The sequence below is a fragment of the Photobacterium sp. WH77 genome, from assembly GCF_022014395.1.
Taxonomy (GTDB): Bacteria; Pseudomonadota; Gammaproteobacteria; order Enterobacterales; family Vibrionaceae; genus Photobacterium; species Photobacterium arenosum.
This window is the reverse complement of sequence record NZ_JAKLTE010000027.1, coordinates 1-50849: the sequence shown is the minus strand read 5'-3', so window position 1 is coordinate 50849 and position 50849 is coordinate 1. Positions and strand designations below refer to the sequence as shown.

Genomic DNA, 50849 nt, shown 5'->3' with positions numbered 1-50849 from the left:
GGACGCATGCCAGCCTTGCTGAATGTGAGAGTCATTCATTGTCCATACCTTTCACTTTTCTTTATTATTGACAACAAACCATATTCTTCAAACTGACCGCTTTAAAACGGATTCAAAATCACAATTTAGACATTATCAAAAAAACAAACTGCTTTATTTATGGTTTTCACAATAACACTGAGCGTCTATGGTTAATTTGCTAGTGAATCAGCAGTCTTTACTTCTAACAGAAAAGGGTAGAAAAATGGTAAAAACAACAGACGTGGCGTTTTATCGTGAAAAAAACTTCGGCGGATCACCGGACTACTACCAACTGGGCGATGATATCACTTTTCACTTTGGTGATGACTATAACGACAAATACTTATCGTTGAAAGTGATTAACCCCGTAAAAGTTCATTGTTATCAACACACTGATGGTTCAGGCATCTTTAAAAGCTATACCCATGGGGACTACGCCAGTATTGAAGAAATGCATGGTCTTTCTAAGTTTCAGATTGTTAATATTGACACACACTTTGCCGTCAGTATGCGTTTGATTGATGAAACCGGTGGTGAGCCTCGCCAATTTTTAATGACATTCAACGCGCACAATATTGGTGATGCGGAGTTTTGGTCTGGTGAGGAAACATATACATATTTACCGGTAACAGAGAATAGCGAGTTAATTACCTGTGCTATTTACATTAGAAATATAGCTACAGGTGAATATATAGCCAATGGCTCCATGTATTTCCATTACAACACTACTCACGGCATTATAGATGTGGTTACACCAGGAGAAACCTTCCCTCCCAATTTAAAAATAACACGCGTTGACAGTACAAAATTCGACTTTACCTTAGTTGCACAATAATAAATAACCTGCAAAGCCTCGCCATCGTATAATGCGCTGAGGCTTTCATTGCGATACTCAGATAATTCTTCAACAAATACCTTCAATGATTTTATTCTCATTTAAAGATAAATAGTCAATATCCGCCAGATAACCCGCTGCAATGTGCTGTGCGAACTGCTCGTCGCCAGTGTCAGCCTGTGCCAGCATGAAAGTCACTAAGCTTTGCAAGCGTGTGATCATCTCAGTCACCAATTTCTGTCTGTCTGAATTGGAGACGCAGTAACTGTCACAGAATAATCTGGCGCGGGCTATTTGTGTGTTGAGCGTACCCATCTTATCAATGGGATCGGTTTTGAAAGGCGACCAGCAATAGACAGAATACGCAATATCCCATAATCGGGGGGCCGGATGGGCAGTATCGAAATCAAACACGCCCACGACTTCATTTCCGCTCAGGGCCACGTTGTAAGGGGTGAAATCACCATGACAGATGACTTCGGCCGGCTCTCTGGCTGGCAACATCCAAACCGTCTCCGCCAGATTCACATTATTCAGGAAACCCTGCGAGACATCATGCAATTGCCGCAGCAATCTGGCTGCGCTGATCAATGCCTCTTCTGAGGCTATCGCCCCTTCAAGCGGATAATTGTACGTATCGCCTTCGACAAAACTCAGCACCTCAGATCCCGTATCCATCCCAATCACTTCAGGACAGGCATGAAACCCCTGTTGGTGCAGATAACGTAACAAGCGGTGAACCGTCGCAGACCACTCCTGTATTGGCCTGACAACCGTTTCACCCTGGCGGTAAATCCCTGTACTTCTGCCTCCGGAAAGCGTTTCCATGGTCATCCTTCTTATTGATTTGTCAGATCAGTCAGCACCTGCAAAGCCAGGTCCGCTTTGTCCGCCGGTACAAAGACATGATCGTGATAAAACGCGGCAATCACATTGGCACTGATGCCATGCTTTGCCAACGCGGTTGACACCGCTGCCGTCAGCCCCACGGCTTCGAGGCTGGAATGTACCGTCAGTGTGATACAGCGAAAGGTCGATTCATACTTCATGGCTGCCTTTTCAGCCGCCTGCGCCGTGACCACCAACGTTAAGCCTTCCTGCTCCTGAAATGTGGCCAGGGGGGCATACTGCAGATACTCGGTAATATCCCCGTTGACCGTACAAAATACATAATCTTCTTCCCGCGTTAACGGCGACATGGTTTGCAGAAGCCGTTTTAAATCCATAATTCCTGACATATTCCCTCCCTGCCCTGTCATCATGCTCTGTGATCAATAGTTAAGTAAGCTGTTTGTACATCACGTAGCAATCGACCAAGCCTTTATTTTTGTGCCGGTAGGCGTCCGGTAAGGTGCCGATTATCTCAAAACCCAGCTTCTGCCAGAGTTTCACGGCAACGTCATTGGTCGATACCACTGAGTTAAACTGCATCGCACTGAACCCTTGCTCAAGCGCCACTTGTTGTGAATGCTCGCACATGGCACGTGCTACGCCTTTGCCCCGCGCTGCCGGCGTTACCATATAGCCGCAATTACAAACATGGTTTCCCGGCCCCATTGCATTGGCTTTGAGATAATAAGAGCCCAGCACTGTGCCGTCTTGCACGCATACAAATGTCTTCAGCGGCAACTCGCCCCACAAGGTAAAAGCTTGTTCTCGGCTCATCTCCGGCTCAAAGGCGTAGGTTTCCTGCGCCTGAATAATGCATCTGAACGCTGGCCAGAACTGTTCGAAATCGGCGGCATCCATTTCACGTATCAGCATGTCTGTGTTCCCTTTCCTGTTATTGACTGAATTTACGATGAAAACCTCTGGCTGTCATGCAATGGTATAACGTAAACAGACACGCAAAAACAATAGATGGTAAAGACAATCGCGTCGATGGCCGTTTACGGAAAAGCGCGGCTTTGCCTCTGTGATGCAGGGTGAAATATTTAAATGATTTGAGGAATCAGGCTGATGTGTTTGACGTCAGAGAAGGTAAAGATGAAGTAATCTGAAGCGAAAAAAATCGGGGCTGTGAAGCCCCGCACTCAAGGAACCATTGTTCAGTTTCTTATTATAATTCCGTTGGCTTACGGCATGATGCCGCAAGGCCTTATACCTTAAGAGTATCCAATCGAACTCAATATGGCGAGTTATCACCCTGATATTGCGAAAAAATCACGTCATGATCACGGTAACTCTTCAAAATTTATCCCAACCCAAGCACAGCGCGCGCTCTGGAACGACGAACTCGGTCCAAATCCAGCTCCAGTTTAATCAATTATGTTGTACTGCCAGCCTGATGTAGTGTATCTCCATCCCGGCGACACCAAACAACGGACCTTACCCGGCTAACCGGCACTGATATCTGCTTACAGGGCTGGAAAGAATACATCTTCCTATATCGGCTGACAATTTCTCCTTGTGGATTTATTGCCTGAACAGTATTGAACACCTGCCTGCCGATGCATCGGGCCGGATACGTGCCAAATACCCAGATCGCGTGCTCTCATCGCCAGGACATCCGACAGAAACTGGTTTTATTATTGCCATTATCTTCCAGGATGAGATCGAACGGCAATAAAGCGGTATCTAAAGCAGCCGACGTTACTATATCTGCAACAGAAAGTGGAATAGTGACAATAATGATAGGTGGGAATGCCAGAAGCGCATAAACATTACAGTCTGCATTGTCTACAGCATAATCAAGGCCACCGTAAGGCTGCCCGACCTGGTAACCCGAGCCAACTCTCGACGCGATACTTGAACAACCGGTTAATATACAAACGTATAACAATAGACTGACCCATTTCATGAACGCATATGCCTTTGATTTCATTCAAGATGAGCTTTCTATATCATGTTTTTCAATCAAAGCGTTCTGCCATAGAAACTTATGGAGTGCATCTCGCAAGAAAAACGGCCCCGCAGGGCCGTTGTCATTCATATATGGAGAGCAAGTATTATTAACATTTGTTCGTTGCCATTGGGTTTTATGCCTGCTGCCGGGCAGCACGAATTTTTGCCTGCATCAGTCGCCCCCCTAAAATACAGCATGTCAAACCGAGAAAAATCAGTCCTGCGCCTGCCATTTCTGTTTCAGTCATGCGCTCGTTCAGTACCAGTGTGGATGTGAACATCCCGACGACGGGAATAAGCAAAGCAAAAGGCGTCACTGTGGCTGCGGGATAGCTTTTCAGTAAATGCCCCCATAATGCAAAAGCCAGCAACGTTGAAATATAGCTCACGTAAAGCAGTGCCAGCCATGTGTCCGAAGTGGCAGCGAGCAGGACGTCCAGTGGCTGTGCCGTTTCTGTGAAGTACGAGATTAGCAGCAAAGGCAGCGGAGGAACCAGACTGACCCATACCATAAAGTGAAGCAAATTAACCCCTTGCATCCGCTTCATAATGGTGTTGGCAATTGCCCAGCAAAAAGCGGCCGCCAGAATCATCACCAGGCCCATGGCAGTAATGTTGCCGTCGGCTTCGAGAAAAAACAGCCCAAAACCTGCCACGGCAACCAGGATGCCGAGTGCCTGATACCGACTGACCATTTCTTTATACAGTAAGACACTCAAACCAATAGTGAAAAACACCTGAGCTTGCAATATCAGGGATGATAAGCCGGCTGAAGCATCCGCTTTCATGGCGATAAACAGTAAGCCAAATTTCAGCACACCCAGAAATACGCCGACACCCAGCACGTTCCATACGGACGTTTTCGGGAAGGGGATGAAAAACACAGCCGGGACAGCCACCACAGCAAATCGTAATGCAGAAAATAATATCGGCGGCAGTGTTTCCAGCCCTATCTTAATGACAGAAAAGTTGACACCCCAAATAACGACAACCAGCAGCGCAAGAACCATGTCCCTTGATTTCATTTCCCCGTTCCTTCTTCGAGCTTCGCGTTCATGCTTTATACACGACAAACTCACCTTTGCCGACGGGCAGCAGACAGGTCGTTAACCCTTCCTGGCGGCACAGATAGTCGGTGAAGGCTTCGAGTTCATGACGATGTGAAATTGCATTGTCACACACTAATACCCCACCCGTTGAGAGTTTACTTAGGAGCAAGTCAATATAATCCATGTAAGCTGAACGATCGGCGTCGAGAAAAATAAAATCAAAGCTCAGATCTGTGCTTTGTATGAATTCGCGGGCATCTTCCTGAACCTGTTCGATACGATCCTGTAATCCGGCCCGTACGAAGTTTTCAGTCGCCATTGTGATTTTATCTGTCTGTTTTTCAACAGTTACCACTTTGCCTGCAGCGGGCAGTGACGAAGCCAGCCACAGGGTTGAGTAACCATTGGACGTGCCAATTTCCAGTACCTTTTCAGCACGTGTCGCCTTCACCATGACAGAAAGGAACTCACCTGTGTCCCGGGTAATATTCAGCAGTTTTTTCGATCGGTCTGATTCAGTTGCGTCATTTTGTTCACCTAACGCCTCTAATTCAGCCAGTAATAATGCTAACGACATCCATTGCTCCCCGTTCATCATTTCGTGCGGATCAAACATCCGCCTAACAATCATATGAACATGAAAACATATCAATGGCATCACATTTCATCAACTATAACCGCGTATAGCAGACATAAAAAAAAAGGCTGCCAAAGGCAGCCAAGCATCACAACTTATAGGGTTTGGTAACCCATTCTTATACCGTTCAACATCTTTCTGTTACTGGGCAGATTGATGTATCAGTATAAAGAGACGACTGTATGATGCTGAGTATTAAACATTATTTTGTCAGAGAGCACGGCGCTATCCGATTTTCTTTGTACCCGCACATCACAGGATAAGTTCCCGCCTGCTTGATATCCGGGGAATCCTCCAGCACATGATCTTTGTAATGACGCCAGGTGTATTCCGCCATCAGCACACAGTAGCGGGGATCGGTATCTTTTTCGCACTGCTGCCTTGCCCGTAACAGTGCCGACATCTCTACTTCGCACTGATAAATCTGGGCCTCATCCTTGTAAAGCTCTCTGCACAATGACAGAGGCTCCTCGGCGGCGTTTGCTTGCACGGCATTTGGCGAAATATCCCGCCAATGTACCTGAGATGAAGAACAGGCCGTGAGCAAACAGAAAAACGGTATGATCAGCAACCACTGAAATCGCATTGTCAGCCCTTCCTTTTGCATTGGACGCTATAAAATGGCGACCGTTCAGGAAAGATTCATAAACGCAAAATAGTGTGTGTAACCTAAACGCCCAGTCTTAAGACTGCTCACAACATCGCTTTCGCGTTTTAATGCGTGCTCAATCCCCTTACTTCCTCTTCTCGGTACGCCTTTTTCAATGCCAGCCAGCTCGTCTTCGGGCCAAGGATCAATGACAGCACAGCCACTCCCCCAATCATCAATATACCGCCCACAATCGGCCCGAGAACAAAACTGTAAAACAACAGATACGGCAAATACACCCCATAGCGCAACACCTGAAGTACTACTCTTTTCATTAAAAGTAAATTATTCATGATTCGACTTCTCCATCTTTCCATTTCATAAAATTGAGCGCGCTCATTTATATTAAGTTGAGCGCGCTCAATTTTCAACATTCAAGATGAAGTCCGCTTACCAATTACGGTATGATGGCTGCTCATCCGCAACGGGCTATCAGCAAAGCAGCAAGAAATGATGAAAAGAGAACAAACGAAACGACGAATTCAGGAAGCCGCCTGGCAATTATTTCGCGAGAACGGTTATCAAGACACAACGACACGGCATATTGCTGAACACGCTGAGGTAGCGGCCGGAACGGTATTTAGCCACTTTCCGACAAAACTGGATTTACTGAAAGCCGGTTTTAGTCAGCAAATTGATCATGTCTTAACGGAAGCAAATTCTGATTGCCCCGAGAGCTGCCCCAAAGAGAAACTCATGCACTTTGCCGGTTACCTTTACGCGTTTTATTGTCTGGAAGCGGATTTCAGCAAAGAGTTATTTCGGGTGTTGATTTGGCAACAGGAAGAGTTTGAAAAGCAGCTGGAAGCCTTCCGCCAGCGCTTGTTTTCACATGAAGCGAGTTACGATCAACACCGAGCTGCCGTAATGATGGATTGCTACTTTATGACACTGATCACCGGATTGAATGCTGATAAGCCGGATGCGACATTAATGCTGAACCAATTAGAAAAGAAATTAGATGTATTGCAGTAAATACGCCTTCATCTGAGCACCTGCCGACGCGCGTGGGACACCGCAATCAAACGTTTAACCAGCACAGGTTTTTTACTGTCCTCTGCCATTTCCAGATCACGTAACAAGCGGGTAATTTCTGCATCAAGGTAACGGGCATTTTTGGTTCGGATCAAGGAACGAATCACCTTCTCGGCGTTATCAGGCAAAGGCTGCTCAATGGCCCACAGGTAGCTGTAAGCAGCAGAGCTGACATGATTGGCCTGACTGGCCTTGGCATGGTTAAGGCTAGGGTTATTTGCCCTGGATATCGTTTTGTGTGGCGTGCGACTGCCCGCGCTTTGCGCTGCATCCGCGGCCCGGCCGACACGTTCATAATACCTTTCCGTCACCGGGGATGGTGCAGCGGGGAGTGGCCCGTTCTGATACAGGGCAGGCCCAATGGCTTTGGCCTGCTCAATGGCAGCTTCCCGAACGAAGGTACTGGCATTACGTTTGCCTTTCTTTTCCGAATCGGTGTAATACACAGCCGAAAACGCTTTCGCCCGCGTTAAAGCGACATAAGCCAACCGCCGCTCTTCTTCCTTATCGGTTTTCATGTCTGTAGCTGCCGGATTACGATACGGAAAGGCATCTTTATCCCAGAACGGCAGGAATACACGCTGATATTCGCACCCTTTTGCCCGGAATATAGTGGTGACTTGCACGCTGGCCGAACGCGGCTTCTGATCTGCCTGTCCCTGACCGGTATCGCGGGATTGCGCAGTGTAGAACTCAAAATACTGTAAGGCTTTTTCGCAGCGTTGATCCATCGACTCCAGCACGGTCGATACCGCATCCAGCCTGTCTATCGCTTCTTCTATCTCACTGGCTGTGGCTTCGGTTTTCCATATCCAGCTGTCCAGACCGCTTTCCCGCCGATACTGCTCAAACACATCAAATGCTTTCTGCCCGCCCTTGCGCTGTAACCGGGTAAAAAGCTCAAGCCGTTCAATCAGGTTATCCAGTTTCAGATTGGGGTTCACCTGGGCATGTCGCTCAGCAAAACCAACCCAGTGGCTATCCGGTATTTTCACCAGCTGATCACATAAAGGCCTGAGCGCTTTATTGGGTACGTAACAATGGGGAAATGACAGCAGGCTGAACAGCAGTACGGATCTGTCCTGATCATTTAACTGGGCAAATCGCCCAATGGCCAGGGTCATGACCTCCATCAGTAAACGCACTTCACGGCTGTTTGCCAGCACTGAAGGTACGGGCATGTGGTACGGAATCTGTTTGCTGAGAAACGCCAATTCAAACAGCAGGGTCTGAGACCAGCGCCTGACCAGAATGGCGATATCGTTCGGCTGACCACCCTGTTCAATATACGCCTGTACCGCACTCACAATTTCCCCCACCTGTCGGGGAGAGCCTATCAGGTTAACCTGAGTATCAGGGATATTGTCTGCAGGCACGGTCAGGAAATCTGAAAAGCGAGCCTGGTTATGCGCAATCAGATGGCTGGCGGCCAGCGCCAGACTATGGCCGAAACGAAAAGTCTGTGACAGCGAATAGACCTGCGCGGGGGCAAAGTCACGTTCAAAATTCAGCATGAACTGCGGCGCACTGCCCCGCCAGGTGTAAATGCACTGATCCACATCGCCCACGGCAATTAGCTGACAGTCAGGCCCAAGCAACTGCTTCAATAAACGGTATTGCGCATTGTTGATATCCTGAAATTCATCAACCACCAGTAATCGACACTGTTGCTGACAGTGCGCACGCAGTGAGGCATTTTGTTCAAACAGTGACACGACAGTCACCAGCCAGTCATCAAAAAACAGTAACTTCTGCGCCTGCCGCAAGTGTTCAAAGGCTGTGTAGGCATCCAGAATAAAGCGATAGTCATTGTTGATGCCCGCCATGGCAAACACTTCATGAGGCGGCAACATATGCGCTTTCACCAAACCGACAAAACTGAGCAACAGTTCAAGGGTTTTCGGCTCTTTCAAATGCTGCTGTTTACTGTAAGTCGTCTCTTTCCCCGCCATTTGTCGCAGCACTTGTTTAGCCAGACTTTTGTCGTTTTCGCCAGGGTTGAAATCAACACGGTATCCGCTTTCAGTCAGGTAACCCGACTGATTCAACACCCGCAGACAGAAGCTGTGGAAGGTATGAACAGGTACAGACTGGGTGATGCCTGATTGGTTGAGTTTCTGCTGAAAATCGCGGCGTATATCGCTGTTAAACATCAATACCAGCATCTCGCTGGCCGGTCGCATGTCGAGCTGAGCCTGAATCAGGCCGACAAGGGTCGTCGTTTTACCCGTCCCCGCACCGGCAATACATAAGGCATTTCCCTCGCGATGCTGAATAAAACCCTGCTGCTCGGATGTAAAATGCATCATGTACCGTTTTTACCTGTTGGTCTGAAAGGACAGTGATTTTGCCACAGTTCCGCCCGTCGCACTAACACCTGTCAGCCTTTTGCGATTACCGCTGAAAATTCAGGCGAAATGGCGGTACTGTTGCATTTAGCGCCACTCAGAGAAACATCAAGGCAAACGTTTGCTTTTTTGCTGAAAGGCGAAAACACTTCTGCTATCATCTGCCTCGCCAACAGGATATGCGCTGATTGGGCGACACCCCAAACAGCGATTCTCATCGAATTGACTCTTGAAATAGGAACTTCACCATGAGCCTTGCTGATCAAGTTCTTGCTGTAAATGATGATCTCCCAATCCGTACCGACCAGCCGGTTCACAGCGGTAAAGTCCGCTCCGTATACTGGCTGACTGAGGCTGACAGCCGCCGGCTGATTAAAGAGAAAGGCTACAATGTTCGCCCGGATGCGCCTTTGGCAATCATGGTTATCAGCGATCGTATTTCTGCGTTCGACTGCATCTGGCATGGTGAAGGTGGCCTGAAAGGTGTACCGGGTAAAGGCGCGGCACTGAATGCGATCTCCAATCACTGGTTCCGCCTGTTCCGCGAGAAAGGCCTGGCAGACAGCCATATTCTGGATATCCCTCACCCATTTGTCTGGATAGTTCAGAAAGCCCGCCCCATCAAAGTAGAAGCCATCTGCCGCCAGTACATCACTGGATCCATGTGGCGTGCCTATGCAAATGGCGACCGCGAATTTTGCGGCATCCAGGTTCCTGATGGCCTGACCAAAGATCAGAAACTGCCAGAGGTTCTGATTACCCCTTCCACCAAAGGAATTCTGCACGACATTCCGGGCGTGCCTGCTGTCGATGACGTGAATGTGACGCGCAACGACTTGCTCAACAATTATCAGGCGTTCAATTTCAGCCAGCCTGAAGATGTTGCTCACTACGAAGTGCTGCTGAAAGAAGGGTTTGGCGTTATCAGCGACGCGCTGGCGCAACTTGACCAGATGTTTGTCGATACGAAATTTGAGTTCGGTTATGTCACCGATGCACAAGGTCAGGAAAAGATGATCTACATGGATGAAGTCGGCACACCGGATTCATCCCGCATCTGGGATGGCCCGTCATACCGCGAAGGCAAGATTGTCGAAAACTCTAAAGAAGATTTCCGTCAGTTGCTGCTGAACCACTTCCCTGACCCGGACATTCTCCTGAACAAAGAACGCATGGATGAGCGTGAAGCACTGGCCCGTGACAATGCACTGCCTGAAGATGTACTGATGCAGGTTTCCCGCATTTACACCGGCATTGCAGAGAAAGTCACAGGTAAGAAAATTGAGCTCAGCGGTAATCCGAAAGAAGAAATCATTACTGTGCTACGCAATGAGTATGGCCTGATCGACTAATATTCCCTTAATGGAATATCAGGGCAGCGTATTGCTGCCCTTTTTCATTGAGTCCTGGTTTAATATTCGGAACAGGAATGTATTATTCCTCACAAAATCATTCCTAATATTTATCACTCATCACAATTACATATTTTTGCTGTTAAGACTTTTTAAGCCTGCACCGACAATGGAGGAACAATAATAGCAATTACAGTAGTTGAGGGACTCCATGAAGTTTAGCCACAAAATCGTTGCCACTTCGTCGGCAATACTGTTCGCCGCTTTAGTTCTGCTTTCCGGCATCCAGTACGTTCACACCAGGGGTGATGTGCATAAGCTGGTAAACAACAGCATTGATGAAATCGTTTCCGGCGTGAATCAAACCTTAGTCACAGAGATAGCCAGCCGGACGAAATTAGCCAATATCACCGCTGGGATCGTCGAGCAAAATTTATCTCCTGATAGCATTCGCCAGATTATCAGCCAGCCTGTGCTCAAAAACACCTTTGAGCTAACCGGCATCGGGTTCGAAAAAGACGGCTCTTTCATCATCAGCGATCCGTCCTGGAAGCCTGCACCAGGCTGGGATCCCCGTGCTCGCCCTTGGTATACCCAGGCAAAAGAAGCCGGACATATGATTATTACATCGCCATACCGGGATTCGGTCACAAACGAAATTCTGGTCTCTTTCGCAGCGCCGGTTAAAGACAACGGCCAGTTTACAGGTGCGATCTTCTTTGACGTCAGCATGAGTAAAATTGCTAATCTGATTAACCAGGCTTCTTTGTTCAATGCCGGTTATCTCTTTTTGGTCTCAGATAATGATGTCATCATCGCGCACCCTGACAAAGACGTTAACGGTAAGCTGCTGTCGAAAGCTTATCCCGGTATACAAATCTCAGAGCAGCCGTTAGATACGGTGCTCGATAATGAATCCGTCAATATCAGCTTCCATAAAGTACAAGGACAGACACTGTATATTGGTGCGGTCCTGAAAAATGATGTGGCGTTTGCCGCTGTTGATCAAATTAAAAACAACGCCATTATTTATTCTCTGCTGTTCATCATTGTCGGCTTCATCGCCGTCTTTTTAATGGTCAAACGCCTGATGCGTCCTTTGGATGTCATCAATCAGGCCATGAAAAACATTGCCACCGGACAAGCCGATCTGACCCAGCGTCTGAGCACCAATACCGAGCCAGAATTTGCGTCTCTGGCGCAAAGTTTTAATAAATTCACTGAACGTATGCAGCAACAGATCATACGCTCGCAAGCGCTGAGCAACGACATTATGCAAGGCACTGAGCTGACGGCTCAGGGAGCGAATCGTTCATCCGAGGCCATGAACAGCCAGCTGCAACAGCTTGAACTGCTGGCAACAGCCATGAATGAAATGGCATCAACATCGGCTAACGTGGCAGACAATGCACACAGTGCTGCGTCTGCAGCATCAGCGGCAGAGCTGGCTGCACAGGAAGGCGGTAATATCGTTTCCCGGACATCTGTGTCGATTCATGATTTGTCTGATCAAATTGATCAGGCAGTCGATGTCGTCAAAGAACTGGAGTCTGCCACAGGCAACATTGAGCGCATTCTTCAGGTGATCAATGACATTGCCGACCAGACGAACCTGCTGGCACTGAATGCTGCCATTGAAGCTGCAAGAGCTGGCGATTCCGGCCGGGGTTTTGCGGTCGTCGCCGATGAAGTCCGGACGCTGGCACAACGTACTCAGCAATCGACGACAGAAATACGTCAGATGATTGAGCAACTTCAGGCAGGTGCCAGCTCAGCCACCAGCACCATGGCGCTGAGTAAAAACACGGCCAGCGAAACCGTCGCTACCGCGCAGGAAGCCGACGAAGCACTGTCTCGTATCCGTGAAGCCATTCAGCAGATCAACGATATGAACATACAGATAGCTTCAGCAGCAGAGGAACAGAGCCTGGTTGCTGAGGATATCAATGGCAATACCATCAATATAAAGGACTTGTCGGTTCAGGTTGCTGAAACCGCCAATGAAACCAGTGTGGCAATGGAAACCCAGATAAAGAACGTACGCGAACAAAATGAACTGATGAAGCAGTTTACTGTGTAATCCCTTCATTGCCGCCAGGCTCATTGTCTGGCGGCTTTCCTTTCATTAACCAGGTTTTCTGAGACAAAACCTATGACGCTCGCTGATAAACATGATCCGCGTACAGCTCACCGCCAATTTCATACGCTTCGGGAATTTTATTCTGTAACCTGAAACCACACTTTTCCAGCACTCGTTCTGAAGCGACATTACCTTCTGTTACCACAGCTCTGAACAAGTTAAGTCCTAATTTTTCTTCCGCCCAGTGAATCACTGCATGCAGGGATTCTGTGCCATAGCCTTTGCCGTAAAATTCAGGCATCAGCAGATAACCCATTTCCGCAATACCTTGATCAACAAAAAAACCAGTGATGCCGACTTTGTCACCTGATGATTTTTCTTTGATAACCAGGGTTAACCATGCTCCGCTTTCAGGTGTCCACGCCTGAAGACGCGCATGAAATTTTTTCTCTAATTCGTCGTCAGATGGCGCATCAAAACACTTTTCGATTACGGCCGGTATCGTATGAAGCGCCTTAAAAAGCGGCCAGTCCGTTTCAGCGATGGGCTCCATCAGTAATGTCTGGGTCTCTAATTGCATCTTAACTGGTCTCCTTATATCACTCTGAGTTCCCTTCGCTATGCAACATAACACAATAATGAACATAACCAACTGAAACGTAATTATATTCAGCCATGTAAAACATACAAAACAAAGGCCAGCAAATGCTGGCCTTTGATAGTTAGTGAATGTCTGTCAATTCACATTATAAGGTTGATTTCGCTGTACCTGTCGCGGATGAATCTTCACCCAGGTCTGGCGCTTTCTGGCCCTTACGCTTCATACGCTCTTCCCAGTAATCAGCACCTTTGATGCCGAGTTTCACTGGATCAAATACGTACTCTTTCACGCCGGCTTTCTTCTGCATTTCATAGTCTTTCAACGCTTTCAGCGCTGGTTTCGCCATGAAGAAGATGATCAGAATACCGATGATGTTCAACCACGCCATCAAGCCAACACCAACATCACCCAGCGCCCATGCCAGATCGGCTGTCTTCACTGCACCGTAGAATACAGATGCCAGCAAGAACAGCTTAAGTACAAACATCAGGCCAGGTACATGAATGGTACGGTGGATGTACGCAACATTGGTTTCTGCAATGTAGTAGTACGCCAGAATTGTTGTGAATGAGAAGAAGAACAGTGCGATTGCCACGAAGGGTTTACCCAGGCCAGGCATTGCTGTTTCAATCGCCATCTGAGTAAATACCGGGCTGTTAGCAGCAATTTCAGCTGGCAGGTTTTGAATCAGGAATGCACCTTCAGCGCCACCGTGTACGTTGTAGGCACCTGTGATGATAATCATGAATGCCGTTGCACTACACACCAACAGCGTATCAATGTAGATAGAAAACGCTTGCACCATACCTTGCTGAGCAGGGTGATCAACCTGAGCCGCTGCTGCTGCATGCGGACCAGTGCCCTGACCGGCTTCGTTGGAGTAAACGCCACGCTTCACGCCCCAGCCGATAGCTGCACCGACACCCGCCATTGGCGAGAAGGCATCACCCACTATGGTGGCAAACACACTCGGCACCATGTCAATGTTCAGCAGGATAACAACGAAGGCAATAACGATATAACCCAGCGCCATGAAAGGAACAACGATTTGAGTAAAGTGAGCAATACGCTTAACACCACCAAAGATGATGAAAGCCAGTACCACACATACAATCGCGCCAGTGATGATCTTCGCAGAACTGAATGTACCTAAAGTGGTTTCGATCACATCACCAGAACCAAACGCTGCTTCAACCGCGTTACCGATACTGTTTGACTGCACACCAGGTAACAGAAGACCACAAGCGACAATTGTCGAAATCGCAAAGATCCATGCATACCACTTCTGACCCATTGCTTTTTCAATGTAATACGCAGGGCCACCACGGAACTGACCTTCGTCTTCCACTTTGTAGATCTGAGCAAGTGTTGATTCATAATAAGCTGTAGAAGCACCCAGGAAGGCTACAACCCACATCCAGAATACGGCACCCGGACCACCAAAACCGATGGCGGCAGCAACACCTGCAATGTTACCTGTACCGACACGACCTGACAGTGAAACCGCCAGTGCCTGGAACGAGGAAATCCCCTTTGCCGAACTCTGACCAGCGAAAAGCAGGCGAAGCATTTCGCTGAAATGGCGAACCTGCATAAAACGTGTTGTGATGGAATAAAATAAACCGGCACCCAGGCAAAGATAAATCAATGCCGGACTCCATATTATCCCGTTGATAAAATCGACCAATGACTGCATATGAGTCTCCCTGTTATAGTCTGTTTGGTTACAACTCGAGCAGTATAATACGCAAATTGTAACCTTATTGTTAAGAATTTTATTTCATCAGCATTGATTTGCTTGATGCAGGCATCAAATAGCAACAAATCCACAACATCCAGTCATTGAAACTGTGATTGACGGCAAATGCGGCACACCCCACCAATCATTACCAGTTAGGCCTGTGATAATTTGTATAAGTATTAGCCAGGTGATTCACAAAAGATGTCAATAATGTGCAGCATGTCAGCATAAAGAGGTCGTGACAGATACGGAGCAGGCATCAACAGACACAAAATACTGTATTGCAAGCATATGCCATCAAAAGCATTTATGTGAAATATGACGCATGAACTGCCTCCCAAAAAAGCAGTTCAGCTTAGAAGACGAACAGTGAGCGGGGTTCAGTTAACCGCAGACAAATTCACTAAGTGGCGGGTATATTCGGCTTCGGGGTGGCTGAACAGCTGACGGGTTGGCCCCTGCTCTACCACACAGCCATCTTTCAATACCAGTGTATAGTGGCACAATGACTTCACGACATTCAGATCATGGCTGATAAACAGGTAACTCAGGCCGTATTTCAACTGCAATTCTTTCAGTAAATTCAGTACCTGATGCTGCACTGTGCGATCCAATGAGGATGTGGGTTCATCCAACAGAATAAACTCCGGTTTCAATACCAGCGCCCTTGCTATGGCTATTCGCTGACGTTGCCCACCTGAAAATTCATTGGGATAACGAAAGCGGGTGGATGGATCCAGCTCCACATCTTTCATTGCCTGACAAATCGCCGCGTCTTCCTCTTCATCGGATAAAGTCTGATGGACTTTCAGACCTTCGCCAATAATCTGAGCTACAGACATTCTTGGATTCAGTGCAGAAAACGGGTCCTGAAATACGACTTGCAGACGACTGCGAAAAGGTAACATGCCTTTACGGTTAAGCTGACTGATCTCCTGGCCATCAAAACGAATACTCCCTTCGCTATTGAGCAATCGGAGTATCGCCATCCCGGTCGTCGACTTCCCTGAGCCACTTTCTCCGACCAACCCGACACTCTGTCCCTGCTTCAGCTGGAAACTCACATCGGTCACGGCTTTAATATGGCTGATAACACGTTTCATAATCCCCCCTTTGACGGGGAACCAGACTCGTAATTTGTCTATTTCAAACAGCGCAGAAGGATCCCCGTTTACCGGAACAGGCTCGCCGGTGGGATCAGAGTTAATGAGTTTCTGGGTATAAGGATGGGAAGGCGACGTAAAAAGGATATCTCTCTCGTTGGTTTCCACTAACTGCCCGAGTTGCATGACCGCTACCCGATCGGCAATTTTTCGCACAATACTCAAATCATGCGTAATAAAAAGCATAGCCATGCCCAGCTCCTGCTGCAGATTTTTCAGCAAATCAAGAATCTGGGCCTGAACAGAAACATCGAGGGCGGTTGTTGGCTCATCCGCAATCAGGAGATCGGGCTCATTGATCAGCGCCATGGCAATCATTACACGCTGGCGCTCACCGCCTGATAACTCATGAGGATAGGCATACATGCGTTGCTCGGGGTTACGGATACCCACTTTTTTTAACCAGCTCAGCGCACGTTTCTCTGCCGGTCTCTGACGCACTCCCTTGTGTATAGACAGCGTTTCACACAGCTGGCGGCCAATTTTATGCAGCGGGTTCAGCGACATCATAGGTTCTTGGAATATCATACCGATTTTGTTTCCGCGTAACCCACGCATCTGGCGTTCACTGCACCGCAGCATATCCACGCCATCGTAATAAATATGACCGTCCAGATAACGTGCCGAAGCTTTAGGCAACAAACGCAGAATGGCATTCGCCGTCACTGACTTGCCTGAACCACTTTCCCCCACCAGCGCCAGCGTTTCTCCCCGCTTGATTGTCAGGCAGACTTTCTCCGTTACCGGGCGGACAGGCTTACCGTTCGCAAAGCCCACAGAGAGATTTTCAATAGTCAGTAAAGCATCACTCATTGCAGTATCCCGGTCATTACGATTGATGGTGTGGATCGAAAGCATCACGCACCGCCTCGCCGATAAAAACCAGCAGGCTCAGCATGATAGAAAGCACAACAAACGCAGACAACCCCAGCCAGGGTGCCTGCAGGTTGGTTTTACCCTGAGCAAGCAATTCACCGAGTGACGGTGAACCCACAGGCAGGCCGAATCCCAAAAAGTCCAGTGATGTCAGTGTGGTCACTGATCCACTGAGGATAAAGGGCATCATTGTCAGTGAGGCCACCATTGCATTTGGCAGCATATGGCGGAGCATAATTCGCCTGTCATTCACGCCCAACGCCTGCGCTGCACGCACATAATCCAGGTTCCGGCAGCGGAGAAATTCCGCCCGCACAACTCCCACCAGCCCCATCCAGCTAAACAGCACCATAATGCCCAGCAACCACCAGAAGTTAGGTTCAACGAAACTGGACAGGATTATCAGCAAAAACAAAGTCGGCATGCCTGACCAGACTTCAATGAAACGTTGGCCAAACAGATCCAGCCAGCCGCCATAGTAACCCTGCCCGGCTCCGACCATGACACCGACAATGGTTGAGATCACCGTCAACGCAAAACCAAATAGTACGGATATCCGAAAACCGTAAATGATGCGAGCAAGCACATCGCGGCCTTTATCATCTGTCCCCAGCCAGTTCATATTGTCCGGTGCAGAAGGAGCAGGACCCGATAAGTTGTAGTTAATCGTGTCATAGCTGAAATGGATCAGTGGCCAGATCATATAGCCGTCTTCGTTGATCAGATCCTGCACATACGGATCGGTATAGTCGGCTTCTGTGGCGAACTCACCGCCAAATTGCGTTTCGGCATACTGCTCGGTTATCGGAAAATACCAGTCACCTTTGAAGCTGACGAACAAAGGTTTATCGTTGGCTATCACTTCTGCAAACAGGCTGACAATAAAAAGAACGGCGAACAACCACATTGACCAGTAGCCGCGTCTGTGCGCTTTAAACCGAGCCCAGCGCTCTTTTGTCAGTGGATTGAAGGTAAACATGGTTGTGAATGTCTTTCTCATTATATTACCTGGCCTCAAAATCAATACGTGGATCGACCAGGGTATAAGTCAGGTCAGAGATGATATTCAGAATAAGTCCCAGCAATGTCATGATGTAAAGCGAACTGAATACCACAGGGTAATCACGCTGAATCGTAGATTCAAAACCCAGCAAACCAATTCCCTCCAGCGAAAACATCACTTCAATGAGCATTGAACCGGTAAAGAAAATACTGATAAAAGCGCTGGGAAAGCCGGCAATAATAATCAGCATCGCATTACGAAATACATGTTTATATAAGATGCTCTGATCATCGAGGCCTTTCGCACGGGCGGTGACAACGTACTGCTTGTTGATCTCATCCAGAAACGAGTTTTTGGTCAGCATAGTCAGCGTCGCGAAACCACCGATGACCATGGCAAAGATGGGCAGTGCAAGGTGCCAGAAGTAATCACCGACTTGCTGATACCAGGTCATCTGATCAAAATCAGTCGAGAACAATCCACGTAACGGAAACCAGCTGAAATAATTACCGCTGGCAAAGAAAATAATCAACACAATGGCGAACAGGAAACCGGGAATCGCATATCCGGCTATTACTAACGCGCTGCTCCAGATATCAAAACGACTACCATGATTCACCGCTTTCGCAATCCCCAGAGGAATAGAGACGAAATAAATGATCAAGGTGCTCCACAGTCCAAGCGAAATCGACACCGGCAGCCGTTCAATAATCAGATCAATCACATTGCCGCCACGAAAAAGGCTTTCGCCAAAATTGAAAGTGACATAGTTTTTTAGCATGTCGACATAGCGTTCCCAGATCGGTTTATCAAAACCAAACTGCTTACGTATTTCTGCCACCACTTCCGGGTCCAGCCCGCGGGAGCCACGGTAGCCGCTTCCACCATTGCCGTTTTGCTGCGAACCTTCCGACTGCTGCACTTCCTGCCCGCCGCCGGTAAAGCGCTCCATAATGCCGGAAGTATGCCCTTCAAGCTGCGCCACTGCCTGTTCAACAGGCCCGCCCGGTGCAATCTGAATCACGAAAAAGTTAATCGTAATAATCGCCCAGAGCGTTGGGATCACCAGCAAAAGGCGCCGGATAATATATGCCGTCATACTGCTTTACCTGTTTCCACTTTTCGATTAACGGCGTTTTTCCGGCAACTTGGCCGCCTTGGCCGTATCCACCCACCAAGTATCAACACCCAGTGCATACTTAGGTCGGACCGCGGGACGATCAAATTTATCCCAGGTCGCCACACGGAATTTGCTTAAATGCCACTGAGGAATGACAAAAAAGTTCCACTGCAGCACCCTGTCCAGCGCCGGCCCTAATGCCGCCAGCGCGGCAGGATCTTGCTGATGCGCTGCAATTTGCTCTGTCAACGTATCGATAGCCGGGTCCTGAACCCCGGCAGTATTGTAGGTGGAATCCAGGTAGTTACTGTTCCATGCAATCAGCAGGTTCTGTGTTGGGTAAGCATTGGCACTGTAACCGGAAGATACCATGTCAAAATCCCGGTCACGCAGGCGCTTGATGTACTGCGTAGTATCAACCGTACGGATTTTCATATCGACACCCAGTTGCTTCAGGTTTTTCTGCAGCGGAATAGCAATTCGCTCAGAGGTCGGACTGTAGATCAGCAACTCAAAGGCCAGGGGCTCCCCGGTCTTCACATTGGTCATGACCTGATTCTTCAGTTCCCAGCCTGCAGCCTTTAACAATGCAAACGCTTTACGCGATTGTGCACGAACACGGCCGGAGCCGTCAGTGACCGGTGGTTGGTAAGATTCAGTAAAGACACGCGCGGGGATCTTGTCTTTTAACGGTTCCAGATATTTCAACTCAGCAGGCGTCGGCAGGCCTTTTGCTTCATAAGGGGTATTCTGGAAAAAACTGCGGCTACGTGAATACTGGTTATAGAAAAGCGTTTTATTCATCCACTCAAAATCCATGGCGTAATTCAGGGCTTCTCTGACCCGGACATCACTGAAAACAGGGCGCTGAGTGTTAAAGACAAATGCCTGCATAGCCTGAGGGATTTGGTGCGGGATTTCTTCCTTCTTTATATAACCGTTATCAAAATTATTTCCCTCATAGAGGGTGGCCCAGAACTTGGCGACATTCTCCTGACGGAAGTCGTACTCACCGGCTTTGAACGCTTCCAGGGTCACAGTATCGTCACGGTAATAATCGTACCGGATAGTATCGAAATTATGCCGCCCGACATTAACCGGAAGATTGGCCGCCCAGTAATCTTTCACTCGAGAGTAAGTCACACTCTGACCCGACTGATAACTGGTTACCTTATACGCACTGCTGCCAACCGGGGGCGCATTGAGTGGCTCACTGAGTTTCTTGTCTTGCCAGTAATGTTCCGGTAAGACGTTCATGCCTTCAACCAGGGAAAACAGTTTTTCCCTATTCGCAACAGACATTTCAATTCGTGCTGTCAGCGGTGAAACCGCCTTCACTGACTTCACCTCTTTATAAAACACACGAAACTGAGGTACCCCCTCTGCCATGAACTTATCAAAAGTAAAGGCGACATCTTTTGCTGTAATAGGTTGGCCGTCATGAAATCGTGCTTTAGGGTTGATATCAATTTCCATCCAGGAAAAATCGTCGGCATAACGCACTTTTTCTGCGATCAACGGATAATAGCTGTCAATTTCGTCACTCGCTGGTGCAAAAAGTGTGTCATACATTTCGTCCGCGCCGGCGACCGAAACCCCTCTTGATGCATAGCGGTTAAAACTGTCGTATGTTCCTACTTCCGCATAGGTGATGGCTCCGCCTTTCGGCGCATCAGGATTAACGTAGTCAAAGTGTTTGAATTCAGGTACGTACTTTGCCGTACCAAACCCCACTAAACTGGTGGTTTCTATCACCTCTTGCGCCAGCGCACCGGTACTTCCGAGCAATAATCCTGCCATTATTGACAGGCTTACAGTCAATCCATTCTTCATATCCCCTCCAAGGCAACTTCACCTAACAACTCAGTCGACGCCAGAAAATCGTTCTTTTTCATTATTGTAAGAGTTGTCAATGACGAACACTGACATGTAACACAAATATATACCATAAGAAAATACGCCGCCTGAATCGCTGGGCATATCATCAAGAAATTTGTTGAACCGCCCGGCGGGATGCAACACCTTGTCACAATCAGTTAACAGACATTTTCTGTATTTTTATTGAGCAATCATCCAGTTCCTGCCTGAATCAATGGGTTAAAAGCCAACGAATACTCATTAAATTACTCAGATCTATGTTCTGATAGTTGTAAGTAGTGCTATACTCCCCACCCTGACATGTGACAACAATTGTTCATATAGAGAAAAACAATGGCAGATCTATCTAAATACAGAAACATTGGTATTTTCGCGCACGTAGATGCGGGTAAAACCACTACCACTGAGCGTATCCTGAAGCTGACCGGTAAAATCCATAAAATCGGTGATACTCACGACGGCTCAACGACGACTGACTTCATGGAGCAGGAAGCTGAGCGTGGTATTACAATCCAGTCTGCAGCAGTAAGCTGTTTCTGGAACGATCACCGTCTGAACGTTATCGATACTCCGGGACACGTTGACTTCACCGTTGAAGTTTACCGTTCTCTGAAAGTACTTGACGGTGGTATCGGTGTATTCTGTGGTTCTGGTGGTGTTGAGCCTCAGTCTGAAACTAACTGGCGTTACGCGAACGACTCAGAAGTATCTCGTCTGATCTTCGTTAACAAACTGGACCGTATGGGCGCGGACTTCTTCAACGTTGTTGATCAAGTGAAAAACGTACTTGGCGCCACGCCTCTTGTAATGACCCTGCCTATCGGCCGTGAAGAAGACTTCGTTGGTGTTGTTGACGTTCTGACGCGTAAAGCTTACGTGTGGGATGACACGGGTCTGCCAGAAAACTACGAAGTTCAAGATATCCCAGCGGACATGGTTGACGACGTAGAAGCTTACCGTGAAGAGCTGGTTGAGACTGCCGTTGAGCAAGACGATGACCTGATGGAAGCTTACATGGAAGGTGAAGAGCCTTCTATCGAAGACCTGAAACGTTGTATCCGTAAAGGTACTCGTGATCTGGCCTTCTTCCCAACTTTCTGTGGTTCAGCATACAAAAACAAAGGTATCCAGCTGGTTCTGGACGCCGTTGTTGACTACCTGCCAGCACCAACAGAAGTGAATCCTCAGGATCTGACCGATCCAGAAACTGGTGAAGCAACTGGTGAAGTTGCAACTGTATCTGAAGACGAGCCATTCCGCGCACTGGCGTTTAAGATCATGGATGACCGTTTCGGCGCCCTGACCTTCGTCCGTATCTACTCTGGTAAGCTGAAGAAGGGTGACACCATCCTGAACTCTGCGACAGGTAAAACTGAGCGTATCGGCCGTATGGTTGAGATGCAAGCAGATGACCGTAACGAGCTGACTTCAGCACAAGCGGGTGACATCATCGCTATCGTTGGTATGAAGAATGTTCAGACTGGTCACACTCTGTGTGATCCTAAGCACGAATGTACTCTGGAACCAATGATCTTCCCTGTCCCAGTAATTTCTATCGCTGTTGCTCCTAAGGACAAAACAGCTTCTGAGAAACTGGGTGTCGCACTCGGTAAGATGGTTGCAGAAGATCCATCGTTCCAGGTTGAAACTGATGAAGACTCTGGCGAAACCATCCTGAAAGGTATGGGTGAGCTGCACCTGGACATTAAAGTTGACATCCTGAAGCGTACTCACGGTGTTGAACTGACTGTAGGTGCTCCACAGGTTGCTTACCGTGAAACTATCACCAAAGCAATCGAAGACAGCTACACGCACAAGAAGCAGTCTGGTGGTTCTGGTCAGTTCGGTAAGATCGATTACCGTATCAAACCAGGTGAGCCAAACTCTGGCTTCAAGTTCGTTTCTACTGTTGTTGGTGGTAACGTTCCTAAAGAATTCTGGCCTGCTATCGAAAAAGGCTTCGCTGGTATGATGAGTACTGGTGTTCTGGCTGGTTTCCCAGTGCTGGACGTTGAAGTTGAGCTGTTCGACGGTGGTTTCCACGCAGTTGACTCCTCTGCTGTAGCGTTTGAAATCGCAGCGAAAGGTGCATTCCGTCAGTCTCTGCCTAAAGCTGGTGCTCAGCTGCTTGAACCTATCATGCACGTTGACGTGTTCACTCCGGAAGATCACGTTGGTGATGTTATCGGTGACCTGAACCGTCGTCGCGGTATGATCAAAGACCAACAAGCAGGTGCAACAGGCGTACGTATCAAGGGTGATGTACCTCTATCAGAGATGTTCGGTTACATCGGTACGCTGCGTACAATGACTTCTGGCCGTGGTCAGTTCTCTATGGAGTTCGCACACTACGCACCATGCCCAGCGAACGTTGCTGAAGCAGTAATCGCAGAAGTGAAAGAGCGTAACGCTAAGAAATAATTTATTTTCTTAACGTAACGACAAGTAACCCCAGCTCTGGCTGGGGTTATTTTTTAGTGCTGTAACAACAAATACGCCATCCCCATCCCCTGCCTGTGATTTACTCACTGCATTCACGCAAAAAACGCATTAAACCGTATTCCTGTAACCACACCAGCTGTTCCGGTTGTTTCACCAGGAAACGTCCGCTGTAGTTAATGCCATTGGCAAAAAGCCCCTGAACATTATTGACGGTACGAGGCAGTATCAGCAGCCAACGCTCAGTCAGAAGGATATTATGTGGCTTACACGCATTGCCCGTCTCATTATAGAGCGACAAAGCTTTCAACCCCTTCAGATAGGCGTCGTACAGCTCGTCAGTGGTCATAGCTTCAACCAGATACAACCAATGGACAAATGGCAGCTTTCCACCCGAGATAACTTTTTCCAGTGGAATATCACTTCGTACCAACTGCATGTGACGGTGCGACTGGCTCGCTCCGGCTAACGGCCCACTGTTATAAAAACCGAGCACATCTGAGTGTGTAAATCCCCCCAGCCATGCATGCCAGTCTTCCCAGCTTAGAGGTGACTCCTGAGGCACAAAATCTTTTGAGCAAATCAGTAAGTGTGGCGAGATAACAGGAAACTTATTGAGAAGGCACACATGATGCTCCCCTGCTTCACACACATACATTGACTTTTCGTAGGGCAGAAAGGGATTAGAGGTATGCTTAGCCGTCAGATTCAGTAACTTCTTGCCCGCATTTTCTGTCACCAGATGGCCAAGATAACGGACACCCTGTTCTTCAATCTGCTCCGCTTCTGTGGCGATTGGCATAAGACTACCTTCTGCCAGTGCCTTTGCAGCTACCTGATCCGCAAGTTTCCAGTTCATATCCATATCCCATCTTTTTTAACCAAGATACTCTAACTTGGCATGCGTGTCATAGGAGAAAAGCGTGTATAAAAAAGTTTACGTTTTGGCGGATTTTGTCTTTTTAAGAAAACAGGCCCAAGCCTAGCACCAGAAAAGGAAAGTCGGTAAGATTCGCTCAACTTTTTGAGGATACGTCACTAGCTGCTTACTCTGTGTCAACAGATCACTACTCCTGCAGATAGGTTATTTCAGCGTTCGGTCAAACCTGAAACGACACCTGACGATATCGGTCTTGTTCGGTCAAACAAATCGTTAGCATCCTCAAAGCAATGTCGCTAATACGATATTGAGCTCCACAAAAAAAGGCGCTTCCAATAGGAAGCGCCTTTTTGCATCTTGTCGTAACTCACTGATTAAATCAGTTCAGCCATTAATAAAAAACAACCAAACAGAAAGCTCAGCGCCAGCGCCATCACTCCGCCGCCCGCCTGATACACAGCTTCATTACCCTCTTTTACTGTCGCCTTATCGCCATCCTTTCTGACTTTGACTGTCATTGCCATCGGGACAAAAATAGCCAGGAACACCAGAATGATACCAGCATAGCTCAACACTGACAGGAATTGATTCGCCGCCAGAATCGCACCCAGCATAGGCAAAATAAAGGTCAGTACATACGTGACTGCCCGATTCTGGCGAAAGGCATCCGTATTCTGATCAAACAGAGCCATTGCCACACCCAGAAAAGAGGTCAACAGCGCCAGACCGGTAAAGACAGACAAGATCAGCTGCATACTGCCGTGATTCACACTCAGTGCAGCAATCAGCTCAGAAACATTCGCAAAGCCCACCAGTTGCTCAGGTGACAGATTACCAACAGCCGCATAAAGCCAGAACAGGTAGCAGAATAATGGGATGACAGAGCCTGCAATCACCATATTTCTCAGCTGTTTTTGAGTAGCTTCAGGGTTATAAGTCACCAGTGACGGGATAACCACCATAAAACCGAAGCTGGTAAACAGCACAGAGCTGGTTTTGATAAGCGCAACTTTGTTATCGCTGCCAACCGATGCCAGGTTGTCAGGATTGATGCCTGGTACCAGAGTCACCAGAGTCATAGCCAGCATAATCACCATTGCCGCAAACAGCAGCCGGTTCAGCCGGTCAATCACGCCGGTTCCTGCTGCAACTACAACACCCGCCACCACGGTAAACGCAATTTGTGCCTGAGTGGCACTTAATACCACTCCAAGGCTGTCTGTCAGCTTTTTAAGCAGATCGCCAGCACCGATAATATAGGCCATCAGCAAACACACAAGCAGCGCGTACAGCAAGCCATTTGTGACCAGCTGGCCACCTTTACCCAATGTTTTACGGGCAATGGAATTCATGCCCAAGCCACCACCAGACTTGATACTGGCTTCAAGCAACAGCAGCGCCGCGTAGGTTGTACCTACCCAGATCAGTAGCATTAACAAGGTGCCCCACAGCAGGCCAAACTGGGCCAACACCATAGGAATGGCAAGCATACCTGCACCCAGTGCTGTACCTGCAATAATCAGGGAACTGCCTAACAATTTCATATTCACGGAATTTTCCTTCAAGTCCTAACTGCAGCTTATGTAAAAAGCGCACTCAAGCATGTTCTTTATAACCATCTGATTTAATTATATTTAAAGCATTCTGACACTAATCAGTTGTGTTCTGTATGGGCTAACAATGGCCAAAACATCTAAATCGACGAAAGAATTGAAGGCGATAGGCAGAAAACGGGCGTGAAAAAGGCAGCAAAGTCAAAGCACAGCGGCTGAGCAAAGCACTTAAAAGGGAAATGCTGAGAATAGCGCCCCTACCCGGCAATAATGCCTGGCCTGGAAGCAAGTAGTGTAATGTCATTTATCGTACTCCTAACACGATAGAACTTCGGTCATTTCTGATAAAAACCAGCCAAATTAGCTGATATTTCATCTCTTGCCAGGTCAAGGCAAGGCGTTCGGTCAGGAAGCAAAATAATGAGGTACCGCACAAACTACAACCTGCATTGTTGAAATATTTGATTTTGATCTTGGAAAAAATGGAATACAGGTCAAATTACCTGCCTGGGCGAGTATAAGAAGCAGATCAATCTGAGTAAATTTCACCCAGATTGATGAGAAATTCACAGCAAGCAGATTCAGTCCGCACAATAATGCTTATGAAGCATCGCGATGATATCGATAACAGCAGCATTATCGAGCCGATAGTAGATAGTTTGCGCTTCCCGCCTCGTTTTCACAAAACCGGCCCGGCGCAGCCAGGCCAAATGCTGTGACAGAGAAGACTGAGGGATAGGAAATCGTTCATTCAGCTGAGAAACAGACAATTCTTCTTCCTGAAGTACACACAGTATCATCAGCCTGTGCTGGTTGCCCATGGCCTTGAGCAGTTCAACAGCCTGCTCTACATTTGCCTCCATGTTGGAATAATCTCGCATTCTACCCTCATAATTTTCAAGACTTTTTAAGCAGACGGTCGATAGTGCCAGAAAACTGCATCCCCGCCAACATCGCGATAACAAAGCCGAAAATTTTAGCATTGCCTCCCAGCAGATTACTCACAGCAGGCCCAGGGCAAATACCCACCAAACCCCATCCCAGGCCAAATAAAATAGCGCCTATGATCAAAGGTTTATCGATAGTTTTGTTGACAGGAATATAAAACTTTTCAGCTATCAGAGGTTTTGAGCGGGGTTTCACCAAAAAGTGATATCCCAGGCCAAAAACGACCAATGCCGCTCCCATAACCAAAATTAAACTGGGATCCCACTGTCCTGCTACATCCAGGAAATTTAACACTTTTTCCGGATTGACCATTTGAGAGATCGTTAACCCGGCACCAAACAACAAACCGGCGACAAGGGCGATAATCATCTGCATACCATTACGCTCCTGACAGATGGCGAACAACAAATACCACGACAACAGCAACCACCATGAAGGCTACTGTTGCGACGATAGAACGGTGAGACAGACGCCCAATGCCGCAAATACCGTGCCCGCTGGTACAGCCAGACCCTAATCTTGTTCCTGCGCCCACCAGCAGCCCACCAGCAATGATAAGAGGCCAGCCAGCATCAATACGCTCTGGCAAATATGTACCAAAAGGGGCAGCCAGTAAGGGGCCGATAATCAGTCCCGCTATAAACATCCAACGCCATTTAGCGTTTGGCTCACTGACATCCAACGCGCCGCTGACAATACCTGAAATACCCGCTATGCGGCCATTCAACAGCAGCAGTATCAGGGCGCTAACGCCCAACACTGCCCCACCAGCCAGCGCCGTCCAGGGTGTGAATTCTGTCATTTCATTGCTCTCAAAAATGCAGTTAATAGTTTCAGTTTGGCGAATGCTGCCGAACCAGATCTTTTATACTAATACCAATAAATCCAATATTACGCATATACGATTTAAATGCAACTGTGTGAGCCTGATTTTCTGCGCAGCCATGCCACCGCATTACCGAACAAACCCAGTATGGGTATCCGTCCTACTGGTTATTGTCGCTCAGGTTTGAAAGCAGTTCAAAAAGTCATAATCAATCGCTTGATATTCAATCTATTCCATTTATGTTTATGTCTCCTTGCTGGCGAGTTCGATTGACAAGACCGAAGTCATTCTGCAGCCCTTTTTATCTGCCGTCGTGCATCCGTCTTATTTACGCAGATGATTAACGCTCTTTAATACTGTGGTCTGCCAGCTCATCTTTCTTTTTCTATAAGCCATAAACATGAAGAATCAGCACGAACCAGAATCCAACCGGCGTCCCCTTGCTGTCAGGGAGAAGGCTTTAACCAAGCACATTGCGGTCTGGTTAAGCCAGAAAAACATCACACCGAACCAGATCTCTCTGATGAGCATAGTATTTGCCATCATAGGCCTGGCCACACTGCTGTGGTACAAGGCCTCTGCGTTCACTACCCTGTTGCTTGTCGCTGCAGCCTGTATTCAGTTGCGGCTGCTGTGCAACCTGTTCGACGGTATGGTGGCTGTAGAAGGCGGCAAGAAAACCCCGGCAGGTGAATTATTCAATGACGTGCCCGACCGGATTGCTGACTCGCTGTTGATTCTGGCCGCAGGCTTTGCAACACAGTCTGATATCGGTATGACACTGGCATGGCTGTGCGCCCTCGTCGCCGTGCTGACGGCTTACGTTCGCGTATTAGGGGTCAGCATGGGCTGTCCGGCCGACTTCCGCGGGCCTATGGCCAAACAGCACAGAATGGCGCTGCTGACAGTCAGCTTCCTTGTCTTGTTCGTCAGCCAGGTGTTCGCATTGCTGCCAGAGGTATTGGCCTACACGCTGGACGCCGCGCTAACGATCATGCTGATTGGATCTGTGATGACCACCTGGCGCCGTCTGGCAGGTATTTATCGCTTTAAAGCGGCACAGCAGGCTGGTAAGGAAAGCGCAGACAATGAATAGTATTCCTTCCCATTCACTGCATCTGATGCTTGCCATCATTGCGGTACTGGTAACAGGTACGCTGGTGTATTTGTGGAAATCGCGCGCCCACCCTGACAGGGATTACCTTGAACTGAAGCTGCGTATCCGCTCCTGGTGGTGGATGATTGGGATTGTTTTCGTCGTCCTCTACCTGCCATTGACTTATACGCTGTTTTTTGTCGGTTTTCTGAGTTTTATGGCGCTGAAAGAGTTTTTGTCTATTGTGCCGACCCGAATGACAGATCGCCGTGTGATCTTCTGGGCCTATCTGTCGATTCCCTTTCAGTATTACTGGCTGTCAATTGGCTGGTACGGCATGTTCATCATTTTCATCCCTGTGTATGTCTTCCTGTACCTGCCGATGATGATGGTACTGATTGGCGATACCAAAGGCTTCATCCGCTCGGCCGGTATTATCCACTGGGCCATGATGCTAACCGTATTTTGTATCAGCCATATGGCCTATCTGCTGGTCTTGCCAAGCCTGAACCCGGATGCCGGATCGTTGGGAATGCTGCTGTTTCTTCTGGTGTTCACCCAGTTTAACGATGTGTGTCAGTACGTATGGGGCAAGTCTTTCGGCAAACACAAGATAGTGCCAAAAGTCAGCCCGAACAAAACCTGGGAAGGTTTTATCGGCGGCAGCGCAACCGTGATTCTGGTGTCGTATTTTGTCGCGCCCTATCTCACACCCCTCACCTCGCTGCAGGGTCTGGTAGCCGGTATGATCATTGCGTTCAGCGGGTTTATCGGAGATTTAGTGATTTCTTCAGTAAAACGAGACTTGCAGATTAAAGACACCAGCCAGTTTATTCCGGGCCATGGCGGCATCCTGGATCGCATCGACAGCCTGATGTTCACTGCGCCGCTGTTTTTCCACTACATTTACTATCTCTACTATTGAGGATTCCATGGCTCACGTGCTCAAGGTGTTATTCATCCTCTTCATTGTTAAGCCGCTGGTATTTATTGGTCTTGGGCTGAACATCATCCAGCGGCAAAACCTGCCTGTAAATGGGCCGGTTGTGGTGGCAGCCAATCATAACAGCCATTTAGACACACTGGTGTTGCTGGCGCTGTTTCCCATTTCCATCGTCCATAAAGTTCGTCCGGTCGCCGCGGCGGATTACTTTCTGGCCAATAAAGTCGTTGCCTGGCTGTCGCTGAACGTCATTGGCATTATTCCGCTGAGGCGCTCGCCCTCACCCAGCCAGCGCGAAGCGGTATTACAGGAATGCCATCAGGCATTGGCACAAGGGGATATACTGATCATCTTCCCGGAAGGCAGCCGGGGCGAACCTGAAACCATGAGCGGTATTAAGAAAGGCATTTACCATTTAGTGAAAGATCATGATGGGTGCCCGGTTATCCCGGTTGTCATGCGCGGGCTGGGCCGTTCTTTACCCAGAGGCACCGCTATGTTTGTGCCATTTAACTGTGATGTGGTAATTGGTGAGCCGGTTAGTCATTTTGACGATGCCAACGATTTCGTCGATACCATGCAGGCCCGGTATCATGAGTTGGCCAAGCATTGTATTACGCAAACCAGTAACGAAAATTAATACCGGCTCAAAAGCAACAAGCCTGTCTCAGACAGGCTTGTTATCAGAGGTGAATCATCACAACGGCATTACGCCGATTGCGGGCGCGCTCTTTGACGCTGAGCAGGTCGCTTGTTGCCACCAGCTGCGTTACCCGCCTCAGAGCGTCCAGCACCATTCTTAGGGCTGCGCGACTGAGTATCACGTGTATTTTGCGCACCATTGCCTGCTTTGCCCGCACCGGTTTTATTTGCACCACCCGAGTGGCCATTTGTCCGACGCTTTGGCTTTTGCGCTGCATTACCGCTTGCATTGTGTCTCTCACCCTCACCATGACCTGAGCGAGATTTATTCGGCTTCTTAGGTTTCTTCGGTTTGATTGGACGCGAATCCAGCTTAGAGTCCGGTAACGTATTGCTCGGCTTGTAACCGTCCAATTCCATACGCGGCAACAGTTGCTGAATTAAACGCTCAATGCCAAATAACTCGTCTGCTTCCTGAGCACACACCAGCGAAATCGCTTTACCTGTTTCGCCCGCGCGGCCTGTACGCCCAATACGGTGAACATAATCTTCCGCCACATTAGGCAGCTCAAAGTTCACCACTTGTGGTAACTGAGGAATGTCGATACCGCGTGCAGCAATGTCTGTCGCCACTAATACGCGAATTTTGCCCGATTTAAAATCAGCCAGCGCTTTGGTTCGTGCGCCCTGACTCTTGTTACCGTGAATGGCCGCAGAAGCCAGCTTCTCTTCAGACAAAAATGCTGCCAGGCGGTTTGCACCGTGTTTAGTACGGGTAAACACCAAAACTTGCTGCCAGTCGCCATCCTTGATCAATTTGACCAGCATAGGCGCTTTCTTCTTCACATCGGCCGGATAGATACACTGCTCTACCGTTCTGGCAGTCGAGTTCGCGGTATTGACAGAAATTTCAACAGGGTTGTTTACCAGGCCTTTCGCCAGGCTGCGAATTTCTTCAGAGAACGTTGCTGAAAACAGCAGGTTCTGACGTTTCGCTGGAAGCAATTTGAGAATTTTTTGAATATCGCGGATGAAACCCATATCGAGCATACGGTCGGCTTCATCCAGCACCAGGACTTCCAGCTGATCAAATTTCACTGCGTTTTGGTTGAACAAATCCATCAGACGCCCTGGTGTTGCCACCAGAATATCTGCGCCTTTGCGCAAACGCATCATCTGCGGATTAATCTTTACCCCACCAAACACCACAGCACTGCTCAACGGCAGATGGCGGCTGTAGACAGACACGCTTTCCTGCACCTGTGCTGCCAGCTCGCGCGTCGGCGTTAAGATAAGCGCACGCACTTGGTTACTGCGAACCTGCGGGCCCTGATAAAGACGTTCAAGAATCGGTAATGTAAAGCCAGCGGTTTTACCTGTTCCCGTCTGAGCTGCAGCCATGACGTCTTTTCCATCTAACACAGCTGGAATAGCTTGTGCTTGAATTGGTGAGGGAGTGTCGTATCCTTTTTCTTGAATAGCTTTCAGGATTGGCGCAGAAAGACCTATCGAGGCAAAACCCATATATGATTCTCAATTGTTAATGATGTGAATGTTCGCCTAACTCTCTGACGGCGAAAAGTCCGACATTCTGAGGCTTTCACTCCCTGGTAGCAACCTATAATTGTGATTTGTTTCGTGTCAGGTTGAGAGAAGAGAGTCTGAACAGATACATATTCGCAACGAAAACCCGCGATAACTTGTCAGAAGTTCATCAAAAAATCAGGAAAGCTCAATAGCCAGAATGAAACCTGGGTGCCATTTCTTCAGTACGTTCATAATGAAGAGATAGCACCTTCAGGCCAGAACTCACACACTTCCAGCAATATCTGTCAGATAGCACTGAACCTAATCTTCTTCATTGCTATAGCTGTTTGGTAAAGCTACCAACCGCCATATCCACTTTCTCGGCCCCTTTGCGAATATCACTCATCATTTGCCCAGCTTTGTTTGACAAAGAGAGTGTTTCAGATGCCTGAGACAAGCCCTGTTCAATCAAGTGAACAGCATTCCCTGTTAAGGTTAAATTCTCAGATACCACAGTAACAATTTCTTCAGTGGTCTGGCTTGTCCTTGAAGCGAGTTGACGGACTTCATCAGCAACAACGGCAAAACCACGTCCCTGTTCACCAGCTCTGGCCGCTTCAATGGCAGCATTCAGCGCCAGAAGGTTAGTTTGCGCCGCTATCCCATTAATACTGCTAACCAACTCGTTAATTTTCTGAGATTGCTCATACAGTGCTTGAATGCCTGCATTCGCTTTTTCCATCACTTTTGTTAACTCTTCCATTTTTTCTATGGTTGAATCAATAACTTGTTTGCCTTGCGTAGTCTGCTGACCAGTCTCTGTCGAGACTTCATGAGCAATGTCAGCGGCTTGCGCAATCGCAATCTCACGATTAATTTGATCAGTAATCACGGTGGCAAATTTGACGACTTTATATAACTCACCATGCGCGTTATATATGGGATTGTAGGACGCTTCTAACCAAGCGACATTCCCATAACTGTCGATACGTTTAAACCGGTCAGAGACAAACTCCCCTTGTCCCAGCCTTTGCCAAAACGCACGATATTCAGGAGAGTTGGCTTCTGAACTCTCACAAAAAATGCGATGATGCTGCCCGACAATTTTCGATTTGTCATAACCCATAGACGCCAGAAAGTTGCTATTAGCATCAATAATAATACCGTCTAACGTGAACTCAATGACTGCCGTAGAACGGTTCAAAGCATTAATAAGATCCTCTTGCTCCCGGGACCTTGTAATGGTTCTGGTAAGCTCAGAGGCGTAAATAACAATATGCTTAATACCGCCGCTTGCAGAAAAAATGGGTTGAAGGATAGCTCTCAACCAAACCTCTTCACCATTACCTTTTAAAATTTGCAAGGCACCATTCCAGTGCTTCCGCTGCCTGATGGCATCAGACATCAAATGAAAGTGACGAGTGTCCCGCGCCTGCAGAGGAACTAAATCAGCAATATGCTTACCTTTAATTTCTTCCAGAGGCAACAAAATATCATTTTTAAACAATGCGTTAGCTGAAATTACATTCCCACCCTCGTCCAGAGTCAGTCGAAGCATATCAGACTCTATACTTTCTTTAACTTGCGATAATGCATATAGCTCTGCTTTCAGCTCATGGTTTTGTTGCTTCATTTTTCTGAAAAACATATCACTTGTCCTGCGAATCTTGTCATGGGTGAGTGAAGTAAAATTAGGGATGATACAAAAAAACCAGAACAATCGCTCTGGTTAAGAATGACACTGTTATTGTTTTGATACGAGACATAGCCTGCCGTCAATTAGTCTACCCGATTGTCAACGTGAGATCACACACTTTGAGCATTAACGTAAACCAGTGCTTTTAACACATTTTATCAAATGTTACTTCTTTGGTAATTTTTACCAGTTAAGATACTAACATTGAGTTCAAATGCTTTGAATATGTATGCTGGCCCAAAAAGCGGGACAGGCATTGGGCACGAAATGGCTCCCTATCCACCAGCCATTTTAAGGAGCTAGATGTTTAATAAACTGAATACAACTGGCTAACATGTGCCCGTTATAAATGAGCCGCACCATTGAATACAATCCGGTTAGAAAAAGGATCTGTCACAGTAAAGCACCTCGCCCCCCAGGGTGCATCTTCAATGTTTGGCTTGTTATATTTATAAGGTTTTGACGTGATATCTGAAAATAATGAGTCCAGTTCACGGACATTAACAAAAACTTTACTTCCAGGTGTACAGTCGCCCGAATGCTCACTAAGATGAAGAACAAAATCTCCCTTAGACACTTGCATGTAAATCGGAAAACCTTCTTCAAAACGGTGTTCCCAATCCAGTTCCATGCCCAAAAAACCCAAATAAAACTCTTTCGCTTTATCCTCATCAAATATCCTAATAACGGGTATTGTCTGACATTTCATAGCCCTGATCCCTTCTCAGTTTCATAGGTATCAATTATCAACCGTTCATTCATTTTCGGTACACCATTTCTCAATATCAACCGCAGCTTTCAGAATGCTCACACTAAAGCCGTTAGTTAACGAGCGAAGGCTTCAAGTGCTTTGTTCTGACTCACTTTTTTAATCATCCTGATTAAGACCGAACTCTTTTTGTTTTTTCTTACTTAACCCTAAAGACACAATACGGTATGACTCTTTGAGGTAATATCTTAACGCTTCATCTTTTGTCTTGACGGTATCAACCTGCTGAATCCACTTCATACCCCGCGAGGCCAGGTATGGCGCGGGTCTGAATCCAGGCTCATCTTTTAGAATATTAAAATTGAGTTCAGAGGCTTTGAAAGTGTATGCAGGCTCGCCGGGTTCCCCCCAGCCACCTATCGCGAAGACCTTGCCACCCACTTTCCAGACATGGGCGCCTCCCCACTGTACGACGTATGTCGTTGCAGGCAAAGAACGGCAAAATGCATTGTATTCATCATATGTCACAGGAAGAATCCTTTTCATTCATCATCGATGGTGCCGCTTCCCTTGACCATCCTGCCACTCATTATGATCAAAGCCAATGACCCCTTAAAACATATACCCCAGCCAATCTAACTGCCCGGACTCCCAGTGTTTACCGCTAATGGGCTTAATAAAAATATCATCAAGATGCTCAAAGGCGACACCGAAATTTTTATGCTCATGCAACCTTAGCCAGGCACTTGGCGCATGTATCTGCCTGAAGCCATTATTAGAATAAAATTCAGTCAGATCAGAGACTAAAATAATGAAGTCGACATCCCGACTCTTCGAATATTCGCTGAGCTCAGACAACATAGCCGACCCGATACCTTGCCCCTGATGCGTTTTGGCTACGCAAAAATCGATAACACCAAGCACCTTAAATACGCATCCTCCAACCCCAATAACACGATAGTCCAGTCCCAGGTAGCCCACTAACCTTTTATCTTTGTATTTCAGCGCACGCATATGCGGTAACTGTTTGTAATAAGAACGGGCAACTTGATGATCGGGAAATGCATCATTTCGAAGCGCTGTTATCGCGGTATGCTCATCGCTTGTTATGTCTAACTCAGGTTTGATTTTCACAGTTTGCTCCTTAAAGACAGGCGAACATGATCATTATGTTACAGACACAGAGAATTTTTTTGTCGGTCTATCTGAAAGTTAAGACAGTATTGGCAAAAAAAAACGCCCCCGCTAATGCGGAGGCGGTGCTCATTTGAACAGCCATCTCATCAAAAATTATTTTGCGCCGGGTTACTTTTTATAATGCTCGTACACTTTATTAAACGCAGTTGCGAATTTTTCCATGTGCTGCTCTGAATAAACAGGGTGGGTATGGAACACTATCGAGCTGTCTCCCAGTTGTCTGGCCGCCTGGCAGTCCGTTAATGTGTAATCAATCTGCCGGTGGGCCGGGTCGTTAAACGGGTAATTATTCGTGCCAAACCCATTTTGTTTCTGGAATGCATCTTCATTATAAACTTCTGGCCAGGGTACCGGATAACCTGGCACACCTTCAGCATCAATAGCCTTGGTAAACGTCTTGATGTCACAACTGAGCTGGCTCATATCCAGAACAAACGGCGCCCACCAGAAAGCGTTACCACGTATTTCATCATCAGCCGGTGCATGCTTAACTAATGGGTGTTCCTTCAATAACACTGTCAGGAAGCGGCCATTACGGATTCGCTGTTCCAATGCAGTTGCCTTGAAACGGGATAACTCCCTGATACCAATGGCAGACTGAATTTCTGTCATCCGATAGTTAAAGCCAACCTGAGTATGGATATAAGGCAATTTCTGCGAGATTTCAAACAGACCCAACCTTTTAGCTACGTCGTAACCGTGATCGCGGAACGAGCGGCATTTCCAGACCAGATCTTCTGAGTTGACGTACACTGCACCGCCTTCACCGCCTGTTGTAATGTGCTTGCTCTGACAAAAACTGAAGCAACCGGCATCACCAATGGTACCCAGGTAAGCCCCTTTGTATTTGGCTCCCAATGCCTGAGCACAATCTTCAATGACCTTTAAATCATACTTTCTGGCGATGGTCATGATAGCGTCCATATCGGTCGGTACCCCGAATGTGTGCACAACCACTATGGCTTTGGTTTTATCGCTGATTTTGCTCTCTACCGACTTGGGGTCAAGGGTATGCGTATGATCAACATCGGCAAATACAGGTAGCGCACCCGCTTGCAAAATAGAAAATGCGGTAGCAATAAAGGTATAGGACTGACAAATCACTTCATCACCCGAACCAATACCCAGTGCGGAAAAAGCCGTATGTAGGGCTGACGTACCATTGGTAGTGGTGACGACATAACCATCGCCCAGATAGGCCGCTAAGTCCTTTTCAAAGGCCATTCCACGCTTACCGGTCCAATAATTAATTTCACCGGTTTTTAAGATGGCTTCAATATCATCCATCACAGATAAATCCAGACTTGGCCAGGCTGGCAATGCCTCTGGAATGACAGGGCTACCGCCCAGAATCGCGAGTTTATTCATAATTATTCCTGCTTAAAGATGTGATGCAAGCCAACGGGACAACGAGCATATGGTTAAGGCCGGATTGGCAATGCCCAGACGAGGAAAAGCACCAGGCCCAATGGCATACACGCCCGGCATGGCGGTTAATTCCAAATCGTCAGTTAAAGCAATATCACCGGTTCCGCCTATAGGGTGCGTACAGCTTTCGTGCTCATACGAACCGTAAGGGAAGATAAACCGCGTATATACGTTGGATTGTTCCGTTTCACTCAGCGCTGCCAGCGCCTGCTCTATCTCGGTACTTTCTGTCGATCCGAAAAAAGCACCCGACTGTTCTGTCGGAGTGTCAAACAACGGCACTAATTCTGCGCTTAACTGCTCACTGGCAAATTCAACAATGCGCCTGGCGACGCGGTTGTAATTTTCAATTCCTGTCTCTGAATGGTGCGAGTTAATGTCCAGCCTTGTCTGGCCCTGACTGTAATGACAATGGAGCTGGCTGAATTCAGACTGATGCGGGTTTTGCTCAACCACGGCCATCAATAACAAAATGCGATCTCCGCTATCGAGATTCGGTCGCTCCACCACAAAGATGTTGGCATTCAGATCATGATGCTCGCTGAAACCATGCCACAACATTTCATGGCGGTATTGAGCAATGCGTTCACCCTGACCAATCTTAACGGCAATACCAATACAGTAATGATCGGTAACCTGTGCTGTGGTGGATTTTTCCAGCGATGTGGAAATAATCTTGTTGTTCACCAAAGCCGATGCCGACAAAATACATTTGTCGAACGGTAACGGATTCACAGTCCGCCCTTCCTGATCGATAAGAAAAAAACCTTCCGGTTTCTTTTCTACCTTGGCGACAGTCGCTCTTTCAATTCGGATCACCCCATCCCTGATAAAGGGTTCAAGCTGATATAAAGGACTGTATGACGAAAATACTGCATTCTCGCCGACAATCGCAGCCTGAGGCGCATGAATTAGAGGTATGCCAACCTGTTGTTGCCTGGTCATTTCAGGATATTTACCGGTAAATTCCTTCTGCAACTGGCGATACAACCCTTCAGGGCCATTCAAGCGCTGTTGCCAAACCTCGGGCCAGCTTGCCAGAGCCTGCGGTTCAAGCGGCAGCATGACCCCGTGATAACACAGCGAACGCCCTCCCAAACGCTCACTGATTCCACCAATGGCCCAATGTTCATCCGCCGTCCAGTGCACTTTCTTTTCATCGCCTTGCAAAGCACGGGTATCGAAATGCACATGTTCTTTACGCAAATCCGGTCCGGCTTCATAAATCACAATCTTATTGCCCTGAATGGCGGAATAAAGCGCAAACTCAAGGCCAGACAGTCCCCCTCCGACTACACAAAACGTCGACATTTTCTCTCCTTAATGAAATTCCCTTTCGGGCAAAAAATTACCGTCTGTCAGCCAGGTATAAAATGGTCAACCCTAACAAACCAACAGCCGATGAAATAAATATTGTCATGCCGATATCAAAGAAATAATTACCCAAGAAGTAGACAACAGATGAGACCGAAGACGATACAAAGAATGAGATCGACAGCAACGAACTGCCAACACCCGGCCTTCCTTCAGCCAGCGATTGCAAAAATCCGATAGGGATACTGATCAGACATGCCGCACCCAACGCTATCAAAGGAATTAACAGATAAACATGAACGACATTCTGCGTCACAGACAACAGCATGGTAGATAATGAAAATATTACCGCACCCATGATTATCACACTGGATGTTTTCTTTTTCTGAGCTGTCTTAGACCAATAAAAAATAAAGAAAACCTCAAACACAGCAATACCAGCTTCAAATATCCCGATATCGGAATACTCCCCCTTCACCTGATTGACAATAATAAAAGGCACAGTCGCATCTAAGGTAAACAGCATGTTGGTAACAAGCGATACGCTTATCAGTTTAATTATATTCGAAGCATGGAATACTTTAGAGATAGGTTCGGAAGACAACATGGATTTATGGCTTTCATTGACAAAGCTTTCTTTAAAGTACAAGGTGAAGATCAGGCAGCACATAATGCCAGAGAACAACCAGATAAATATAAGCTGTTCTTTTTGAAGCGCTAACATGCCAATCATACCAAGAGTTAACACATACCCCATTGAGTAGGTTGAGCGCAATGCCGCATTCTCATTGTGCGCATTATCAGCACCATCCACATTGCGCTTCGCCGCGGCATACCCAAAAATCAATGAGTTAAGCACACAAAATACTGGCAATAGTAAGCAATTAGCTAAAAAGTACGTATACTCGTTCGGCCAGACATAAAGCGCAACATTTCCAAACACACCACAAATACTGCAAATAATAATATACTTTACAAAACTACCTTCTTTATCTGATCGCATACCAAAGTAAATACTAAAGAAGGTAATGACTACTCCAGACAGTAGAATCACTAAACTGTAGTAAATCTCCTGCAGGCCAATAACATCGACACCGAAAATATTCTTATACGGATTCACAGCAGCATTTGCGCTGGCAAACAATAAAATGGCAAATACCTGTTTATTCATAAACAGAGAAACAGGCGAATCCGAACGACCGAACGATTTTAAAATATTGAACATATAAAGCCTTTGTGTCGCACGCTCTGATAAGAGCATGGTCAATTAAGGTGTGACTCTGAAATCCTGACAATTAATCGATAAGTCAGTTGGCGGGAGATTAAACACAAGAATATGTTTTTTATATCATCAAAAGAACTTCTCTCGAGTCACTTAATACTATTTAAAGAAACAAGCAGAACTCAACATTTGAAAGCGTGATCAAGAGTAGACACGAAAAAAGCAATAAATAAAATATAACTCTTTAACTGATTTACCTCAACAACAAACCCTCCAAGAAACCATCAATGGAAGTGACAATAATCTGCTCACCAGAAAGATATGGCTACTTTATACCAAGAACAATAACACTGTTCGATCAGCCCATTAAAGATAGAGTTATCAGTAAATTCATTTGCAAACAAGCGCCATTAACCATGTGCTTTTTCACAGAGAAAAAAAACAGGACAGACAGGCATAGGAAGGAGGAATATCAGAAGGGAAATCAGGACAGACACAATGAAGCCACCGTCAGCACATTGTGCGGACTTGTCCAAGCAAGACACCTTCCCGAAATGAAGGTGTCTTGCTTAATTAGACAAATCAAGCCTATGAAATTTGCTCGTTTGATGGCTGACTCGCTCTGCGGGTCAGTAGTCCAGTAAGTTTGGAGCCAAACAATGACAACATCAGTAAGCTGATGATCAGCAGTGTTATAGGCCTCTCAAACACATAACTTAGCTCACCACCGCTAATCTGATAAGTGTGCAGTAAATTACTTTCAGCCATTCCACCCAGCAAGATCCCAATCACTGCAGCCGGAACAGAGTAATTCAATCGGCTAAATACCCAGCCAACGATGGAAAATACCAACACAGTGATTGGGCCGGAGATATTTCCCGTCAAACCAAAGGAACCAAATACAGCCATTGAGAGCACCGATGGAATAAGAATATTCATTGGCACTTTAACTATGTTGGCAAGTAGAGGAATGAACATCAGTCCCAAAGCGACCAATAGCAACACTTGGCCGAAATTAGCAATAATAATGGCGTATACAATATCGGTTTCTTCACGGATAAACTGAGGACCACCAGTAATATTGTGCATCGCGAAAGCCGCAAGCATAACTGCTGTTGCTCCTCCCCCAGGAATACCTAATGCCAAGAGTGTTGCCATCGAGCCAGCTTCAGACGTTGAATTCGCAGATTCCGCTGCGACCACACCTTTTGGATTACCTTGCCCGTAGCTTTCCGGATCCTTATCATGACGTTTGGTTTCTACATAAGAGAGTAGATTTGAGACCGAAGAGCCAACCCCCGGCACTGCTCCGACAAATACGCCAATCAAGCTACCACGTAGCATGACTTTAGGATGCCTGAATGCGTGCTTGAAACCACTTAAGATTTGACGAATACTCACCTTGCGCGCCGATTCATCCGCTATCAGGTATTGGGTATTGACTAACTTAAAGAGTTCAGATGCTGCGAACATTCCCATCATGGCAGGTATTACAGGGACGCCATCAAGCAGATATTCATTACCTAATGTGCCGCGTGCTACCCCGACTTCACTAAAGCCAATGGTACCTATAAGCAGGCCAACCATACCGGACAACAAGCCCTTCAGAATAAAATCACCTTTTAAGCTGGCAATCAGCGTCATTCCCCACAAGATGACGAAAAACATTTCTGAAGGTCCAAGTTTGAGTACCATCCCGGAGATGGGTTCTATCAACATAAATAGAATAAGGTAACCAAATAGCACTCCAAAACATGATGCACCTAAAGCGACTCCCAGTGCCTTGTTATGCTCTCCTTTTCTAGCCATCGGATAACCATCAAATGCTGTCGCAATGGCTGATGAGGTACCGGGAATGTTCATGAGGATAGCGGGGATACCACTGCCAAATGAGCCACCCGTGAATATAGCCGTGAGGAAAAGCATGGCTTCCAGGAAACTCATATACAGTGTTGCAGGTAAAAAGATGGCCATCGCCATCGAAATCTGTAGCCCCGGAATGGCACCAAATATGAGGCCAATAATAATACCCGGAAAAACATACAGCCACGGGCCAACGGACGTAAATAATAATTCACTACCCGCTGAAATAGCAGAAAAATCAAGCATCTCGTTCTCCTAGTAGTCAGTGGGTAGCAAGGTCATTGGCATAGGATATGGCAACATTTGAGCGAAAAATGTTGACATCAGTAACCCGAAAACAACGCTATAGCCAATAATCCATACAAGGCGGCGTTCTTTTTGAATCAACAAAAAGCAGCCAACAAACAGCGTCGTTGCAATATCAAACCCTATCGTTTCCAGCGACAGAACATAAACGGCAAAGAGACCTATGATAGGCAGTACCGATTTCAAATCGTCATGACTATTACTTCCGGGTTCCGGCTTGCATTGTTTTTTATTATCAAGCCGTTGGCGTGTAAGTTCCAGAATGCAAAGTATCAAGGAAATTAACGTAATAGGCGTAATTAGAATTAGATTTTCCGCCGTTGAAGATGCTTGGTAAGCATCCCATGAGTACCAGCATACAAACAGAGCCAATACGATGACTACAACGAAGTCGGCAGAGCGTTGACTTAACAATCTCACATAGCCTCCAGTGAAAAAGACTGGTTAGCTTGGCACTAACCAGTAGATGATGTTAAATAGATTAATCGAGTAAATACTTGTAGGTTTTAAAGGTTTCGTAGTTCTCAACCATCATACTTGTCGAACGTTCTGGACCAACCCAGACTCCACCGATGTCGTTTGACTTCAATAACGTTTGAACATCTTTTCGTGCCAGCGTGCTTTCGAATGCTTGTGCTAACTGTTTGTAGCGCTCTGGATATTTGTTCTTGAACTCATTTGTGACGGCAAAGCCACGCATCGATCCGGTCAATACTGGCACCTCAATTCCAAGCGGTTTCAGAGCTTCATTTACTGTCGGCGCATCCCAACGGTCACTTGGCTTATCACGAACAACAGCAACCGGGCGCAAGAACTCGCGAATACCTTCACTGCCTTGAGCACTAATAACGATAAAGTCTACCTGGCCACCAGCCACAGCAGAGCGCGCTTGACCACCACTATTGAAGGTCACAAGGTTGAGGTTTTCTTGAGGAATGCCGTTTTTCTCCAGTAACAATTTGGCCATCAGGTGTCCTCCAGAGCCTTGTACTACAGCAGCTTTCACTGATTTGGGGTTCTCTTTGATTGCTGTAAGTAAGCTGGATAGATCCTGATACGGCGTATCTTTGTTTACCGCAATAAGCTCGAAATCAAACCACTGAAAGTTCATATATGAAAAGTCATTAATTGTGTAGCTCGCGTTACCTTTCAGAATTGTGTTGGGTAGATAGGGAGAAAAAGTCGACGCGAAAACGGTGTAGCCATCATCTGGACGATTCAACACATAGTTTGCAGCAAGCTGAGTGCCGGCACCTTTCTTGTTGATCACTTTAACCGGTTGGCCTAACTCTTCGGCGAGAAAGCTGGACATGGTACGTGCTATGCGATCGGCACTCCCACCAACACCAAAACCCACAACAAAGTTCACGGGTTTCTTTGGATAATTGTCAGCAAGTGCGATTTGCGGAAGTAAAATAGAGAGTGTTAGCCCTGTCACAGCTGAAAGCTTTAGGATTACCTTGTTGAGAGTATTCATTTTACCCTTCCTTAGAAATAGTTATATTGATGTTAACCTCTTGTTTACATCTGAAACTCTAACCTCACATACTGTCACCAACCTTGCACATGTGGCAGATATGCGCTTTTAAATCAGAAATTTGAAGTAGCTCATGCGGATACTAATCGTTGAAGACAGCGTCGTTATCGCTGAAGGATTACATAATTTACTTGTAGAACAAGGTTTTGTGGTTGATGTTTTTCATTCGGGAGAACAAGCTTCTCATGTAATCCTAACCCAAAAATTTGATCTGCTTTTGCTCGATTTAGGGCTTCCAGACTGTGAAGGGCTGCAAATTTTGCGCAGCTTACGTCAGAAAAAAAGCAACCTTCCTGTACTGATAATCTCCGCTCGTGCAGCTCTTGATGAGCGAATCCTAGGATTGAATGAAGGCGCGGATGACTATCTTTGTAAGCCCTTTGAACCAGAGGAGGTCGTTGCACGCGTCCATGCACTCCTGCGCCGCGCTTCATCAAGAGTGAGTAACATTATCGAACATGGCGCGTTGACATTTGATGTGATCAATAAGGCTGTGACTTTTTACGGCAATGAAGTTGTACTACATCGCCGTGAAGTATCCGTGCTCGAATGTCTGTTATCGAATGTCGAGCGAGTGGTAAGTAAGCCGAAAATCGTACAACGCATATCCTCTTTTGATGAGGAGTTGAGCGAAACGGCTATTGAGACATACATATCACGACTTAGAAAAAAATTCTCTCCCGACCTGAATATCCGTACCGTTAGAGGACTCGGCTATATGTTGGAGAAGCCATCCCGTGATTAACTTTCATTCTCTGTCACAACGATTGTATCTCGCTATAACCAGCGCGCTTATCATATTTACAGGGCTTATTTTTTTTATAAGTACCTGGGTGTTGAAAGATAAGACGGAACGTCTGTACGACAACATGATGATCGCCGTCAGTAAAAATCTTGATGATAAACTTTATGTAAAAGACGATAAGCTTAAAATCGATATGGATTATTTCTCCATAGATACTTTAAGCGATACACATAGTGAGAAAATTTCTTATCGAATCGTAGCGCCAAACGGAGATCTGTTAGCAGGTTTCGATGGCTTATCGCTGGCAGATAAGAAAGGTTATCCTACCGTGTTTTATCATACCATTTACGCTGGCACAGAACTTCGGGCGGTTCAATATACATCCAAAACACCTCTCGGTGACGCACTCATCGTTGTGGCAGAATCCAATCAGGGCAGACATACCACAATATCCGGGCTCCGGAAACAGATAGCTTTTGCTGCTGTACTGATATGTATCGGGACACTGATTCTCGTGGCCTTTATTGTTCAGAAAGGGCTTCATCCACTGAGCAGGTTACAGAAAGAGATCAGGATGCGGTCAGAGGCCAATCTCGATCCTATTGAAACCGATGTTCCACCAGAGGTCGAAGCTTTAGTCCAATCACTAAATAATTTAATGGCACGACTGCAGCGCAGCATTAAGATCAGTCATAATTTTAATTCCGACCTATCGCATCAGCTACGCACTCCTTTAGCAGAAATGAAAATGCAGCTCGCCATGTATCGCCGCGATTTTCAAATCGAAAAATTGAATGACGTAGACCGTAATATCACATTAATGACCCGGTTGACCGAACAGATGCTGCATTATGTTAAAGCGCAGAATAGCACTGTTTCTAATAAATATTGGTCATGCTTAGATCTCGTCGAGTTTTGTCGAAATTTCTGTGAGAAGTATGCCCCAATGGTATTCAGCCAAGGTCAAGCAATTGCCTTTGAAACAAAGATAGAGTCAGCAGTTTGTCGAATAGACGAGGCTCTATTAGAAAGTGCTTTACTTAACCTTATAGAGAACGCTCTTAAATACGGTAAATCACACCAGGGAGAAGGAGAAATTGTATTAAAGCTGACATCTGGCAATGACAGCCTGTCACTGTCTGTTACCGACCAAGGTAGCGGCGTTTGCGACCAGGATCTTGAGTCTATGCTTGAAAGAAAGGTGCGCCTTGATCGCTCTAAACAAGGCTTTGGCCTTGGTTTAGCCATCGTTAAGCAAGTCGCTGAAATGCATGGTGGGCAGCTAGAAATAACTAACGCCTCACCCAGAGGACTTTGTATCACTTTATCGGGACTGAAGATTAACCAGGCTCCATCGACAAAGCCTTTAGAGTGTCGTTTGGTTCAGGCTGAGTGAAACTATCAGGACAGACACCAGATGCAGCGATTAATTGCTGTTCGCAATGTGCAGCTTGTCACCGGCGTAGTATTAATGAGTAGGAGAATAAACACTCTTTATAACAAGGCACTCTGCCGCTGGCTCAAAGCTTTTCAGTGAACTCGCCACAAGCTTCGCATTGATAGCCATGGCGGTAAAAAAACAAGGGAAAGCCCAGTAAAAGGAAAACGACAAAAGCGGATCGTTTTCCTTTTGTGTACGGCAGTAAATCATGACTACCACAACGCGGACAGGCATCCGCTTCTCCGGTGAAGATATGACTGTCCTCGACAGCTTGAGACTCAACAGCTTGTGAGAAGTCGCAGCTCAAAATATCACGAGCTTGTTCAGCCTGTTGTTTCGCGACCATCAGGCGCACGCCACCCATCGCATTGGAATACAGCCACTGTACATTCACTGTATGCTCGTCAGCCAGATGGCTATGAATACCGGCAGCCTCAAGGCTGGCTTTCGCAATATGCGCTTCGTGGGGAAACGAAAAACGGGCAACAACAATCATGCGTTTTTCCTTGTGGTTAACCAGACTGAGCGGTGCATGTCAGCACCGCGTTTCTACAGTCTCTAGCAATCTACAATAGTTTCGAACCCGCCATAAATAAGGCGCTTGCCATCAAACGGCATGGGGTTCAGATTCTGATCACAGATAGGATCTTTCATAAACAGAGCCATGCCTTCGTCTCGTGCCGCTTTTGAAGGCCATTGGATCCATGAAAACACCACTGTCTCACTGTCTTTACATTTAACTGCCATAGGAAAAGACGTGACTTCGCCATCTGGTATATCATCGCCCCATGTTTCGACCACACGCTCGGCGCCGTATTTTTTAAAGACCTGTGCGGCCTCTGCGGCATGTTGTCGGTATTCTTCTCGTTTGTCTGTTGGCACAGCGCAAACAAAGCCATCAACGTAACTCATGATCTTTCTCCTCTGCCTATGGTGCGTTACGCACCTCTGTGTCTTGATAACTCACGTTATTTTCGCCCTGCAACTCGCGTACCGGACGAATTTCTACGCTGCCGTAGCGTGCAGGCGGGATCTTACTGGCCATCTGAATCGCTTCGTTCAGATCCCTGACATCCAACAGGTAGAAACCTGCCAGCTGTTCTTTGGTTTCAGCAAACGGGCCGTCCGTAATGTCCACCTTGCCATTTCGAACACGTAACGTGGTTGCCGCCTGGACAGACAGCAGCGCCTCGCCTCCGATCATATAGTCACGCGACCGCAGGGATTCACCGCAATCGATACACTCACGGTTGAGCGCATCCCACTCATCTTGCGTCAGCGTCTTCATTACTGATTCGTCGTAGTAGACCAAAGCTACATATTTCATCACCCTGATACTCCTGTCTGATTTCAGAAGCCTGCTACTGCTGGCTGTCGTCGCCTGGTAACATCACCATCCAGCCCATGCCAAACTTATCCGTTACCTGGCCATATAAAGGTGACCAGAAGGTTTTATCCAGCGGCATACGAACCGAACCACCGTCTGCCAGTGCATCAAATACACGACGCGCTTCCGCTTCGGAGTCAATCGTTAATGCCAGATTGAACCCGGTAAACGGCCCCTCGTCACCACAGCCGTCTGAGGCAAAAAGTGTCATGTTTCCGACCGTAAATTCGCAGTGCATCACCTTGTTTTCAAAGCCGGGAGGTAACATACCCTCGGGCACAGGATCCGGACTTTCATTGAACCGAAATAGCATGACCACACTGGCGCCTAGGTGTTTCTGGTAATATTGCAGCGCCTCATCACAGCAGCCAGAGAAAAACAGATAGCAGTGTGATTGCGCTTGTTGCATCGCAAGTGTTTGCCTTAACTGAGTTTCTTGTGCACGAGCCGATCCGTCGCTGTCGATCTCAGCAAAATCGTCCATTTCATAAAAAGGGCGGATTTCAATGTCGGACGCTTCTTCCATCGGGTTGGGACATTTTTTAACCCATTCAACGGCTTCGTCCATTGAGCTGACGTTCCAGACCCAATAACCGGCCACTAACTCATTGGTTTCGGCAAATGGCCCTTTAGTCACGGTACGCTCACTGCCCTTAAAACGTACGCGAATGCCTTCACTGCTGGGTTTTAAACCGTCGCCCGATGCCATGACACCGGCTTTCACCAGAGTTTCGTTGAACTCGCCCATGGCCAGTAACAATTCCTGGGTTGGCATCTTGCCGGCTTCCGAACTTTCACTGGCTTTCACAATTACCATGACTTTCATTGTGCTTCTCCTATCTGTGTATTCAGGTTGATTTAAGAGCGGCTTCTTTTTGCTCTCTACACAATAGTCGAGTGAAGCTTTAGCAAATCGACAACCGATGAAAATTTTTTGATCTTTTGACAGGTAACTATTTAAGGTGTTGTCAGCAGTGCCAGTTTTCGTCTGAGAATACGCTGTTCCGGGGCTTGCTGAACCAGGCTCAGAGCGTGCTCAAATGCAGAGATAGCTTCTTGCACCCGACCGGCACGGCTGAGCAATTCGCCATAGGTCGCATAGGTGAGGTGATAGGTTTGGAGGACTTTTTGTTCAAGCAGATTTTCAACGATCTCGATCCCTGCCTGCGGACCATCACGCATCGCCACGGCGACAGCCCGATTAAGTTCAATGACTGGCGAGGGTGCTACTTGAAGCAGCAGGGAATAAAGTGACACTATCTGGGCCCAATCCGTACTGGCCATATCCGCCGCCTGGGCGTGAACCGCCGCAATCGCGGCCTGTAATGTGTAATAGCCAATATTTCTGGTTTCCAGAGCACTCTGTACTAAGGCAATCCCCTCTTGTATCAGAACGGCATCCCACAACCTGCGATCCTGATCTTCCAGCAATACAATATCGCCTTGCTGATCCGTTCGGGCACCTCGGCGGGATTCATTGAGCAGCATGAGCGCCAGCAGGCCAGACACTTCAGCATCGGGCAGCAAGGATCTCACTAAACGCGCCAAACGAATGGCTTCCGCCGTCAGCTCGGAACGTGTGACACGCTCCCCCGCCGACGCAGAGTAGCCTTCGTTATAGACCAGATAGATGACAGACAACACAGATTCAATTCTATCCGGCAACTCAGTTTTTGAAGGCAGTTGAAAGGGAATGTTCGCTTCGCGGATTTTTGCCTTACCCCGCACAATGCGCTGGGCCATGGTGGATGGCGACGTCAGAAAGGCGCTGGCAATTTCTTCAGTAGTCAAACCACACACTTCCCTCAGCGTCAGCGCCACCTGCACTTTGGCGTCAATGGCCGGATGACAGCAGGTAAAGATCAACCTCAGTTGATCGTCTTCAATCACCTGATCATCCAATTCAAATGGATTTTCAGTGTCAGTACGGATAAAGGATGTGTCATTGAGAGCATCGAACAGCTCTGAGACAATCTCGACTTGCCGTTTTTGCCGGCGCAGATGATCGATGGCTTTGAAGCGTCCGACAGACACCAGCCAGGCGCTGGGGTTATCAGGAATCCCCTCTTTCGGCCACTGAGTTAACGCCGTGCTGAACGCATCGTGCAAAGCCTCTTCTGCGAGATTAAAGTCACCCAGCAAACGAATTAAGCTCGCATACACTTTACGGGCCTCGTTGCGATACAGATTCTCTATATTGCTTTGTACCGCTTGGCTTGTTACAGGTGATTTCATTCGTCTCTCTCGCGCTGTTCGGTTTCCTCTGAGCCGTCTGAAGCTGGCGGTTTGCAGCACTTCACGACATAGCCCACTCCACGGCTTTGGCGGCATGGATGGCCGTCGTGTCGTACAGAGGGATACCAGCATGCTCCTGAGAGATTAACATGCCTATTTCAGTGCACCCCAAAATAACAGCATCAACACCAGCCAGCTCTAATTCATTGACTATACGAATATACTCATGACGAGATGTCGCATTAATATTACCCAGGCAAAGTTCGTTATAAATGATGTCATGAACCAGCTTTCGATCTTTTTCGCTGGGTATGACAACCTCAAGACCGTACTTTTCCGACAAACGATCTTTATAGAAAGATTGCTCCATTGTAAAAGCGGTGCCTAATAGACCCACCTTGCTGATCCCGTCTTTTACGAGCTCTTCACCAGTGGCATCAGCAATATGAAGCAGGGGAATCCTGATGCTCTGCTCTACCTCTGGGGCAACTTTATGCATGGTATTCGTGCAGATCAACACGAAGTCGGCCCCCGCAGATTCTACACTTTTTGCCGCATCAACCAGTATCTCAGCCGCACCTGTCCAGTTGCCACTGTGCTGTAATTTTTCAATAGGAGCAAAATCAACACTATGAAGAAGGATTTTAGCTGAGTGGAGACCACCCAACGTATTTTTTACACCTTGGTTAATTTTCCGATAGTACCCGATCGTACTTTCCCAACTCATTCCGCCTATCAATCCAATTGTCTTCATGCGCTCTCACCGCTCCCTGAATATAGTCCTGCATATACAAATACGCGGACAGACACAACAAATGAATCACTCAGCCTGTTTAACGTGCCTGTCCTTGTTAGCACCGTATAACATGTCTGTCCCTGTAATCCCGCAAGCAATCAAAACCGATAGCTCAATTCAATCATGTGGAAATCAGCCCCTGTTGTATCAGATCCATTCACACCAGCATCGGAATAATGAAGAAAACGATAGCCTAACCCCAGATTGTTAAACAGCGGCACACCAACGCCAAAAGTCAGGGCAAACTGGAAAGGCCCGCCATAATCTTGCACTCCGAAGCGATACTTACTGAATAGTGCCCCACCGGCTCCTAAATCCAGCGTAAACCTGCCGTTTTCACTGCCCAGGGTCAATTCGGGGATAGCAGAGACAACAAAAGCATTTCCCCCGGTCGCCTGCAGCATTCCGGCACTCACCATCAAGCGCGTGCCCATTCCCCAACCTGAAGTTGAATAATCCTGCCATGGTAAGCTGAAATTCGCCGCCACGTCATACACCTCAAAATCCTCCGGCGCATCATCCCCAAGTAATGTCTGCTCTGAAACACGGGCGCGAATACTAAGACTCTGTAATTTCAGCTCTTCCGGGTAGCTCTGGCTGGAGGAGAAAAGGCAACAAAGGGCAATCAACACCCGTCTGAGCGACATTAAATGGCGGTGAGAACCGATCACAGATCTACCAGGACAGACATCAGTTCTACAAGGACAGACAGGTGAAGAAAAAAACAACTTCATCAATTTCATGAGATTCTGACCCAGATCCCCACTTCGTGATTTGCTCCTTTTTCCGGCCAGCACAGACGTATACTGTATATTCATCCAGTTCAATTGTTGTGACTCCCAATGACGACAGCACGCAGCCAACTTATCAGTATAGAAGCTACGCCC

The 50849-nt window shown here is 47.2% G+C and carries 48 protein-coding genes; 10 read left to right on the top strand and 38 right to left on the bottom strand.

The genetic code is table 11. The features are described from left to right. The first annotated feature begins 244 nt into the window (after nucleotides 1-244). The gene (locus L6J37_RS19595; RefSeq protein ID WP_237796284.1) at nucleotides 245-856 is read left to right on the top strand and encodes a beta/gamma crystallin domain-containing protein; all 612 of its coding nucleotides are present in this window, start codon (nucleotides 245-247) and stop codon (nucleotides 854-856) included. A gap of 69 nt (nucleotides 857-925) precedes the next feature. Here L6J37_RS19595 and L6J37_RS19590 read toward each other — a convergent pair whose 3' ends face one another. The 8 genes from L6J37_RS19590 to L6J37_RS19555 all read right to left on the bottom strand — a co-directional run bounded on the left by L6J37_RS19590 (nucleotide 926) and on the right by L6J37_RS19555 (nucleotide 6328). After that, on the bottom strand, nucleotides 926-1684 hold the full coding sequence (locus L6J37_RS19590; RefSeq protein ID WP_237796283.1) for an aminoglycoside phosphotransferase family protein: 759 nt from the start codon (nucleotides 1682-1684) through the stop codon (nucleotides 926-928). Between the two features lie 11 nt (nucleotides 1685-1695). Further along, complete coding sequence (locus L6J37_RS19585) at nucleotides 1696-2094, bottom strand: ACT domain-containing protein (RefSeq protein ID WP_218387346.1); 399 nt, start codon at nucleotides 2092-2094, stop codon at nucleotides 1696-1698. Nucleotides 2095-2134: 40 nt separating this feature from the next. Continuing rightward, nucleotides 2135-2617 carry a GNAT family N-acetyltransferase gene (locus L6J37_RS19580; protein ID WP_218387377.1) on the bottom strand — a complete coding sequence of 161 codons (483 nt, stop codon included), beginning with the start codon at nucleotides 2615-2617 and terminating at the stop codon, nucleotides 2135-2137. Nucleotides 2618-3350: 733 nt separating this feature from the next. Then, nucleotides 3351-3680, bottom strand: coding sequence for a YceK/YidQ family lipoprotein (locus tag L6J37_RS19575; RefSeq protein ID WP_192016754.1), 330 nt, complete (start codon nucleotides 3678-3680; stop codon nucleotides 3351-3353). A gap of 154 nt (nucleotides 3681-3834) precedes the next feature. Further along, nucleotides 3835-4725 carry an EamA family transporter gene (locus L6J37_RS19570; protein ID WP_192016755.1) on the bottom strand — a complete coding sequence of 297 codons (891 nt, stop codon included), beginning with the start codon at nucleotides 4723-4725 and terminating at the stop codon, nucleotides 3835-3837. A gap of 28 nt (nucleotides 4726-4753) precedes the next feature. After that, nucleotides 4754-5326, bottom strand: coding sequence for an O-methyltransferase (locus tag L6J37_RS19565; RefSeq protein WP_237796282.1), 573 nt, complete (start codon nucleotides 5324-5326; stop codon nucleotides 4754-4756). A 262-nt stretch (nucleotides 5327-5588) separates the two neighbouring features. Next, on the bottom strand, nucleotides 5589-5972 hold the full coding sequence (locus L6J37_RS19560; protein ID WP_218387355.1) for a hypothetical protein: 384 nt from the start codon (nucleotides 5970-5972) through the stop codon (nucleotides 5589-5591). A gap of 128 nt (nucleotides 5973-6100) precedes the next feature. Continuing rightward, a complete protein-coding gene (locus tag L6J37_RS19555; protein WP_218387357.1) occupies nucleotides 6101-6328 on the bottom strand; it encodes a hypothetical protein in 228 nt (75 codons plus the stop codon). A gap of 157 nt (nucleotides 6329-6485) precedes the next feature. On the opposite strand from L6J37_RS19555, the gene L6J37_RS19550 reads away from it, so the two are divergent. Beyond that, complete coding sequence (locus L6J37_RS19550; protein ID WP_218387366.1) at nucleotides 6486-7010, top strand: TetR/AcrR family transcriptional regulator; 525 nt, start codon at nucleotides 6486-6488, stop codon at nucleotides 7008-7010. A gap of 8 nt (nucleotides 7011-7018) precedes the next feature. Here the strand turns inward: L6J37_RS19550 and L6J37_RS19545 are convergent, their stop codons facing one another. Continuing rightward, on the bottom strand, nucleotides 7019-9379 hold the full coding sequence (locus L6J37_RS19545; protein WP_237796281.1) for an ATP-dependent helicase: 2361 nt from the start codon (nucleotides 9377-9379) through the stop codon (nucleotides 7019-7021). A 287-nt stretch (nucleotides 9380-9666) separates the two neighbouring features. Between L6J37_RS19545 and L6J37_RS19540 the strand changes: the two genes are divergently transcribed. Further along, nucleotides 9667-10770: a phosphoribosylaminoimidazolesuccinocarboxamide synthase gene (locus L6J37_RS19540; RefSeq protein WP_237796280.1), complete on the top strand. Its 1104-nt coding sequence runs from the start codon at nucleotides 9667-9669 to the stop codon at nucleotides 10768-10770. Nucleotides 10771-10981: 211 nt separating this feature from the next. After that, nucleotides 10982-12850, top strand: a complete 1869-nt coding sequence (locus L6J37_RS19535; RefSeq protein ID WP_237796279.1) for a methyl-accepting chemotaxis protein — start codon at nucleotides 10982-10984, stop codon at nucleotides 12848-12850. A gap of 70 nt (nucleotides 12851-12920) precedes the next feature. Here the strand turns inward: L6J37_RS19535 and L6J37_RS19530 are convergent, their stop codons facing one another. From L6J37_RS19530 to L6J37_RS19505, 6 genes are all read right to left on the bottom strand, one after another. Beyond that, nucleotides 12921-13430, bottom strand: coding sequence for a GNAT family N-acetyltransferase (locus tag L6J37_RS19530; protein ID WP_237796278.1), 510 nt, complete (start codon nucleotides 13428-13430; stop codon nucleotides 12921-12923). A gap of 166 nt (nucleotides 13431-13596) precedes the next feature. Continuing rightward, nucleotides 13597-15147, bottom strand: a complete 1551-nt coding sequence (locus L6J37_RS19525) for an alanine/glycine:cation symporter family protein (RefSeq protein ID WP_192016764.1) — start codon at nucleotides 15145-15147, stop codon at nucleotides 13597-13599. 425 nt (nucleotides 15148-15572) lie between these two features. Then, on the bottom strand, nucleotides 15573-17168 hold the full coding sequence (locus L6J37_RS19520) for an ABC transporter ATP-binding protein (RefSeq protein ID WP_218387287.1): 1596 nt from the start codon (nucleotides 17166-17168) through the stop codon (nucleotides 15573-15575). A 16-nt stretch (nucleotides 17169-17184) separates the two neighbouring features. Continuing rightward, on the bottom strand, nucleotides 17185-18231 hold the full coding sequence (locus tag L6J37_RS19515; RefSeq protein ID WP_225445268.1) for an ABC transporter permease: 1047 nt from the start codon (nucleotides 18229-18231) through the stop codon (nucleotides 17185-17187). Between the two features lie 4 nt (nucleotides 18232-18235). Next, entirely contained in the window at nucleotides 18236-19333 is a 1098-nt protein-coding gene (locus L6J37_RS19510) for a microcin C ABC transporter permease YejB (protein ID WP_192016766.1), read from the bottom strand. A gap of 27 nt (nucleotides 19334-19360) precedes the next feature. Further along, nucleotides 19361-21187, bottom strand: a complete 1827-nt coding sequence (locus L6J37_RS19505) for an extracellular solute-binding protein (RefSeq protein ID WP_375713936.1) — start codon at nucleotides 21185-21187, stop codon at nucleotides 19361-19363. A 378-nt stretch (nucleotides 21188-21565) separates the two neighbouring features. Between L6J37_RS19505 and fusA the strand changes: the two genes are divergently transcribed. After that, nucleotides 21566-23653, top strand: a complete 2088-nt coding sequence (fusA, locus tag L6J37_RS19500; protein ID WP_237796276.1) for an elongation factor G — start codon at nucleotides 21566-21568, stop codon at nucleotides 23651-23653. A gap of 100 nt (nucleotides 23654-23753) precedes the next feature. Here the strand turns inward: fusA and L6J37_RS19495 are convergent, their stop codons facing one another. The 5 genes from L6J37_RS19495 to L6J37_RS19475 form a co-directional block, all read right to left on the bottom strand. After that, nucleotides 23754-24530 (bottom strand): phosphorylase, encoded by a 777-nt coding sequence (locus L6J37_RS19495; protein WP_192016769.1) that lies wholly within the window; start codon nucleotides 24528-24530, stop codon nucleotides 23754-23756. 395 nt (nucleotides 24531-24925) lie between these two features. Beyond that, nucleotides 24926-26101, bottom strand: a complete 1176-nt coding sequence (locus L6J37_RS19490; RefSeq protein WP_237796274.1) for an amino acid permease — start codon at nucleotides 26099-26101, stop codon at nucleotides 24926-24928. A 584-nt stretch (nucleotides 26102-26685) separates the two neighbouring features. Next, entirely contained in the window at nucleotides 26686-26985 is a 300-nt protein-coding gene (locus tag L6J37_RS19485; RefSeq protein WP_027253214.1) for an ArsR/SmtB family transcription factor, read from the bottom strand. Between the two features lie 16 nt (nucleotides 26986-27001). Continuing rightward, nucleotides 27002-27427: a YeeE/YedE family protein gene (locus L6J37_RS19480; RefSeq protein ID WP_192016771.1), complete on the bottom strand. Its 426-nt coding sequence runs from the start codon at nucleotides 27425-27427 to the stop codon at nucleotides 27002-27004. A gap of 4 nt (nucleotides 27428-27431) precedes the next feature. Next, entirely contained in the window at nucleotides 27432-27854 is a 423-nt protein-coding gene (locus L6J37_RS19475) for a YeeE/YedE family protein (RefSeq protein ID WP_192016772.1), read from the bottom strand. Between the two features lie 424 nt (nucleotides 27855-28278). Between L6J37_RS19475 and L6J37_RS19470 the strand changes: the two genes are divergently transcribed. Genes L6J37_RS19470 through L6J37_RS19460 form a run of 3 tightly spaced genes read left to right on the top strand, consistent with a single transcriptional unit; the run spans nucleotide 28279 to nucleotide 30557 of the window. Further along, on the top strand, nucleotides 28279-28974 hold the full coding sequence (locus L6J37_RS19470; RefSeq protein ID WP_192016773.1) for a CDP-alcohol phosphatidyltransferase family protein: 696 nt from the start codon (nucleotides 28279-28281) through the stop codon (nucleotides 28972-28974). Continuing rightward, nucleotides 28967-29899 (top strand): phosphatidate cytidylyltransferase, encoded by a 933-nt coding sequence (locus tag L6J37_RS19465; RefSeq protein WP_192016774.1) that lies wholly within the window; start codon nucleotides 28967-28969, stop codon nucleotides 29897-29899. Before L6J37_RS19470 ends, L6J37_RS19465 begins: the two co-directional genes overlap by 8 nt. Before the next feature lie 7 nt (nucleotides 29900-29906). Continuing rightward, nucleotides 29907-30557 carry a lysophospholipid acyltransferase family protein gene (locus tag L6J37_RS19460; RefSeq protein WP_237796272.1) on the top strand — a complete coding sequence of 217 codons (651 nt, stop codon included), beginning with the start codon at nucleotides 29907-29909 and terminating at the stop codon, nucleotides 30555-30557. 68 nt (nucleotides 30558-30625) lie between these two features. On the opposite strand, the gene L6J37_RS19455 is transcribed toward L6J37_RS19460, so the two are convergent. The 11 genes from L6J37_RS19455 to L6J37_RS19400 form a co-directional block, all read right to left on the bottom strand. Further along, nucleotides 30626-32083 (bottom strand): DEAD/DEAH box helicase, encoded by a 1458-nt coding sequence (locus L6J37_RS19455; RefSeq protein ID WP_237796271.1) that lies wholly within the window; start codon nucleotides 32081-32083, stop codon nucleotides 30626-30628. Between the two features lie 340 nt (nucleotides 32084-32423). Beyond that, nucleotides 32424-33734, bottom strand: coding sequence for a methyl-accepting chemotaxis protein (locus L6J37_RS21390; RefSeq protein ID WP_192016777.1), 1311 nt, complete (start codon nucleotides 33732-33734; stop codon nucleotides 32424-32426). A 391-nt stretch (nucleotides 33735-34125) separates the two neighbouring features. After that, nucleotides 34126-34491 carry a glyoxalase superfamily protein gene (locus L6J37_RS19440; RefSeq protein ID WP_192016778.1) on the bottom strand — a complete coding sequence of 122 codons (366 nt, stop codon included), beginning with the start codon at nucleotides 34489-34491 and terminating at the stop codon, nucleotides 34126-34128. A gap of 159 nt (nucleotides 34492-34650) precedes the next feature. Beyond that, nucleotides 34651-35019 (bottom strand): MmcQ/YjbR family DNA-binding protein, encoded by a 369-nt coding sequence (locus tag L6J37_RS19435; RefSeq protein ID WP_218387276.1) that lies wholly within the window; start codon nucleotides 35017-35019, stop codon nucleotides 34651-34653. Nucleotides 35020-35103: 84 nt separating this feature from the next. After that, entirely contained in the window at nucleotides 35104-35625 is a 522-nt protein-coding gene (locus L6J37_RS19430) for a GNAT family N-acetyltransferase (RefSeq protein ID WP_237796270.1), read from the bottom strand. A gap of 171 nt (nucleotides 35626-35796) precedes the next feature. Beyond that, complete coding sequence (locus tag L6J37_RS19425) at nucleotides 35797-37056, bottom strand: DegT/DnrJ/EryC1/StrS family aminotransferase (RefSeq protein ID WP_237796269.1); 1260 nt, start codon at nucleotides 37054-37056, stop codon at nucleotides 35797-35799. 12 nt (nucleotides 37057-37068) lie between these two features. Continuing rightward, complete coding sequence (locus tag L6J37_RS19420; protein ID WP_237796268.1) at nucleotides 37069-38427, bottom strand: hypothetical protein; 1359 nt, start codon at nucleotides 38425-38427, stop codon at nucleotides 37069-37071. Between the two features lie 37 nt (nucleotides 38428-38464). Continuing rightward, the gene (locus tag L6J37_RS19415) at nucleotides 38465-39655 is read right to left on the bottom strand and encodes a hypothetical protein (RefSeq protein ID WP_192016783.1); all 1191 of its coding nucleotides are present in this window, start codon (nucleotides 39653-39655) and stop codon (nucleotides 38465-38467) included. A 585-nt stretch (nucleotides 39656-40240) separates the two neighbouring features. Further along, nucleotides 40241-41761 (bottom strand): tripartite tricarboxylate transporter permease, encoded by a 1521-nt coding sequence (locus L6J37_RS19410; protein WP_192016784.1) that lies wholly within the window; start codon nucleotides 41759-41761, stop codon nucleotides 40241-40243. Between the two features lie 9 nt (nucleotides 41762-41770). Beyond that, nucleotides 41771-42241: a tripartite tricarboxylate transporter TctB family protein gene (locus L6J37_RS19405; RefSeq protein WP_218383253.1), complete on the bottom strand. Its 471-nt coding sequence runs from the start codon at nucleotides 42239-42241 to the stop codon at nucleotides 41771-41773. Between the two features lie 61 nt (nucleotides 42242-42302). Then, nucleotides 42303-43298, bottom strand: a complete 996-nt coding sequence (locus L6J37_RS19400; protein ID WP_237796267.1) for a Bug family tripartite tricarboxylate transporter substrate binding protein — start codon at nucleotides 43296-43298, stop codon at nucleotides 42303-42305. A gap of 133 nt (nucleotides 43299-43431) precedes the next feature. Between L6J37_RS19400 and L6J37_RS19395 the strand changes: the two genes are divergently transcribed. After that, nucleotides 43432-44103, top strand: coding sequence for a response regulator transcription factor (locus L6J37_RS19395; protein ID WP_218383252.1), 672 nt, complete (start codon nucleotides 43432-43434; stop codon nucleotides 44101-44103). Continuing rightward, nucleotides 44096-45499, top strand: coding sequence for a sensor histidine kinase (locus tag L6J37_RS19390; RefSeq protein ID WP_237796266.1), 1404 nt, complete (start codon nucleotides 44096-44098; stop codon nucleotides 45497-45499). Before L6J37_RS19395 ends, L6J37_RS19390 begins: the two co-directional genes overlap by 8 nt. A 124-nt stretch (nucleotides 45500-45623) precedes the next feature. Here the strand turns inward: L6J37_RS19390 and L6J37_RS19385 are convergent, their stop codons facing one another. From L6J37_RS19385 to L6J37_RS19355, 7 genes are all read right to left on the bottom strand, one after another. After that, nucleotides 45624-46040: a putative signal transducing protein gene (locus L6J37_RS19385; RefSeq protein ID WP_218383250.1), complete on the bottom strand. Its 417-nt coding sequence runs from the start codon at nucleotides 46038-46040 to the stop codon at nucleotides 45624-45626. 62 nt (nucleotides 46041-46102) lie between these two features. Then, entirely contained in the window at nucleotides 46103-46456 is a 354-nt protein-coding gene (locus tag L6J37_RS19380; RefSeq protein ID WP_027253233.1) for a DUF1428 domain-containing protein, read from the bottom strand. A 16-nt stretch (nucleotides 46457-46472) separates the two neighbouring features. Continuing rightward, nucleotides 46473-46871, bottom strand: a complete 399-nt coding sequence (locus tag L6J37_RS19375; RefSeq protein ID WP_237796285.1) for a YciI family protein — start codon at nucleotides 46869-46871, stop codon at nucleotides 46473-46475. A 34-nt stretch (nucleotides 46872-46905) separates the two neighbouring features. Beyond that, entirely contained in the window at nucleotides 46906-47757 is an 852-nt protein-coding gene (locus L6J37_RS19370; protein ID WP_192016791.1) for a YciI family protein, read from the bottom strand. A gap of 131 nt (nucleotides 47758-47888) precedes the next feature. After that, entirely contained in the window at nucleotides 47889-49166 is a 1278-nt protein-coding gene (locus tag L6J37_RS19365) for an RNA polymerase sigma factor (RefSeq protein ID WP_237796264.1), read from the bottom strand. A 61-nt stretch (nucleotides 49167-49227) separates the two neighbouring features. After that, nucleotides 49228-49920 carry an aspartate/glutamate racemase family protein gene (locus L6J37_RS19360; RefSeq protein WP_192016793.1) on the bottom strand — a complete coding sequence of 231 codons (693 nt, stop codon included), beginning with the start codon at nucleotides 49918-49920 and terminating at the stop codon, nucleotides 49228-49230. Between the two features lie 140 nt (nucleotides 49921-50060). Continuing rightward, nucleotides 50061-50849: acyloxyacyl hydrolase (locus L6J37_RS19355; protein ID WP_237796263.1), on the bottom strand; the 789-nt coding region annotated here is incomplete at its 5' end.

Bases quoted from the DNA above. Each gene is read 5' to 3' on its own strand.
- L6J37_RS19595 (WP_237796284.1), top strand. From the start codon at position 245: ATGGTAAAAACAACAGACGTGGCGTTTTATCGTGAAAAAAACTTCGGC.
- L6J37_RS19590 (WP_237796283.1), bottom strand. From the start codon at position 1,684: ATGGAAACGCTTTCCGGAGGCAGAAGTACAGGGATTTACCGCCAGGGT.
- L6J37_RS19585 (WP_218387346.1), bottom strand. From the start codon at position 2,094: ATGTCAGGAATTATGGATTTAAAACGGCTTCTGCAAACCATGTCGCCG.
- L6J37_RS19575 (WP_192016754.1), bottom strand. From the start codon at position 3,680: ATGAAATCAAAGGCATATGCGTTCATGAAATGGGTCAGTCTATTGTTA.
- L6J37_RS19570 (WP_192016755.1), bottom strand. From the start codon at position 4,725: ATGAAATCAAGGGACATGGTTCTTGCGCTGCTGGTTGTCGTTATTTGG.
- L6J37_RS19565 (WP_237796282.1), bottom strand. From the start codon at position 5,326: ATGTCGTTAGCATTATTACTGGCTGAATTAGAGGCGTTAGGTGAACAA.
- L6J37_RS19560 (WP_218387355.1), bottom strand. From the start codon at position 5,972: ATGCGATTTCAGTGGTTGCTGATCATACCGTTTTTCTGTTTGCTCACG.
- L6J37_RS19555 (WP_218387357.1), bottom strand. From the start codon at position 6,328: ATGAATAATTTACTTTTAATGAAAAGAGTAGTACTTCAGGTGTTGCGC.
- L6J37_RS19550 (WP_218387366.1), top strand. From the start codon at position 6,486: ATGATGAAAAGAGAACAAACGAAACGACGAATTCAGGAAGCCGCCTGG.
- L6J37_RS19545 (WP_237796281.1), bottom strand. From the start codon at position 9,379: ATGATGCATTTTACATCCGAGCAGCAGGGTTTTATTCAGCATCGCGAG.
- L6J37_RS19540 (WP_237796280.1), top strand. From the start codon at position 9,667: ATGAGCCTTGCTGATCAAGTTCTTGCTGTAAATGATGATCTCCCAATC.
- L6J37_RS19535 (WP_237796279.1), top strand. From the start codon at position 10,982: ATGAAGTTTAGCCACAAAATCGTTGCCACTTCGTCGGCAATACTGTTC.
- L6J37_RS19530 (WP_237796278.1), bottom strand. From the start codon at position 13,430: ATGCAATTAGAGACCCAGACATTACTGATGGAGCCCATCGCTGAAACG.
- L6J37_RS19525 (WP_192016764.1), bottom strand. From the start codon at position 15,147: ATGCAGTCATTGGTCGATTTTATCAACGGGATAATATGGAGTCCGGCA.
- L6J37_RS19520 (WP_218387287.1), bottom strand. From the start codon at position 17,168: ATGAGTGATGCTTTACTGACTATTGAAAATCTCTCTGTGGGCTTTGCG.
- L6J37_RS19515 (WP_225445268.1), bottom strand. From the start codon at position 18,231: ATGAGAAAGACATTCACAACCATGTTTACCTTCAATCCACTGACAAAA.
- L6J37_RS19510 (WP_192016766.1), bottom strand. From the start codon at position 19,333: ATGACGGCATATATTATCCGGCGCCTTTTGCTGGTGATCCCAACGCTC.
- L6J37_RS19505 (WP_375713936.1), bottom strand. From the start codon at position 21,187: ATGAAGAATGGATTGACTGTAAGCCTGTCAATAATGGCAGGATTATTG.
- fusA (WP_237796276.1), top strand. From the start codon at position 21,566: ATGGCAGATCTATCTAAATACAGAAACATTGGTATTTTCGCGCACGTA.
- L6J37_RS19495 (WP_192016769.1), bottom strand. From the start codon at position 24,530: ATGAACTGGAAACTTGCGGATCAGGTAGCTGCAAAGGCACTGGCAGAA.
- L6J37_RS19485 (WP_027253214.1), bottom strand. From the start codon at position 26,985: ATGCGAGATTATTCCAACATGGAGGCAAATGTAGAGCAGGCTGTTGAA.
- L6J37_RS19480 (WP_192016771.1), bottom strand. From the start codon at position 27,427: ATGCAGATGATTATCGCCCTTGTCGCCGGTTTGTTGTTTGGTGCCGGG.
- L6J37_RS19475 (WP_192016772.1), bottom strand. From the start codon at position 27,854: ATGACAGAATTCACACCCTGGACGGCGCTGGCTGGTGGGGCAGTGTTG.
- L6J37_RS19470 (WP_192016773.1), top strand. From the start codon at position 28,279: ATGAAGAATCAGCACGAACCAGAATCCAACCGGCGTCCCCTTGCTGTC.
- L6J37_RS19465 (WP_192016774.1), top strand. From the start codon at position 28,967: ATGAATAGTATTCCTTCCCATTCACTGCATCTGATGCTTGCCATCATT.
- L6J37_RS19460 (WP_237796272.1), top strand. From the start codon at position 29,907: ATGGCTCACGTGCTCAAGGTGTTATTCATCCTCTTCATTGTTAAGCCG.
- L6J37_RS19455 (WP_237796271.1), bottom strand. From the start codon at position 32,083: ATGGGTTTTGCCTCGATAGGTCTTTCTGCGCCAATCCTGAAAGCTATT.
- L6J37_RS21390 (WP_192016777.1), bottom strand. From the start codon at position 33,734: ATGTTTTTCAGAAAAATGAAGCAACAAAACCATGAGCTGAAAGCAGAG.
- L6J37_RS19440 (WP_192016778.1), bottom strand. From the start codon at position 34,491: ATGAAATGTCAGACAATACCCGTTATTAGGATATTTGATGAGGATAAA.
- L6J37_RS19425 (WP_237796269.1), bottom strand. From the start codon at position 37,056: ATGAATAAACTCGCGATTCTGGGCGGTAGCCCTGTCATTCCAGAGGCA.
- L6J37_RS19420 (WP_237796268.1), bottom strand. From the start codon at position 38,427: ATGTCGACGTTTTGTGTAGTCGGAGGGGGACTGTCTGGCCTTGAGTTT.
- L6J37_RS19415 (WP_192016783.1), bottom strand. From the start codon at position 39,655: ATGTTCAATATTTTAAAATCGTTCGGTCGTTCGGATTCGCCTGTTTCT.
- L6J37_RS19410 (WP_192016784.1), bottom strand. From the start codon at position 41,761: ATGCTTGATTTTTCTGCTATTTCAGCGGGTAGTGAATTATTATTTACG.
- L6J37_RS19400 (WP_237796267.1), bottom strand. From the start codon at position 43,298: ATGAATACTCTCAACAAGGTAATCCTAAAGCTTTCAGCTGTGACAGGG.
- L6J37_RS19395 (WP_218383252.1), top strand. From the start codon at position 43,432: ATGCGGATACTAATCGTTGAAGACAGCGTCGTTATCGCTGAAGGATTA.
- L6J37_RS19385 (WP_218383250.1), bottom strand. From the start codon at position 46,040: ATGATTGTTGTTGCCCGTTTTTCGTTTCCCCACGAAGCGCATATTGCG.
- L6J37_RS19380 (WP_027253233.1), bottom strand. From the start codon at position 46,456: ATGAGTTACGTTGATGGCTTTGTTTGCGCTGTGCCAACAGACAAACGA.
- L6J37_RS19375 (WP_237796285.1), bottom strand. From the start codon at position 46,871: ATGAAATATGTAGCTTTGGTCTACTACGACGAATCAGTAATGAAGACG.
- L6J37_RS19370 (WP_192016791.1), bottom strand. From the start codon at position 47,757: ATGAAAGTCATGGTAATTGTGAAAGCCAGTGAAAGTTCGGAAGCCGGC.
- L6J37_RS19365 (WP_237796264.1), bottom strand. From the start codon at position 49,166: ATGAAATCACCTGTAACAAGCCAAGCGGTACAAAGCAATATAGAGAAT.
- L6J37_RS19360 (WP_192016793.1), bottom strand. From the start codon at position 49,920: ATGAAGACAATTGGATTGATAGGCGGAATGAGTTGGGAAAGTACGATC.